Origin of the sequence: Haloarcula hispanica ATCC 33960 (assembly GCF_000223905.1) — an archaeon.
GTDB classification, from domain to species: Archaea; Halobacteriota; Halobacteria; order Halobacteriales; family Haloarculaceae; genus Haloarcula; species Haloarcula hispanica.
The window spans coordinates 1-55,523 of the sequence record NC_015948.1 but is presented as its reverse complement, the minus strand read 5'-3'; the positions used below and the strand labels follow the sequence as shown (position 1 = coordinate 55,523).

Genomic DNA, 55,523 nt, shown 5'->3' with positions numbered 1-55,523 from the left:
CAGTCCAGCGACCGGATGGGGTGTTCGAGCTGTGGCAGGCTCTCCATCAGGCCGGCGAAAACGGCCGCGAACCCGATTGCGTCGTCGACGGTCGGCTGTGCGGCCAGCGGGCGGAACTCGATGCGGGCGTTGGCCGCCGACCGCGTCGGCCCCTCGAACACCGGCCTGACCCATCGCCAGTACGAGCCGTGCTTGTGCCGGAAGTGAACGAAGTCGTCGTCGAAGCGGGTCCCCGACTGCAGGTCGACCGGGACGATAGTGTCGTCAGCGACGATGTCGTCGATAGCCTCCTCGACGGAGTCGAAATCCGGCGGGAAGCAGACTTTCGGTGGCGTCGAGTCGCCGTCGGGCGGATTGAGGACCGACTCGAAGACGCCGATGCGGTTCTCCATGTTCGCCCCGGCGACGATTTCGGGGTCGGGCGCGTCGTCGTAGAGGTCCGGCGGGAAAAACGGCGAGTTGACGCCGAGTGCCAGCAGCGGCGCGGCGATGCGGAGCGCGTAGGTGAAATACTCCGGCAGGTCCGGGGCGTGGGGAATCTGGTAGTGGGGTTGAATCGAGGTGATGAGCGACTCCGGCATCACCGTCTCGGCCTGTAGCGAGACGTGTGGCGCATCGATCTCGAACGCCGAGGGGTAGTCGGTGTTGGCCATCGTGTGATAGCGGACGGAGTCCGACATGTTCGTCCCGATGCGGACGCCGCTCTGTTCGACGCAGTCACAGAGGTACTCCCGGGCCGTCTCGCCGGCGGGCGGAACGGTCCACATGCCATCAGAGACGAGGCGGATACCTTCGTTGCGCACCCGTTGCTGGGCCGGCATCAGCGACGCCTTCAGTTCGTTGCGCTGGGCCGCCAGCCCGTGGGTGTTCAGCGGCTGCGGACTCGTCTGCATCTCGGCGTTGTGCAGGCCGAGTTCCTTTTCGAACCCGATGAGTTCGAGCAACTGACGCGGGACCCGCTGGAGCGCGTCGGTCTGCTCATCGACGGCATACAGCTCCAGCTCCATGCCGACGATCGCCTCCGAGTTGTCGAAGGTCCCGCTCCGGACCGCGGATTTGAGCGCTTCGGCTTCCTCGCGGGCCCGTTCGTTGAACGACTCGCTGTCCGCTGCAAGCACCTCGGCCACCCGGTCTGCCAGTTCCGAAGCCGACATAACTCCGGGTTTGCAGTCACGGGTGTTAAGCGTGCCCCAGACAGTACGGGAGAAGCGAGAGCAGGGGTTCCACACACGACACCGACTTGCCAGCATCGGTCCCAACTCAGCGAGAGAACGGTAGTCACGCACTCACAGCAACTCGCCGACGTCGCTCACCCCCGACCTCGCCGAGAGAGCAGATCACACATCCTCACAGCAGCTCGCCGATGTCGCTCACTCCCGACCTCGCCGAGAAAGCAAATCACACATCCTCACAGCAGCTCGCCGATGTCGCTCATCGTCTCCCCTAACGGGTCCCGTTCCGCAGTTGTGAGCGCCCCCTCCACTGCATCGCGAGCTGCGGGCAACGGCTCGTGCGTTTCGATGTACACCGCCAGGGCAAACTCCTGTTCAGTTACGTCAGCGAGTGCGATGGCATCGCTGCGAGAGAGGTCCCCAGCGAGCCAATCGGCGATTATCTCACGGCCCTGTGGGCCGACCGGTGACACTTGCTCACCGACGAGATGGAGCGTCTTGGCGGCCATCACAGGCGCAACACCGGCGGCGCGGCCCGCATCGCCGACGCTCTTGCCGGCTGCGTAGGCCTCGACGACGGTCGCCGCTGTCGCCGCCGAGCACGGGAGGTCGTCGGCCACCGGGGCCAATCGCTCCGGGAGCGGGGCGTCCGTCTCGTCGACGGCAGCGACGCCGCGATCACGCTGGTGGGTCGTGACCTCGACACCGGCAGCGATATCCGACAGCGTCATTGAAATTTCATTCTTTGTGCCGGAATTTAATGCTGTCGGTATACCGATAGGCGCGGGTGTCGAACCCGATAACTACCTACCGGTTACCGGTCGGCAGTTGCATCGAAAACCGCCCGGAAACCCGTCTTTGCATCGGTTTTTTAACCCCTCGCCCAGCCGTAGGTGGGAACATGAGCACGACGGTAACGCAATGTCCGGAGTGTAACGGGTCGGTCAAACAGCAGGGTGTCGAGTCGGTCTGTGGCAGCTGTGGACTGGTCGTCGGCGAGGACGCCATCGACCCCGGACCGGAGTGGCGGTCGTTCGACGATGACGACACTGACCGGGCACGCACAGGCGCGCCATTGACACGGTCGCGTCACGACCGCGGCCTCTCGACGAAAATCGGCCGGTCGACACGGCTGAAAGGGCGCAAGCGCCGTCAGTTCGCCCGCCTCCGCCGCGAGCACAACCGCGCACAGATCAGCTCGAAACGCGAGCGAAACAAGGTGTACGCCTTCACCGAGATCCGGCGTATCATCAGTTCGATGTCGCTCTCAGACGCGATTCGGGACCGGGCCTGTGTGCTGTTCGAATCCGCACAGAACGAGGATCTGCTGCAGGGACGGACGCTGGAAGGGTTTGCGGCCGCGGCCATCTACGCCACCTGCCGGACCGAAGGTGTTGCCCGGACCGTCGACGAGCTCTGTACCGTCGCCAAGGCGACTCAGTCGGAGCTTCGCGCGGCCTACGACGCTCTGAACAGGGAGCTCGGGCTGCCAACCGGTCCGATTGACCCACGCGAGTACGTCCCTCGGTTCGCGACGACGCTGGACCTGCCGACGGCGGTCCGCCAGCGCGCGGAACAGCTCGTCGACGAGGCACAGGACCGCGGGCTGGTCAGCGGGCGCAATCCGGCCGGCGTCGCGGCGGCGTGTCTCTACACCGCGGCCCAGGAACGGGACGTGGCGCTCACGCAGGCCGAGGCGGCAGAGACAGCGGACGTAACGCCGGTCACGCTACGTGGGACCTACACCGAGCTACAGGAATAGACGGCGTCAGCGAGCGATTCAATCGAGCGCCGAGCCGACGTGTCCGGCGCTGTTTCTCGAAGCGGCTGTCCATGGGCCTGTGCCGTCGCTAGCGGCTCACTTTTCGGGATAGCGACAGCTGGTGCACCGAACCGGTCCGCGACAGCCCCGGTCGCGGGGTTCGGACCGGCACGGTTGAGGACGACCCGACAGAGTCCGGCGTCGAGTTCGCGGGCCAGCGCCCGGACCCGAAGCGCATCAGCGAGCGCCGCGTCCTCCGGCGTCGTGACGAGTACCGCAGCGTCGGCAGCAGCAAGGGATAACCCCACGTCGGCGTGCATCCCCGCCGGCGAGTCTACGATGACCCAGCGATAGGTCCGCTCCAGCGCGGCGAATACGTCCGTGAGGCCCTGCAAGTCGGCGCTTCGAGCGCCGGCCAGCGTCCGCCCGCAGGGAACGAGGGTCACGGGGCCGGTCTCACGGACAGCCTCGTGCGGGTCGGCGCGGTCAGCGAGAACGTCGTGCAGGTCGGGGCCGTGACTGGACGGGAGGTCCGCCATCCCGAGGTCGCCGTCGACGACGACGCTCCCAGCGTTCGCGTTCGAGCGCGAGTCCCTGCTGTTAGGCCGTTCGAGCGCGCTGAGTTCCGCCGCGAGATTGTACGCGATAGTGGACTTGCCGACGCCGCCCTTGCCGCCGGTGACTGCCAAGATCATGCCAGGCGCGACAGCGTCTCGGTCGGCACTGTGGCGGCCGCCCGTCGGTCGGCGAGCCGTTCGGCCCGCCGGGCCAACGCACGGAGCATCTGCTCGTCAGTATCGCCGCGTGTCGTGACCGTCCGGACGCCGGACAGACCGTCCGCCGCGCGAACCGCAGCTGTCGCCGCCGACAGCGAGTCCGCCTCGGCCAGCCGCTCTGCGCGGTCGACGCGTCGAGCAACGGTTTCGAGCCACTGCGAGACAGCGTCGGGGAGCTGCTGGTCCGGTCGCAGGCCCATCGGCGTCCCCGACTCGGCTGGCGATTTGACGGTCGCTCGCTGCGGGTCCATCTCCTGTTCGACTGTGGATTCATTCGACCGCCGACTCGCGGCTTCGGCCGCCTGCGATGGCTCGCCTGCAGGCACAGCATCAACAGGCGGCGACGGGTCGCCCAGTTCCCTGAGGACGGCATCTGCGGAGTCGAGTCGCTCGTCCGCCGGGGTCGTATCGGACGTCGGCTCGGCACGCACCAGATCTGCCGGCTGGTCAGATAGTGGGGCCGGCGTCGCGTAACCGAGCGCGTGCGTTCCCGGGCCGACGATGCCCTCGAAGCCGTCCTCGGTCCAGCCGGCCTCTGGAACGCCCTGCTTTCTCGGCGGCCAGAGAGGGCCATCGAGACAGTTCCGAACAGTGATTCGAGTCGGTTCGGTAACGTCGCCGACGGTCGCCGTGACGAGCGTCACGCCGTCAACTCGCTCGGCGCGACAGTCGAAGGTAACCATAGGGGTGGTGGTCCGGCCTTCCGATTTAAAAGTCAGCAGCGGACGACAGGGGCGTCGAGACAGTCCGACGCAGCCGTCGGTGACCTGAACCGATCCGTTCCGAGGACGACCGGTGCGGGCGTCCGGGCGACCCGGAGTACGGCCAGCGCGGCCGTTACTGGATCGGCGTCGAACGGGCTGTCCGGGACCGGCCCCGGAACGGCTTCGATGGCCCGAGCGAACGCATCGGCGCATCGGTCGACGAGGGTCGCCCGGGCACTCCGTCGGAGATTCGCCAGTTCGTCAGCAAGCCGTCGCTGCTCCTCCAGCGTATCCCGGTAGGCGCGTGCCCGCTCCCGGCGGAGTTCGCGGGTCTCTCTGGCGGCAGCCCGTCGGGTCTCCCGTTCGCTCAGTTCTGTCGCCGCGTCCCGGAGGTCAGCCTGTACCGCCCCGTCGTCCGCCCCGACCGCCTGCCGAGCGGTGAGACGGCCGCGGTGGGTCGCGACCGCTTCCTGCAGGCCGTCGATGGTCGACTCCGGGACGGGATCGATAGGGTCCGGCAGATCCGGCGGCGAACATTCGAGCTCGGCCAGCTGGGCGCGGCACTCCGCGATAGCGTCGTCCTGCGGGGTCTCGTGTCCCCGTGACCGAGCGGCGGCCGCGAGCGCGGTCCGCGTTCGGAGTCCCATCGACGGGTGGACGTATCCGGCGTAGGCGTACACGGCCGGTGGTTCCGGGCAGGAAAGGGCCGGAAAGCACCGCCGCCCACGGATACTCGCGGCGATGATTCGACCGTCGACGTCTCGCGCTCGGAGGTCGACGACAGCGCCCGCGTAAGTGGTTCCAGCGACGCGGAGCTTCACAGGTCGACGCCTCGGAGTTGGTCCGGGTCCGGGAGGTCACGCCCCGACGCGAACCGCTCGTAGGGCGTCGCCGGTTCCTCGCGTGCCTCGTACCGTTTGGCCGCCTCGCGGACGTGCTTCGGGACGTCTGTCGGCTCGAACGGTTCGACGTGTTCGATCTGTATGTCGAGGTCGTGTTTCTCGTGGAGCCGGAGCGCCTGGAAGGCCCCGAACTCGGTTCCGGAGAACAGCGCTGCTCTCCCGAACTGCCGAACGACACAGTCTTCGTGGGCACGACAGACGTTCCGCAGGTCTGTGCGTGCCGCCCGGGAGTACGTGACGACGAGTAGCACTGGGTAGACATTACTATTATTACTATAAAATTTTACTGAATTGAATGTGGTTTAAATTGAATATATATGACGACTGGCCAGAAAGATAGCGGCGGCAGTCGGACTCCGGAGTCGACACTGTGGACAGCAGATGGAGACACCGACAGTACCCGCGGTGCTAGAGAACGCCCTACTCGACGACTGTAACGGTAAATTCGCCGGCGTCCGCGACGAGGTCTTGCACCCGTTCGCGGGCTGCTGTCTCGGATGGCGCGAGGACGACGAGGCCGTCCACGGCGGCCTCACCGCTTGCCCGGTAGGCCTGCAGGTCCCCCTCGAACTCAGTCGCGTAGGTCCGGAGCGTCCCGCGAACGTCCTGTTCGAGGTCACTGAGTGACTTCGACCCTGTCTCGAACTCGGCCAGCGCCTCCTCGATGTTGCGGAGTGCGGAAATGCGGTCCATATCAGGTCGTCCGGAGGTGGTCCGTCCGGGGCTCGTACACCTCACCTTTCTGTTTCAGCTTGTCGATCTCGTGTTCGGCCTTCGACTCGTCGATGCCGACCTCCTCGGCGCGTTCGATGACCACGTCGGCGGGTGCGCCCTCGTCGTACTCGTCTTCGATGTCCGAAATGATGCCTTTGATGTTCTGGATGCGGTCGCGCTGGGTCTTTGACTGGCCGGTCTCGACCACATCGGCGTCGAACTCGCCGGTCTCGGGGTCGACGCCGATCTCCTTCAGGCAGTAGTGGGCGATGTCGACCGCTCGGTCGGCGTCGGCTTCGTCGACGGTGTCAGAGAGGCGTATACGTGCAGAGGCCTCGGCCAATCGGACCAGCGCCTCCAGTTTCCGGGCGGTGACGGGCACCGGCGCGTCCTCGTCCTGTCCCTTCATCCGTAGGTCGACGTAGAAGTCCTCGATACGGCTCTTTGCCTCCTCGGTCATCGTCGGGAAGCAGTTGCGCTTCGCGTAGGCGACGTACTTCCGGAGGAGGTCCGGTTCGATTGTCGGCGCGACCTCCTCGGTGACGGTCCCGACCTCCTCCTCGCTGAAATTCGAAGTGGGGTTTTCCGTCCGGTGCGTGTGGAGTTCGCCGGCGTAGTTGGTCTGGATGATGTGCTCGGCGAGGTTCCGGTCTTTCTCCTCGTCGGGCTTGTCCGTCACGGTGAAGATGAGGTCGAACCGGGAGATGAGCGCCGGTTCGAGGTCGATCTGCTCCCCGATGGGTTCGTACTGGTCGAAACGACCGTACTTCGGGTTAGCCGCGCCCAGCAGCGAACAGCGGGATTTGAGTGTCGCGTTGATTCCAGCCTTCGAGACGCTGATACGCTGCTGTTCCAGCGCTTCGTGCATCGCGGAGCGGTCTTCCGGAGACATCTTATCGAGTTCGTCGATAGCGGCGATGCCCTGGTCTGCGAGCACGAGCGCGCCCGCTTCCAGCGTCCACTGCTGGCCGTCGCCGAAGTCGTCGCGCACGGCGGCCGCAGTGAGCCCCGCGCTCGACGACCCTTTGCCGGAGGTGTAGACAGAGCGTGGTGCGATATTCTCGATATATGACAGCATCTGTGAGTTATGCGAGACCACGCCGTTAGTGAGATAGTTGTGTGTTCCCTCGATTTCGAGGTCGTAGACCCACTTTTCGTCGTGTTCGATAGGTTCTATCGATTCGATCCGGTCCCATGCCATATCGCCTTCGACGAATGCAGTGAGTGAATCCAGGTCTTGACGGAGTGACCCCGTTCCGCCGCCGTCGCTACGCGCAGTGTCGCTGATAGGTGTGTCATTGTTCATCTCAGCCAACCGTGCCTGGAACGCATCGAGAACCGATTCGAGACTGTCACGGCTTGGGTTTCGGCGTCCCCGCTCGTAGTGTTGATACGTCGAACGCGGGAGGCCGCACTCGGATTGCGTCAGTCCAAGTGCTTCCCGGATGCGACGGAGTTCCGGACCCAGATTGGGGACAATATCAAGGTTCGTATTTCCGTGGGTTCCCTCGAACTGCCGGCACGCTTCGGTCTTTCGCGCTGTGATGAATCCGATTTGTTCGGCGTAGTCGTGGAAGGAGTTTCCGGAGATTCGAAGCCGGTAGCTACCGTTGTTCCGGGGTTGGAGTTGTGCCGTGATTCCTTGTGTGACGAGCAGAGTTCGAACATCTTCCAGCAGCGGTTTACTCATCGAAGCAACAGTAATCTCCCGCTGTGATGTCGAAACGTGTCCCTCTCCCTCGATATAGCCTCGAATAAATCCGGTGACAACGTTGTCGCTGGCTCGCATGATATCTTGCGGAACGCGTCTCTCCGCCGAGGACTGGAGCAACGTTTCGTCCAGAGATGCGAGGAAGCTCACGAACTCGCCGGCAGAACACAACAGTTCGCGGGTGGTCTTCCCCTCGTGTGAACTCCGTTCCGTAACGTTGAGGTTCAGTGTCTCCAGAACAGATTTCGCGTCATCGAGAACTTCGCGGTCGTTATTGGTTATCGAAACATACCCCGTGTTATCCGGACGTTGCTCGACGTACCCCTCGGCAACAATATAACCGATCAGACGGGCCAGTTCGGGTGTCCACTGCGGTGGAAGGTCAAGGTCGATTCTGTTGTGGGCCTGTGATTGTCGGAACGTGACATCCAGTTCGTTACGGGCATTTGTGGAAACCTTCCGTGGAACGGCAACGTGTGTCCCGCTCTCTAATTCCTCGGCTTTCCTGGCCTGAAACCGCCCGTTAGATTGGACGAACAGTGGATGTGACGGTGTTACATCGAGTTCACGACCGGTCGCGGTTCGTATCCGATACAGTGTTTCCGGTGCCTTGCGCTTCCAAACCTTGGTCGCGTTTTGCGTGGCTACTGTTCCATCGGATTGGAGTGACGGGACATCGAAATCAACAGTGTCCCACACGCCGTCGTCGACTGGTTTGGGATCATCTAAGTTCGATTCAACGACCTCTCGTATCGGCCGTTCGTGGCCGTCTGCGAGAGTTACTCGCGTGTCACCGTGGACGCATTTCCCCGTCCCCGGATCTCCTATCAGCAACATATGGAGATCTCCACGTATCCGAGATCCGTCAGGAAGCTCTTTGGTCACGCCCGAGAAGAGCTGGAGCATCATCGCGAGCTTCTCCTTCTCGTAGCCGTAGATGGAGGGTGCGATGGCCCCGACCATCTTGTCGTAGATGTCAGCTTCGTTGGAGAGTTCGACGATCTCCTTCTTGTCGGCGTCGGTGATCTCCATGTCCTCGAACTGCTCGTCCTCGATTTCGACGCTGACGCCCTCCATGTAGATGTCGAACATCGGGGACTTCTCGTTGTCGTTGCCCCGCTGGTCGAGCTTGAGGATGCCGGTCACGCGGACGTGATCGCCCGCAGTGACGTGGCCTGTGATGTCGTCCTCGATGTTGATGTCGATGGACTGGGGTGTCTCCCCGCCACGCAGGCCTTCGGGGGACTCCTGCACGCGGAGCTTCTGGGCGTCGATGAACTGGGACTGGTCGGTGTTGAGCCGGAACGGCCCCTGTCGTTCACAGCCCTGGCAGTCGTGGGGTTCCTGGAAGTCGCCGGCGGTCTGGGGGATGCGCGTGAGCGTCCCACAGCGCTGGCACTCGAAAGCCGCCTCGATGACCTTCGGGCGCACGTCGGTCGCTTTCCGGATGATGCCCCTGACGGCGACGAGGTTGCCGTGGTGTTCGTGGCGCAGGTCGCGGATGTCCTCCGACTCGGGGAGGTTCCGGACGCGGACGTGGGCCTGTCCGAGCGACACGTCCACCGGCAGGTCGTACAGTCGCAGGGCCTCCTCGGCGTACTCCTGAATCTGCTCGGGCTTGGTGCGGTAGTCGTCGGCCAGGTCCGGATCGAAGCGATAGAGATCGTCCCAGTCGATATACAGCGATTTCTGGTCGTTCGGATATTTCTGGGCGAGCTCACCGATCTCGTTGCGGTAGTAGTTGCGGTAGAACTCCTCGAAGCGGTCGATGAGTTCGGTGTTCTCGGCGGTCGCCATTTGAGTGGACAGTGGTTATGCCCACTGGCCTAAGAAGGTTCGCAAACCGGGGTGGAACTGAAATGAGGCGGCATTGGGGTACTATTAGTATCAGTGCCGAGAATTGGGACCAGTAGTTTTTGCTGGTATACCTGATTCACTCAGAGTAGAATAACCGTGCGCGATCAAAAAATCACAAGGCGTCGGCTCCTCGCCAGCGGCAGCGCGGCCGCGACCGCAACGCTCGCCGGCTGTGCAGGCCGCTTCGGGGATTTCGGAGGGAGCGGAGACGAGGACACCGGCGACAGCCAGCAAGCGACGGAAAGCGACATCGGCGTGAGCGATGCGGCGGCGACTGTCGGAATGGTGTACGCACTGGGCGGGCTGGATGACCGCTCGTTCAACGATGCGGCGAACCGCGGCATTCAGCGCGCGCGGCTCGATGATGGGGTCGAATACACGAACCACGAGCCAAACAGCGTCGCCGGCTTCGCCGAGGTACAGGCCGAACTGGCGAGTTCGACGAACCCACCATACGACCTGATCTGCTGTATCGGATTCCTGCAGGCCGAGGGGCTGTCTGAGACTGCACCGGAGTACACAGACCAGCAATTCATGATCGTCGACTCTGTCGTAGAGGCCGACAACGTGGCGAGTTACGTGTTCCGCGAACACGAGGGATCGTTCCAGGCCGGGAACCTCGCTGGGCTGCTCACGACCAGAGATATCGACCTCGGGGCAGGCTCGACGAACCCGGACGAGACGACCGTCGGATTCGTCGGCGGCCTCGACCAGCCCCTCATCCACAAGTTCGAGGCCGGCTTCAGAGCCGGCGTCGAGTACGCCAACACGGACGTCGATGTCCTCACGGAGTATCTCGGGAATTTCGACGACGTGCAGGGCGCCCGCGACATCGCAGCCGGGATGTACGACGATGGGGCGGACATCGTCTACCACGCAGCGGGTGGCGCAGGTGTCGGCATCTTCCAGGCCGCACAGGCCAGTGGCCGGTACGCAATCGGTGTTGACTCGGACCAGTCCCGCAGTAATCCCCGGTACGCGGACGTCGTGCTCGCGAGCATGGTCAAGCGGGTGAACGTAGCCGTCTACGACGCTGCGACGGCGACGGTCACGGACAGCCTTCCCGCTGGTGAGGTGGTCTCTCTCGGGCTGGATAGTGACGGCGTCGGCGTCGTCTATGGCACCTCCCTCGAACCGGCAATTCCCGACGATGTCAGGGAGGCGCTGTCGACGTCGCGGGAGCAGGTCGCCGCCGGCGACATCGACGTACCCACTGAGCGCTCCAACACGGGTGGTGCCTGATGGCGGGCGGTCCGCTCGACGGACTGGCGAGCGCGCTTGATCGGGTCGCTCCCGAGTTTGTCCGGCAGCGGTTCGCTGCGAAGTTCGCTGTTGCGTTCCTTGCCGTGTTGCTCGTCATCGCGGGCGCTGGCGCGTTCACCTTCCAGGCGACATCCACAGCCGTCGAACGCCAGACGACCGGACAGCTCGCCGAGACCAGCCAGCTGGAGGGGGGCTCTATCGGCTCGTGGGTCGAACAGCAACGCACGCACACGCGCTCCGTCTCACAGGGCGAACCGCTCCGGAGCGACCGGCGCGCCGCGGCGTACATCCTGTTGCAGGACCAGCTACTGCCCGACGATGTTGTCAGTATGCACCTCGTAAACGATACTCGTGGCGAAGTGGTCGCCAGCACGGAACTCCCGCTGGAGGGGCGGTCGCTATCCGAACTTGACGCGCCGTGGACGGCCGCCGAAGTGCCGGAAGGACCCGGGAACAACAGTCAGGTGTGGTCGAGTAGTCGGTCGTACCGCTCACCGGTCCTCAACGACGAGCCCGTGATGGCGTTCGCTAGCTCGGTCCCGAAGCGCGACGGCTCGTACCTCGTCGTCGTCACGCGCATCCAGAGCCAGGTCGACCGGCTCAGCGATGCCAATTCCACGAAGGAAACCACGATTCTGAACACTAACGACGAGACGGTGTTGAACATCGACCGCGAGTTCGATGCCGACACCCATAGTGAGAGCCTCGCGGCGATCCGCGACGCGAACGGCACTGCAGCACCGGTGACAGCGGTTGCCGATGGTCGCGTGTACGCGTTCGCGCCCGTCCCGACCACCAACTGGGTCACTGTTACGAGCCTGGACACGGCCCAGGCGTTCAGTGTCCGGGATACGGTCGGTCAGACGGTCGGACTGCTTGTACTGCTGGCGCTCGTTTCGTTGTCGGCTGTCGGTCTCGTGCTTGGGAAACGCACGGTCGACCCCCTGAAGCAGCTGCGAGACCGTGCCGAACGCATCGAGGCCGGGGACTTCGATGTCGACCTCTCGACGAACCGTGCCGACGAAATCGGCCGGCTCTACGGGACGTTTGACGATATGCGAGTCTCGCTGCAGAACCGCATTCAGGAAGCGGAGGATGCGGTCGAGGAAGCGAAGACGGCGCGGGCGGAAGCCGAAGAGCTGCGTACGGAAGCAGAAGACGCACGGGCCGAGGCAGAGGAAGCCAGCCAGCGTCTGCAGGAGCGCGCCACCGAGTACAGCGCGGTGATGCAAGACATCGCCGACGGTGACCTCACGGAGCGACTCGACGAGGACGCGGAAGAGACGGCGATGCGGGAAGTCGCAGTGGAGTTCAACGCGATGCTCGACGGCCTCGAAGCCACCGTCAGCGAGGTCGCGGCGTTCGCCGACGAGGTCGCGAATGCCACAATCGAGGTCGCAACCGGGGCCGAGGAAATCGAGACGACGAGCCAGACCGTCAGTGACCGCATACAGGAGATCGCCGACGGCGCTATCAGACAGCACGACGACCTCGAGGAGGCCGCCGCCGAGATGGACCAGCTATCGGCGAGCATCGAGGAAGTCGCAGCGTCGTCGACGACGGTCGCAGAGACGGCCAGAGAAGCCGTCGACCGTGGCGAAGCGGGCCGGGAAGCCGCCGAGTCGGCCATCGACGACATGGCGGAAATCGAGTCCCGCTCGGCAGACGCGGTCGACCAGATTCTCGCGCTACAGGAGCGGATGGACGACATCGGCGAGATCGTCGACTTCATCTCGGATATCGCCGAGCAGACGAATATGCTCGCCCTGAACGCCAACATCGAGGCCGCCCGTGCCGACAAGGACAGCGAGGGCTTCGCCGTTGTCGCCGACGAGGTCAAGAACCTCGCGGAGGAGACGAAACAGGCGGCCGCAGAGATAGAGGCCGAAATCGCGGCCGTGCAGACGGAGACCGACGAGACTGTCACGGACATCCGCGCGACCAGCGACCACATCGACACCGGTGTCGAGACTGTCCGCGAGGCTGCCGACGCCATCGAGGATACCGTCGAGGCAATCGAGGACGCCAACGACGGGATTCAGGAGATTGCGGATGCCACCGAAGACCAGGCCGACGCGACACAGAGCGTCGTCCACCGCGTCGATGGAGTTTCCGAGATCAGCCAGAACGTGACAGAGGACGCCGAGCAGGTATCGGCGGCCGCCGAGGAGCAGTCCGCGTCCGTTGCTGAAATCGCCCAGAGCGCGGACGAACTCCGCGACCGCGCCGACTCGCTGGCCGCGACTGTCGATCAGTTCGACACCAGTGGCGGGGGAGACGACCACGGCGATGCCGACGGTGCCAGCGAGGAGCGCACTACGCGTTCCACCCCCGACGGGACTGGCGACTAGCGCGGCGTGCCATCGCTACGGCTTCTTTTCGCAGTGTGGCTCGGGTATTCGCTGGTAGCATGTCGGCGGCAGTCGGAACGCGAGTACGACTACGAAGAACGATGACTGCGAGGGACGATCAGAACGAGTATCTGAAGGAACGACAGTAGAAGCGGCAAAAGGGCCACTTCGAGTGTGGTAGGGATGGGATCGCCCAGATTTGAACTAGGGGCGCGGGCACCCAAGGCCCGAAGGTTACCAAGCTACCCCACGATCCCGCATCAACATCTCGACCGGACAGCGAGTAAAGGGTTTCGTTGCGAGGCCGCTGTGTCACGCGGGAGCGAGGCCCCAGAAGTACGCGATGCCGAGCGTGGTCACGACGGCGAAGACGGCCTGTAGCGGCGCTCCGACACGGAGGTAGTCAGTGAAGCGGTATCCACCGGGACCGTAGACGAGGAGGTTCGTCTGGTACCCGACCGGCGTCATAAAGGCCGTCGAGGCGGCGAAGGTGACGGCGAGGACGAACGCGAAGGCGTTGGCATTCAGTTGCTGGGCCGTTTCGATAGCGACCGGAATCATCAGCACGACGGAGGCGTTGTTCGAGATGATGTTCGTCAACAGCGCCGTGACGAGATACATCAGCCCGAGGACGACGGCGAGGCCGCCCCCGGCGGTGAGGACGCTGCCGGCACCCATGACGAACAGCTCCGCGAGCAGGTCAGCGCCGCCGGTCTCCTGCAGGGCGACACCCAGCGGGATGACGCCGGCAAGCAGGAAGACGACATCCCACTGGACGGCGTCGTACAGTTCCGACGGGCGGAGACAGCCGGTGAGGACCATCGCGAGCGCGCCGCCCAGCGCCGAGATGACGATGTGAATCGGAGTCAACGCGGCGACGCCGACGACGGCGGCGACGATGCCGACCGCGACGGGAATCTTCGACCGGCGGAAGTCCGGCCGTTCGACCTCCTGGGCGACGATGAAGTCGTTGTTGCGGTTGAGGCGGTCGATGCTGTCGGGGGTGGCCTGCACCAGCAGCGTATCGCCGATGCGGAGTTTGACGTGGTCCATCCGCTGGCGGTACAGCTCCTGGCCGTGGCGAAGTGCCAGCACGGTTGCGTCGTAGCGCTGGCGGAAGCTCGTGGAGACGAGCGTCTCACCGATGAGCGAGGAGCCGGGAGCGACGACGACCTCGACGAGGTTCTTTCGCTCGTTTGCGGCCTCCAGTTCTGCCTCACCGACCTCGACTTCGGGAATCACGTCCAGCCCTTCGACGTCGAGGAGGTCGACGAGCGTGTCCCGGCCCGTCCGAATCGCGAAGACGTCGCCGGCCCGAATCGTTTTCTGGCCGAAGGGTTCGAGGAACGTTCGTTTCTCGCGGACCAGCTGGACGATGTCCACGTCGAACTCAGATACCCTGAGGGCCTCCTCGACGGTCTGACCGATGAGCGGGGAGTCCTCGCGGACGACGACCTCGGTGAGGTACTCACCCATCTCGAACTCCTCGGTGAGGTCCTCCTCGGCTGGGATACGCGACGGGACCAGATAGCGACCGACGGTGAGCAGGTAGATCGTCCCGACGATGGTCACGATGATGCCGAGCTGGGTGAACTCGAACATGCTGAACGGGCGGCCGAGCAGTTCCGCCGAGAGCTGCGAGGCGAGGATGTTCGTCGAGGTGCCGATGAGGGTCAGCATCCCGCCGAACATCGAGGCGTAGGACAGCGGCAGCAGCAGTTTCGACGGCGAGAGCTTGCCCTTGTGCGCGATGTCGGTGACCATCGGCAGGAGGATGGCGACGGCGGCGGTGTTGTTGATGAACCCGGAGATAGGCGCGACCAGCCCGACGGTCGCACTGAGCTGTCTCGTTTCGCTGTCCCCGGTCAGCGAGGCGATTTTCGCGCCGAGAATCTGGACGATGCCGGTCCGCTGGACGCCGTCGGAGAGGATGAACATCGCCAGCACCGTTATGGTCGCCGTCGAGGCGAAGCCAGAGAGCCCGCGGTCCAGCGGCGAAATCCCGTCACCGGCCTGGTGTAACACGTACACCGGCTCGGCAAGCAACCCGAGGTCGGTCGCGAGCACCGTCACCGGTTCGGCCAGCATCAGCGCGACCATGACGGCGATAGCAGTCACGTCGACTGGCAGCGCCTCCGTCGCAAACAGCACCAGCGCAGCGACGATAACCGCGAAGACGAACAACATCCCCGGCGTAACAGGTGGCAGCGACACGTCTGGCCCCTGCGCCGCCAGTGACAAAAGCATGGGTCGTTTGCGTGCGGTGGCGTCCGCTCACACCCTGACCAGGCAGCCGACGTTTATCCCTGTCCGGGCCGAAGGAGTGGCAATGAGCCTTTTCAACGATCTCGGTCGAAAAGTCGAGGAGCTGAAACAGGAGGTCGGGAACGCGTCCGACGACGAAGCCACCCACCGGTGTATCGAGTGTGATACGCTCCTCTACACGGACCACGACGAGTGTCCCGAATGCGGGAGCACGTCAGTCATACCCATCTCTGACTAGCAACAGCGAGAAACCGCCTGGCCGGTGTCGCGTCGCTCACCGCGTCGGCCCGTCACGACCCAGGTCTTCGAGCAGGGCGTCGTAGCTCCGGCCGAACACCGCCTGTTTTCTGAGCGAGGTTATCGCGACCTCGAAGACGGGGATGGCGAACTGCCCGCCCGGTCCGCCGACGACGACGGCCGCTTCGTGGTCCGTCTCGTCGGTCCACTTGCCGTCGAGTTGCCGGACGAGTACTTCGCCGAAGTAGCCGCCGAGTTCCCGCACGACACTGGTGAACGCGCGGTCGTCGAAGGAGTCGTCGCTCCCGAACGTCGTCTCGGCGAATCGCTCGTCGTCCCACTCCGCGTCGACCAGATCGTCGAGCCGCGAAAGCGAGGCCGGCGAGAAATCGAGGTCGTGTTCGCCCCAGAAGTCGGCGAACTCGACGGCGGTGTCGGCGTGGTCCGCCCGGACCGTGCCGGGTTCCCACGAGCGGGCCATCGAGCCAGCGGTCGAGTCGCTGCCGGTGGAAGCAGGCTGCTCACGTTCGTCAGCGGCCGCCGTATCAGGCGTCTCGTCAGCGGTTGCGTCCTGTGACGGTGCAGTCTCAGTGGCATCAGACGCCTCGACATCCCCGACAGGAGCCGATGTGTCGGGACGATCATCGGACTGTTCCACGGCGTCGGATTCCGCAACGGCTGCCGGCGTGTCATCGACCCCCGCGGCGTCAGCGGTGTCTGCAGGCGACTCGTCACCCGTGGTTTCGGAAACCGCCTCCGCGTCTGTAGCGACGTCTGACGACGCATCCGGCGAGATATCGGGCTTTGATTCGTCGTCTATCGATGTCCCGGCCGCTCCGTCGTCGGCTGTATCGGTCACTGCTTCGTCAGCAGATGTGTCGGTTGCTGCTCCCGCGGGCGCGTCGACAGTTCGGTCCTCGTCGCGAGTGTCGATAGCCGAGTCTTCGGGAAGTGTCTCGGCCGCCGGCGCTTCGTCCGAGGGGTCCGCTGTAGCACTGTCGGCTGTCGGTTCCGCTTCGTCGATGTACGCGGCCGCTTCGTCGGCAGTGGCCATATCAGCGGTATCATCGGCATCGGCCGTCGTCTCGACAGCATCAGTCGTGTCAGCAGTCGGTCCGTCTTCAGCGGCGTCGAAGGTCGAGTCCGCTGCCGGTGTTTCGGCGGTTGGTTGCTCATCGGCGGTATCAACAGCCGATTGCTCGGCAGCGGGTTCGGTGGCCGGCTCCGCATCGCTTGAGTCGATAGTCGACCCCTCCTCGGTGGTTTTAGCGGCCGACAGCTCGCTGCCGGCATCGTCTGACGCTGACTCGGTCGTCTCTGGATCTGCGTCCTCGCCGATGTCAGCGGTCGAACTGTCGGCGTCGTCACTGCTCCACGGTGGCTCGTTCTCTGGCTCGTCAGCGACCTCACTGGTGGCGGGTGTGGGGTCGGTGTCGTCCGGCCGGTCTTCGCCTTCCGACTCGGATTCGACCCGCCGGACGATTCGGGTCGGCTCTGTTTCGATGGCCTGGGACGAATCGGTATCAGCGGTGTCGCCGGCAGTTGCCTCACTTCGCTCATCTGTCGCCGTCGGTTCGGGCGGTCCGTCGCGTTCGTCCGCCTGTCCATCGTCGACGCGGCTAACGACCCGCGTCGGTTCGGAGACGACACTGTCGGCGTCGATTTCGTCCGCGCCCGGCTCTGTCAGACCTCCGTCGTCGGTACTCTGTATGCTATCCAGTTCCAGGTCGGATTCCAGACGCGTCACGACGGCCGCAAACACCGGTTTGTCGGCGAACGAGCGAGCGGCCACGTCGAACACCGCGACACCCACCTCATCGTTCGGGCCGGCGACAGCGACGCCCCATCGACCGTCTGACTGGACCCACTTGCCGTCGTACGCCCGCACGAGGAGTTCGCCGAGGTAGCTTCCGAACCGAACCGTGTTCTCGGTGTAGGTCGTCACACTCGCGGCGTCGCCGACGGTTTTGCCGTCGTAGCTCTCCTCGATAGCCGTATCGAGGCGGGCAAGCGCGTCGGGGTCGAAGGTCAGCGGGTCCGCGCCGTCGACGACGTGCTCGGCGTACTCCCGGAACGTCGTCGGGTCGAGCGTCGCTGTATCCAGAAGGTCCGGCCCATCGTCGGACGGCGGGTCGCCCCCGGCCGCCCGCTCGTCCCCGTCGGTCGACGAGTCATCGCCACCGACGGCGCGACGGATCGTATCGAACAGGCCCATGGACACCGGAAGTACGTGCCGCTACAAGAATGTACGCCGAAAGGATACTCGGCCGACAGGTCTGCGGAACGAACGCGGCTCAGTGCTCGTCGCGCAGTTCCATGTCGGCGACGATCTCGTAGGGGTGCTGTCCCTTTCGGATGCCGTCGAGCAGCTGGAACGACTCGTCGGGCGCGAGGAAGTGCCGGGTCACGGCTCGGCCGAGCGGCGTCGGTGAGAGCCCGTCGATAAATTCGTACTCCAGTAGCTTCCCGAGCGCGTGCTTGGTCGGGACCTCGCCGACCATCCGGTCGTTGAGCCGCTTGGCCTGCTTGCCGGCGACGGTGACGTTCGCCAGCGTCTCCTCGACGGCCGCGCCCTCGTCGTAGCGGGTGATGACCGGCTCCATCTCGCCTTTCAGGAGCTTGAACGCCACCTCGTCCTCGGTCATCTCCATGCTGTTGTGGTACGTACAGTCCGGCTCGACCAGCATGTAGACGGTGCCCTTGTCGTGGTAGTCCGGGCGACCAGCCCGGCCGAGCATCTGGCTGAACTCCTGAACGGTGAGCCACTCGATACCCATCGCAAGCGAGTCGAAGATGACCTGCGAGGCCGGGAAGTCGACCCCCGCCGCCAGCGCCGCCGTCGTCACGACCGCCGCCAACTCCTGGTCGGCGAACTGCCGCTCGACCCGCTGGCGCTTCCGGTTGTCCAGCCCGGCGTGGTACGGCGCGGAGCTGTACTCCAGTTTGCGTGAAATCTGGTGACACCGGCGTCGGGAGTTCGTGAAGATGATGGTCTGGCCGCGGTACCCCTTGCTCGACTTGTTGTCGAAGGCTCGCTTGACGAGCTTCTTCTCCGTCTCGATCTTCTCGCGGCCGTCGGCGAACGTGACGTGGCGTTCGATGGGGACCGGCCGCTCCTCGAACTCGATGAGCGTCGCCCGGAGCTGGTCGGCCAGTTGGCCGGGGTTGCCGACCGTCGCCGAGAGGTAAATCCACTGCGTATCGCCGCTGTCGGGTGCGCCGCCGGACTCGCAGTAGTATTTGAGTCTGGAAATCAGGCCGTCGAGGCGGTGGCCTCGCTCGTCCTCGCCGAGCGTATGCACCTCGTCGATGACGACGGTCCCGACCGTCCCGAGGTCCTTGCCGGTCCGGAGCGCGTGGTCGATTCCCTCGTAGGTCCCGACGATGACATCGGCTTCGGGGTCGAAGCGTCCGCCCTCGTCGGCGATGCGGCTCGCGCCCACGCGCAGCGACACGTCGACCATGTCGCCGTAGCGGTCCTGGAACTGCTCGTACTTCTGGTTCGCGAGCGCGACCAGCGGGACGAGAAACAGCATCGTTCCCTTGTTGTTCAGGACGCGGTCGATGCCGGCCATCTCGCCGATGAGCGTCTTCCCCGTCGCCGTCGCGCTCACGACCAGCTGATCGCGGCCCTCCGTGGCTCCGTGTTCGACGGCGAGACTCTGGACCGGGAGCAGGGTGTCGAACCGGGATTCGAGGTGTTCTTGCATGCCCGGGTGGAGGTCCAGCGAATCAACGCGAACGGGGTCGACCTCGTCGACGGTGGCCGAGATCTCGTCGAACTTCGTCAGGTCCGGGTCCAGTTGGCCCGACAGGAGGTTCGTCACCCGGTCGAGGTCCTGCACTTCGAGCAGGAGCTCTTCGAGCCGGTCGCGAGCGTCGCCGCCGATGTTTCCTTTGTAGGCGAGTTCTCGGTCGAGCTGCTGGCGAGCGCACTCCGGGCAGATGGTCTCGTCGTCAGTCTCGATAGCCGTCTCGCTGGTAATCGGCGAGTAGCGCCCGTCGGAGGCACACAGCCGACAGGTCCGGGCGACCTTGGCCTCGATCTGGTACGCGTCGAGCATCTCGCGAATTCGCTCGCGTGCACGCGGAGCAGTCTGCTCTGAAATGCGAATGCGGGCCGCACGGCGGGCGAGGTCGACGAACTGGTCGGGCGAGCGAAGCTCCTCGCTGGTTCCGTCCTTGACGCGGAGCCGACGCGGGCGGGGGCCGGCGTCGGTCTCCTTGAGTTCGAGGATACCGTGGAAGAGCCGCTCGCCGTCCCGGTGGGCGGCGACGCGGAACTCCTCGCCGTGTTCGTGGAGGAACAGCGTCTCTACCTGTGCGGCCTGCTGTGACACAATTATCTAGTGGCGACTGCGCTACTTGAGCGGTTCGGACTAGCTGTGAGCGGGACGAATCACGCGGCTACGGTTTCGAACAGCCAGAAAGCCCCGAGCCGCTGGACTACTGCGACTCGCTGCGCTCCTCGGTCGTTGCACTCCCTGCGGTGCTTACGTCGTCTCGAACGCCCAGCGGCTCGCCCCTTTCGGTCCCACCCGGCCTGGATTGGGTAGTCGGCTCTGTGTTGGGCGCTCTGGTGCTCAGTTGTTGCTACGCCTGTGGTAGATGCACATGCTAGCAGTCACTCTTGCAGTTTGATTTCGTCATCGCCGGCGGGAACCGCACAGAGGAAGGAACCCGGTTCGTCGCCGTCGTTGCGGTACCAGTGGACAGCGCCAGCGGGGATATGGAGGCTGTCGCCCGCCCCGACGTCGTACTCCTCGCCTTCGATGCCGACGGTGTACCGTCCGGAAAGGACGTACTGCTCGTGTTCGATTTCGTTGGTGTGTTTCGGCACGCTGCCGCCGGGGGCGAGCGTGAAGCGACGGAGTGCGAGATTGCCGCCGCCGTTGTCCTCACCGATGAGGACGCCTTTTTCCAGCCCGTCGGCGGCGTCGACGGGTTCGTACTCGATGTCGTCCGCGCGGCGAATCAGTGGGTCGCTCATATGCGGTCCATCACGGGCTCGGCGCAAAGGGGTACCGGCAGTGGTGACTGCGGCAGTCCCGCAAGGGGGCTTAAGACCGTCCCGCGTCAACCTCCCGATATGCGCCGGTTTCGCATCGGAAGCGCGTTTGGAATCCCCATCCAGTTGGACCTGACGTTTCTCCTCGTGCTACCGCTGTTCGCCTGGATTATCGGGACACAGATCGAGCAGACGACCGAGCTGTTGAACGGGACGCTGAACGCCGGGCTGGACGCGGCCGTCCTTACCGACGGCGCGCTCGTCTGGGTACTCGGCATCGGTGCGGCCCTCGGCCTGTTCACCGGCGTCGTCCTCCACGAACTCGGCCACTCCCTCGTCGCTATCCGCTATGGCTTCCCTATTGACTCCATCACGCTCTGGCTGTTCGGCGGCATCGCCCAGCTCAGCGAGATGCCCGAAGACTGGAAACAGGAGCTGGTCATCGCTATTGCCGGCCCCATCGTCAGTATCGCCGTCGGCGCTGTCTGTTTCGTCGCGTTCCAGCTTCTCCCAAGCGGTGCGGCGACAGCCATCGAATCAGCACGGTTCATCCTCGGCTATCTGGCGCTGATGAACATCGCACTGGCGGCGTTCAATATGCTCCCCGGCTTCCCGATGGACGGCGGCCGCGTCCTGCGCGCGCTGCTGGCCCGCCGGCGGTCGTACGCCAGAGCCACCACCATCGCCGCCGAAGTCGGGAAGGTGTTCGCCGTCTTCCTCGGCCTGTTTGGCATCTTCGTCCTCGGAAATATCTTCCTCGCCGGCCTGGCCTTCTTCATCTACATCGGCGCGGCGGGCGAGTCCCGCCAGACCTCGATGCGGGCCGCGTTCGAGGGCGTCACCGTCGCGGACGTGATGACGCCGGCGGACCACGTAACGACAGTCCCCGAGGACATGTCCGTCCGGGAACTCATCCAGACGATGTTCAAGGAGCGTCACACCGGCTATCCGGTCGAGCGCGGCGGCGAGGTCGTCGGCCTCGTCACGCTCGAAGACGCCCGCGCCGTTCAGGAGGTCGAGCGCGAGGCCTACACCGTCGGCGACGTGATGACGACGGAAATCATCACAATCAGTCCGGAGACCGATGTGATGGACGCGCTGACCTCGCTCCAGCAGAACTCCGTCGGTCGCCTGCTCGTCACTGACGAGGACGACTCCTTCGAGGGGTTACTCACCCGGACAGACATCATGACAGCGCTCTCGATTATCAAGTCCAGCGGCGACTTTACCCCCATCGGTGAGACGGAGACCGAGACTGTCCGGCCGGAATCAGGGATAGAGCGGTAACGGTCACTCGCCGTCGAGATACGACATCGCGTCCTCGTCGGAAACCTGGTCGAACTGCTCGTAGTACTGGCCGACGGCGCGGAACGCCGACGGGACCTCCAAGCAGACCACCTCGTCGACCAGCGCTTCGAGGTCCGAAATCGCCCGCGGCGAAGCGACCGGCACCGCAAGCACGAGTCGCTCGGGACCGGCCTGTCGGATCTGCTCGATGCAGGCCCGCGCCGTCGCGCCCGTCGCCACGCCGTCGTCGACGAGGCAGACTCGCTTCCCGGTAAGTGTCGGCGACGACTCCGAACTGCGGTAGCGCTGGGCCTTCTGTCGGGCGGCTTCCGCCATCTCCGCTCGTGTGCTCGCAACGTAGTCCCGGGGTATCTCGCGTTGCTCGATGACATCGGTGTTGAGCCAGACCGCTCCGTCCGCGGCGACGGCGCCGATAGCGTACTCGGGGTTGTTCGGTGCGCCGATCTTCTTTGCGACCGCGATGTCCAGCGGGACGTCGAGCGCGTCGGCGACGGGGCGGCCCACTGGCAGCCCACCGCGCGGTATCGCGAGGACGATGTCGACCGCGATATCTCGCTCGCGCAACGCCTCTCCCAGCCGTCGACCGGCAGTTTGCCTGTTCTCGAACGTCGGGGAGCGGTTGCGTGCCATACTGGTTAATTCGCTGTCGGGAAGCAAATAGCTCCGCATTCTGACGGTCAACTGGAAACCTCGCACCAGCCGAAGGGCACCGTTACTCGTCGGACAGCGCCGCGGCAATCGCTTCGAGTTCTCCCTTCCGGAAGGGCTGTTCCGCGTCCGCCGGGTCGTCGTCCTCGCGCTCGCCGATTGTCCAGAGAATCCCCGCCCGCATCTGCGGCTTCGACGGCAGTCGGTCCGTGTCGATATCGTACCCGACAGCTTCGCAGATGGCCGCCAGAGCTTCCTTGGTGAAAGCAGTCGAGACCGGGCGTTCGTACCGCCCGACAGCCTCGCGGATCTCGTTCCGCAGTTCGTCGACAGTTGGTGACATACGCGTACTGGCGGCGGGACTGATTGTGTAGATTCCGGTCCAGTTACGCCATCGCGCCGCCTGCGACGGGGGTATCTATTCGAGGGATACCGGCCCGCCAACGCAACTCCGCCCGCGAAACGTGACCGAACTCGGCTCGACGGTGACAGCCCGGACACAGCGAGACGACGTTGTCCAGCGTGTGTGCGTCTCGGACGGCGAGCGCTGGCATCGCGGCGAACAACCGAACCGGCACGATGTGGTGCACATCCGGGTTCCGTCCCAGTTCCTCGGCAGCAGTGCCACACAGCACGCAAGCGTGGTCGTCTCGCGCCAGGGCCTGCTCGCGCACCGACCGCCATCCCGGTCCGTACTCGCCGACACCACCGCCGCGCCAGTTCAGATGCCCGTCACCGGTGAACGCCGCCGAAAGCCACTCCGCGTGGCAGTCACGGCTGCAGAGGACGACTTCACTCTGAATCTGACTCGGATATCGCTCAATGCGGGCGTCGCAAACGTCACAGGAGACCGATAGTTTGCCACCGGACCACGAGTGGTGTGCAGCTCCAGAAATTTGTGGCGGGTCGCGCCACGCCGCGTTCTCGACACAGTCAGAGCAGTATACCCCATCTTTCTCCGACGGGTAATACTCGAACTTCGCGCCACAGACCTCGCAATTCGTCTGCTCTGTCGCATCCGAAAAGTTCGGATTGGCTTTTCCTTCGTACGATACAGCGGCATCGTGGCAGTGCTTCGAACAGTAGGCTCGGGCGGACTCACAGTAGAAGGAATCTCCACAATGGTTGCACTCTCTATTCGGTAGCCGTTCGTCGTGGACGCGGCTATGATGCACCCCAAGACCACGTCGACTATCGAATACCCGACCACATGTCGGACAGTCAAACTCTTTCACAGGGCAGACAAGAACGTAGTAGATAGTAAATATGAGCCGAGTGGGGTGAAAGTAAAACTAAACGTACTGATGTCCTCGGTTCAAAACATATAAGAAAATTGATACAGTCCGGGTGCGGGAATTGAACCCACGTCTCAGCCACCACAAGGCTGAAGGATACCACTACCCCAACCCGGACACGCTTATTGAGGCAATCATAGATATTCCGCTGGAACAGAAATACGTTACGAATCGGGGAACCAGTGAGTCGTGAGAGCGCGTGACAGCGGTGGCACGTCGGTTCGGAGTTGAGTTCGACTATAGTAGCCATTGAAAATCAGTGCACACCTGCTCGCACGCCTGCAATGCGGTCAGTGTGTAAACCATTTCAATTGTTACGATAGCTCACCGGCTGCTTCGAGACGCTTTTACACAGCCGACGCGTACAGAGAGGCACGCGTGGCCATCACGGACAAAATCTACGTCAAGAACCACCAGCAGCTCGCCTCCCAGCTAGAGACGAGCTTCCCGAAGGGGGCGTTCAAGGGTGCGACGCTGGACATCCTGTTTCAGGGCGAGGGGTTGGCAAAGCTCGACGAAGCCTCCAGAGAGCGAGTCCTGGATTTCGCTGAGGACTTCCTCGACTGTGACTGTGAGGCCAACCCCCACTGTGGTTGTGCCGAGCGGAAGTTCATCTCGTACCTGCTGGAACTGCGCGAACAGGGAATGGGGCCGGACGCAATCGTCGACGTGATGAGCGACGACTACATGCTGTATGCGTATCCGGGCGACGTGCTCTCTTTCCTCGATAACTCCGTCAGAACGTTAGAAGCCGTGGAAACCCTGGCCGATGTCGATGGGCGCGACGACGTCGCCGAGGACGTACAGCAGAAACGCCAGCGGTTACTCTAGGTCGTCGAAGCTGCCGATGCGATAGGAGGCGTCTTCCTCTTCGCCCTGATCGAGGTCTTCGAGATGAATGACCTCGTCTTGATCCATCTCGTCGAGTTGCTGGCGGAGCTTCGTGACGTAGCGCTTGTGTTCTTCCAGTTGTTCGCGGAGGTGTTCGGCTTCGAGTTCGAGTCGCTCGTGCTCGCGGACGAAGCTCTTCGGAACTTCGACTTTCGGCGGGAAGCTCTCGGTACTGGTCTCGGTTGCGTCGTCCTCGAACTCGTGTTCCGGCGCGACCTTCACCTGACCGTCGTGGGAAACAAGCGTGTCGACGTAGTCACGAAAAACTGCGGACAGCGAGATATCGCGTTCCTCGGCGATTTCGCGGAGGGTTTCGAATTTGTCCTCGCTGACGCGGAAGGAGATAGTCTTGTTTTTGTTGCCCATAGTTATGTACTGTTTCAGCAGCAACGTATTTAATCGTTTGTCAGACGCTACCGGACCGGTCCCTTGGTGGCCGTCTCTGACGACAGTCGAACCGCTGTGATTTAACAGCCGGCCGACCTCGGTTCCGGCAGAGATGGCGACAGACATCGACGCGACCGCTCACCACTTCGGTATCATCGTCAGCGATCTGGACCGCGCCGTCGAGTTCTACCGCGACGTGCTCGGACTCGACGTGCTGACGCGCTTCTCGGTCGGTGACGAGGCGTTCGGCACCGCCGTCGACATCGAAGGGGCCAGCGCCGAACTGGTGCACCTCGACGCCGGCGGCGCGCGTCTGGAACTGGCGAGCTACGAGCCGGAAGGCGAGGCGATGCCGGACCCGGACCTCAATCGACCGGGAGCGACCCATCCCGGGCTGGAAGTCGACGACCTCGATGCGGTCGCCGACCGACTACCCGATGATGTCGAAACGCTCAGCGGCCCGCAAACGACCGAGAGCGGGACGACGATCATGTTCGTCGTCGATCCAGAAGGGAACCGAATCGAGCTACTAGAGCCGTAGCGCCGGTCGACCTGCCAGCAGCGAAAAATCGAGGACGGTGCCGCGGTCAGTCCGCGCTGGCTTCGGCCTGTTCGTCCTGCAGGCTCTCCAGCGCGCCGACGACCGACTGCCGATAGTTCTCGATTGACAACTGCTCGTACTCCTCGTCAGCCATCGAGATATACTCGTCAGTGGCCGGGTCCTCCATGTCGGCTTCCTTGTACCGCTTGACCCGGTCAAGCGTTCGCTCGGCCGTTTCGACGACCCAGCGGTCCCGCGTCGCTTCGTCGACCTTCGAGATGGACTCGGGGCGGATCGAGACGTTCACTTCGCCCTCGTCGGTCTCGTAGGTGCGTGGCTTGCCGACGACAGCGACGTAGGCCGGCGGCTCCAGTTCGCGCAGCATCGACGCCGCGTCGGGCTGGTACTGCCCGGCGTACATGAAGAACGTGTCGCCGTTGGGGTCGACGACCCGGCCCTGCCAGTACTCGCTGTCCTCACCGACGTCTTCGGTTTCGGTGAGGGTCCCGACCAGGAACACGCGGTTGGCGCGCTGGCCGGTCGGCAGGAGGACGTACACCGGCGCGCGGTCGTCGTCGGATTCCTTGAACGTGTAGCTCGCGTCGTTGAACTCGCGTGCGAAGACGCGCCGTGCGACCTCGCGGGTGGGTGTACTCGCCATTTAGATCGACCTCGCTTTGATGAGAATCTCGTCTGCATCCACGGCCCCGGTCAGTCGCTCCTGCTCGTCGGCGAGCAAGTAGCGGCCAAACGTCGGACCGCGGACGCGGTAATACCGGCCGAGGATTTTCTGTCGCATCTCGTCGGCGACAACGGTGGTGTCGAGCGCGTCCATCGCCATCTCCTTCGCCTCTTCGAGGGCGATGCCGGTCAGCTCCTCGGTCGCGTCCTCGTCGAAGATGACCTCGGTGACCTCCTCGCCGTCGTCGAGGACGCCCTTGATTCGGAGGTCGAACTCGCCTTCGACCTCGCCGTGTTCGCTACAGCGGCCGTTCTGGAGGACGCGCGTGCAGTCGTCCTCCGGACAGCGCTTGATGAGCCCGGAGCCCGACTGGATGTCGACCAGCGCGCCCTCGGCCTCGACGCTGTCGTCGCCGACCTCAATTGCCTCGTCGAGTTCCTCGATAGTGGTCGTCCGGTTGAGCTTCACGGAGAAGCGGCCCTGGTACTCGTCGGTGACGACGTTGCGCAGGGCGTAGGACTTCCCTTCTTCGAGCGACGGGAGGTCGGACTTCGACCACTTCGTGAACTTGATCGTGCCCGTCTCGTCGCCCAACAAGCCGACCTGGGCCACGGCGTCGGCGCGCGGCTCCCAGAGTTCGACGACCGTCGCGCGAACGTCGACCCACTCCTCGGGGGCGTCGACATCGGCGACGTTCACTTGCTCGTTGCCGCCGCCGTCGCCGCCGCCCAGCTGGTCGCGGTCCATACCAGCCTCGTCGAGGTACGTGTTGACGACGCTCCGGCGGGCCTCACTGATGGGGACCTGATAGTCGTTCACCAGCGTATCGAGCCGCTCGACGACGTCGTCGACGTCGATCTCTAGCTGGTCGGAAAACTGCTCGTGTATCTCTGTCGCGTGGGTACGCAAATCTGACTCAGTCATTGGCTTTCACTGTCTCCGCCTGGTTTTCGTTGGGAGACATCCGACGCTTGGTCGCCTTCGGATATAAACACTCGCCCAGCGGAGTGAAAGTGAAAGTGAGTGAGGGTGTTGCGGTCCCACAGTCGCGGCGCGAGAGCCACGCGAGAAGATTGATTTGTCGCGGGGCACAACGGTCAGTATGGCCGACGACGACCGACTCGCACGGTTCATCCGAGATACCTTGCGGTCGGCCGAGCAGCAGCTCTCGGACGCGAAGAAGGCCTACAAAAACGGCAAGCGGTCGGCGGAGGCCGGCCTGCCCAGGGACGAGGAGGGCCGGGCTCGAATCGTCTGTCGCCGCCACGCCGAGTACCGCGCGGTGTCGATGGACGAGCAGCGTCGGCCAGTCTGCTACGACGCAGAGAGTCCGGACTGTCAGGGCTGTGTCGAGGACATCAGAGACGGCACAATAGAGACGTGGTAAGCGGCTGCCGGCAGCGGCTCCGACCGTTTTTCAACAGGTTCGCCAGTATAACACTTTAGCACTGGCCGGGTTAACTCCGAGTATGGAGCGTCCAATCGTCGCGCTCGTCCTGGCCGGGGGAACCGGCACACGGCTGTATCCGGCGAGCCGGAGCGACCGGCCAAAGCAGTTTCTCTCGTTTGGCGAAGAGGAGTCACTGCTCGCCGAGACTGTCAATCGAGTGGGGTTCGCGGACGAGACCTACGTGTTGACGCGCGAATCGTTCGCCGACGGGGTGCGAACGCGCGCGCCGAGTGCTGCGGTGTTGACCGAACCGGAACCCAAAGACACCGGCCCGGCGCTGGCGTACGCGGCCCACCGCATCCGCGAACAGGTCGGCGACTGCGTTCTACTGTGTCTGCCGAGCGACCACCGGATTTCGGGGCCGTTCGAGACGGTCGCACGAACGGCCGCGCGAGTCGCAGTGGAAACCGAGGGGCTTGTTACCGTCGGCATTGAGCCCGACCGGCCGGCGACCGGCTACGGCTACATCAAGCCCGGGCCGTCCGAGAACGGCTTCGCGCCGGTCGAAACGTTCCACGAGAAGCCCGACCGGGAGACCGCAGAGCGGTACGTCCGGGAGGGGTTCTACTGGAACGCCGGCCTGTTCGCGTGGACGCCGACGGCCCTCCTGTCCGCCGCGGCGTCGTCGCCGCTTGCACCCATGGTCGAGCGACTCGACGACGGGGACCATGACGCCGCCTTTGCCGCTGTTGACCCGGTGAGCATCGACTACGCTGTGCTCGAAGACGCCGAGAACGCCTTCGTCGTCCCGGCGGCGCTGGACTGGGACGACCTGGGCTCGTGGGACGCCTTCGAGCGCATCCTCGACAAACAAGACGGAAACGCGGTGCTGGGGGAGGCGGTCACCATCGACGCCGACGGGAACGTGCTGGCGAGCGACGGGCACGTCAGCGCCGTCGGCGTCGAAGACCTCGTGGTGGCGTCCTTCGACAACCGAACACTCGTCGTCCCGAAAGACGAGGCTCAGCGCGTTCGGGAGGTCGTGTCGGAGCTACGCGATGACGAGCGATTCTGAGCGGATCGGCGGCCAGGGCTGTTAGCTCCGCATCGCGCCGCCGTCGACGGGCAGGGCCGTCCCGGTGACGTAGGAGGAGCGGGCCGACGAGAGGAACGCCACCACGTCTCCGAGTTCCTCGGGCTGGCCAACGCGCTGCAGCGGCGCGTCGGACCACGATTCGATGCCCGTCTCGTAGGAATCGTACTCGCCGCGCTCGACGGCCGCCTCGACGAGTTCCTCGATGCGGGGCGTCTCGTGTGCACCGGGGAGGACGGCGTTGACGCGGACCTCCGGCGCGAACTCGCGGGCCTGGGTCTTCATCAGGCCGATGACGGCCCGGCGGACAGCGTTCGAGAGCACCAGGTCGTCGATGACCTCCCTGACGGATCGGGAGGTGATGTTGACGATAGTACCGTCGTCGGAGTCCCGGAGATACGGATAGGCGGTCCGGGTGGTCCAGACGGCGCTCATCACCAGCAGGTCGTACGCGCCGTACCAGTCCCGTTCGGTCGTCTCCATGAACGGTCCGGGGGCCGGGCCGCCGGCGCTGGTAACGACGTGGTCGAGGCCGCCGAAGGTGTCGACGGTCTCCTCGACGAGCGCTTCGATCTGATCGGGGTCGGTGATGTCGGCCTCGACGGCCAGTACGTCGCCGTCGCCGATTGATTCGAGCCGGTCCCGTGCCTCGTCGACGTGTTCCGGCGTTCGGCCACAGACGGCCACGTCGGCACCCTCAGCGGCGAGGGCTTCGGCGCTCGCGAGTCCGAGGCCGCTCGTCGCGGCGGTACACAGCGCTGCGTTGCCATCGAGTTCGAGGTCCATGTCCAGGAGAAGTACCGACTGTCCCAAAAAGTCCCGCTCGCAAACTGTCCCAGTTACCGTGACTGCACAGCGGCCTAGCTGCCCCAGAAGTTGTCCCGGCTCCCGAGACGCCGGCCGTCGTCGTCGGGGTCGTCGTCCGTCTCGTCGGTATCGGTGTCGCTCTCGCTGGTTTCGGATTCGGAGAGCTCTTCGTCCATCTCCAGTCGCTCGACCTCCTCGGCGCGGGCGTGGTTCGAGTGGACGTTCGTCACCTTGACCAGCGAGCGGGCCGGCGGGAGCACGCCGTCCACCATGATGATGAAGCCGTCCTCGGTCCGACCGACGCCGGCACCGCTCTCGTGGATGTCCTCGACGTCGACGGCGACTTCCTCGCCCATCTTGACCGGCTGGCTCTTGAGTTCCGAGATGGGCTGGTTGTAGTGATTGCACCACTCGGCGCCGCCACGGTCGCCGTAGTGGGTACAGCCCATCCCCTGAATTCGTTCGGTGAATTTGGGACAGTCGTCTGCGAGCGGACAATCGGCCATATCAGGGGATAACGTGGCCGCTGGCAAAACGCTTGCGACCCCATCTCCGCGCCGCACAGCCTGTTATTACGTTTGAGATTTTCACCGGCACACACTTTACTGCCACTCGCTGGTTGTCGCGTAGCATTCGGCAGCGCCCAGAGCTATGAGAACGCAGATGTCGGCAGGGCTGGTTTGCCTGCTTCTGGTTTGCACGTCTCCAGTCGCCCTCGGTGTCGAGTCGAGTCCACCGGCACAAATCGGCACCAGCGACAGCGATAGTTCGATTGATGTCCGGTACGCAATCGACAGAGAGCCGACCCAGACCGGTCGGGTACGGGTGACCGCGACGATTGAGCGACCACGGCACGTCACTGGACTGTCGGTGCGGACGCCGGCGGAGACGACAGTCCTCCGAGCCGACGGCCTCCGGTCAGATGGCGACCGCTGGCGTCTCAGCGGCGATACGAGGACAGCACAGTTGACCTACACTGTGCCGGTCGGACTCTCGACGACGTTCGGCCAGCGGACCGCCGGCACCGACAACTGGACGCTGCTGGCCAGACAGGAAGTGTCACTGCGTGCCCGCTGGCGCTGGCGCGCCGGGCCGCGGCCCAGATGGAACGAGTCGCTCGTACTCGCGCCTGGCCAGAACGGTGTCGCCGGGCGTACGGCCGCCTACATCGGCCCACACGAGACAGAACTCAGAACAGTCGACGGGGACCGAATCACCCTCGTTGTCCCGGCGGCTGCGGACCTGCGACCCAACCGAACCGCCGTCTTGGACTCCATCAGTCACGCGAAGCGTGCCTCGACCGCCGGAACGGATCACGACCACATCCGCGTGTTCGTCGCGCCGAACGAACTCGCACCGGGCGGGTACTCCCCGTCGAACGGCGAGTCGGATGTCATCGTCAACGCCGGCGAACCCGTCCGTTCCCCGGTCAACGTCTGGGTCCACGAGTACCGCCACACCCGGGAGACGTTCGAGACGACACCGGCGATGGACTGGCTCAGTGAGGGGAGCGCGGACTATCACACCGCGGCGCTCACCTACAGCGCGAGCGGTATCGAAAAAGACCAGTTTCATGAGAGGATTACGACCGAGCGCCACGAAACCGCTGACCTGACACAGCCCGATAGCTGGGACGGGCCGGGCGCGCAGTACCACAAGGGAACGCGTGTCGTCGCGGCTATCGACGCCCGCCTCCGGCAGGCGACCGACGGGAACCGAACGTTCGAAGCGGTCCTCGACGGGCTGACTCGGCGAGACGAGCGAATTACACTCAGGCTGTTCGCCGAGACGGTGTCGGCTGTCGCCGGGGACGACCTCGACGCGTTCGTTCGACAGGCTGTCACTGACACCGCGCCGTCAGTCCAGACCGACGCGCTCACTGATCGTGACCTGCAGCGAAGCGGCGTAGCGGATACGACCGACCGGCAGGCGAATTTCGCGCCGTCAGTCGATAGCAGCCCGGCCACAGCGACCAGCGGCGACGACGAGGGCAAGCACGGCGTCGGTACCGCACGGCCCGTCACCGACCGTCACGGGGAGTGGACCATGCTCGGGACGCTCGGCATACTGTCGGTGGTACTGGTCGGTCGGCAGCGACGGCGCAAACGGCTGTAGCGCTTCGATGAGCGCTTGGCCTACTTTGAGAGCGTCGCTAGGCCACGCATCGCGTCGGAGCGCTAACGCGGCGTTCTGTGCCGAATATGTTTTTCCACAACTGTCATGCCGGCCGCTTACCTGTCACCTGACAATGGCATCACAGTCCATTTTCGAGCGGATCGGCGGTCGCGACGCGGTAGACGCGGTGGTCTCGGACTTCTACGACCGGGTGCTCGACGACCCGGTACTCGACCCGTACTTCGAAGCGACCGACATGGACCAGCTCCGCAGCCACCAGGCGCAGTTCATCAGTGCCGTCGCCGGCGGACCGGTCGACTACGACGGCGATGACATGCAGACCGCCCACGAAGGCATGGGAATCACCGAAGAAGCGTTCGCCAACGTCGCGACCCACCTCGAAGCCGCGCTCCGGGAGAACGGCGTCTCCGACGACGACGTCGAAGCGATTCTCACTGAGGTCGCTGCCATGGAAGACGACATCGTAGAAGCGTAGCACCGGGGTTCGGACGCATTCAGACACAGCGCCGGAGCCGTTCGGAGACCGGAACAGCTCGGTGTCGCTGTAGGGCTGGCCCTGTGAGCAGGCACAGTCCCAGTAGTAGCAGTACCGATGGTTCACCCGTGTTTTCAAAACAATAGCTGGGTGTGAAAATGTCGCTGTTTCATACGTCTCGCCGGGAAAACCATGGTTGTGGAGGGTGCGAAACTGATACCATCCCCCCAAGTCGGGTTCCGTGCCTCTGACAGGTCATGCGAGCCGACTAGGTATTGGCAGTAGTGCACCCTTCACTGCGACATTCTAAAGACTGGTTCTGGTGAGACATACGGGCGGTGACAGGCATTTTCAGAGCGGTCAGCCGGCAGCGAACTGTGGGGGACGCTGGAATGCGACCGATGGCGCGCTTGGTTGTTTTGAGAATGTGACTCCTCGGCGTGTAGCGTGGCTGTCTACGTTGCTTTTATTCGGAGATGGCGGGATGGTGGGATTCTCACCCGAGGCCAGGCCTCACTTCGTTCGGTCTGGCGTGATTCGAATCCCCCTGCGTGCTGCGGTTCAGCACGCTTCACTATCGTTCAGCGGCTTCACGGGCACGGTGGGATTCGAACCCACGACCGTCGGATATCTTCCCCCGATGGCAGCGCCAGCGGAGATAGAAGTCCGACGCTCTATCCGGACTGAGCTACGTGCCCTCGCTGTCGTGTACTTCCGGTAGTGACAAAAGAAATGCGGAACGCGATCGCCGGTCAGTCACCGTGGTCGAGGTCTTCTTCGACGTCATCAGCCGTCGTAATGGCGTTGACGTTCCCGGTCTGAATCGCGGTCAGCCCGTCCAGCTCACAGAGGGCGTCGATTTCGTCCTGCGTGGTCGAGACCAGCAGGTCGTCGAACTGGAGGTGGCGCTCGACGGTCGCGCCGGCGGCCGCCACGGCCGCGGCGACACGGTCGGGGTCAGCATCCTCAGCCGTTTCGAGAAGCAACTCGACAGGCTCGCCTTCGATTGGGTCCGCACGCAGGCTCTCGACGGCACGGGAGACGTACATCACTCGGACGAGGGACCGCCGGGGCCTTGATTGTGCTGTTCGGGGTGGTCGAAGCGGGCCTCCGCGACGGCGAAGGCCAGCGTGCTGACCAGACCAAGCAGGGTCCCGCCGGTGAGCATCACCGCAAGGTACTCCAGATCCCGAATCCCGAGGAAGAAGGCGCTGACGGCGTGCAACACGGCGGCAATCGACAGGACGTAGAAGGGGGCGTTGAGATACCGCCAGCGGAAGCTCCCGTCGAGGTACTCGTCGGTCACGCGGCCGAGGCTGGAGGTGATGCCGGCGGCGGCGAACCACTGGATCGCTCCCGAAACCAGCGACGCGATGACTTCCAGAGCGTCGGGGTCGGTCTGGCGTTCGAGTTCCTGAACGCCGCTGACGCCGCCGATAGCGAGCAGCGCGGCCGCGACGACGTAGGTGATGATCGTCACGCGCCCGGCGTACAGTCCGGACGTCGTCCGCTCGACCGCTTCGTCCAGTATCTTCTCAGCGCCGAGGCCCCGGGCGAGGATGTAGAGTCCAAGCAGGCCAGAGATGACACCCAGCGCGGAGCCGGGGTAGCCCAGCGCCTCGATGGCGATTGTCAGCGGGTAGATGAGCAGGAGGATACCGAGCGGAACCAAAATTGTGCCGCGGGTCTCCGGGTCGTCGAGCACCTGCTTGATGGTGTAGTACATCGATTCGAGGTTCTGGGCCTGGCGGACGACGACGCGGCGGACGCCGTCGATACGGACCCGCGAGCGGATGACAGGGACCACCGATTCGTCCTGTGCGCCGTCGGTGACGATGAGCGCCCGCACGTCCTCGCTGGCCGCCAGCGACGCGAGAACGGTATCGACCTCCTCGCCGACCGCCCGGTTGGCGGCCACGTCGCTCCCGTCGACACCGGTGACGGCCGCGACTTCGACCGGTTCGTCGGTGATGTCGTCGTAGATGTGGACGCCCTCGAAGAGGACGTTCACGTCGGAGTCCTCCGGGTCGTTCGAGGCCAGCGCCACCGCTGCATCTACGACGGCATCGCGCCCGATGACTGGCGTCTCGATGCCGGTCTTACGGCCGAGGTCGTCGTCGAGGTCGATACACAGCACCAGCAGCATCTACCGGCGCTACGCCGTCTGTGTTTAACTTCTTTCGGGACCGCCTCACCCTGATTCAGGCAGCGTCCCCCGGGTCCGCCGCTCGACGAGCAACAGCGCGGCGAGCCCCAGAATGATGAGCGTGTACGCCGCTGCGGCGGTGAGCGCGGCCTGTTCGGAGCTGTACTCACCGGTGCGGAAGATGATAGCCTTCCGGACCATCGCGATGACACCCGTGTAGATCACCAGACGGACGATGCGGCGCGTCTCGCTTTCCTGCGTGTACGCAACGACGGTCTGGTACACCTCGACGATAATAAAGAGGAGCAGGGCCGTGTCGATGAAGCCGACGACGACCAGCGGATCGGTGATGTCGCCGCGGAGCGCGCTTTGGAATATCTGGAGGGTCAGGTCGAAGACGCCGATGGCAAAGAGCAGGACCAGCACCAGCGCTGCGACGACCTCGACGTATCGGATGAGCGACTCGCTGACCCCAAGCACCCTGTCGTCGAACGACTCCGCTGCCGGCAGTGGCCCGCCCACGGGGTCGGACTCCTCGTCATCCATACGGACGAGAGGGGCCCCAGCCGATTCAACTTTATCCAGTGGAGTCCCCGTCCTCAAGGAGCAACGCAACGAGCGGAGCGAGTGAGTAGCGCAGTAGGATGGGGAGGAAACGATCATCATGTTCAGAGGTTGTCCGAAGCAGCGTGGCACTCGGAGTGGGCGTTCGACCGACTGTGCGAGTACGTCGAGTACAAGGCCGAAGCCGAAAGGTTGTTCGTGGATACGACGAATCCAAAGAACACGAGCAAGCGGTGCGCCGAGTGTGGGTTCATCCACGACGAGAATCGCCCGTCACGCGATACGTTCGAGTGCCAGAAGTGTGGGAATCAGAATCACGCTGACTACAACGCTGCCAAGAACGTGGCAGATGTGTATCTCCGACGCGAGCAACAGTCCTCGCGTGGGAGGGGCGTCAGTCAATACGCCCTGAAGTCCGGGACAGTGACGCCAAGTCGGGGATACACCCCGTACCCTGACGGGTTCGAGGCAGAGTCCACGGACAAACCCCACCCTCAATGAGCGAACCCGTCAAGGTGAGCGAAGTAGGGTAGAGTCGTTGACAGCGGTCCCTATCTGGCGTGGCCCGGGTCCGCCGGCCGGGGCTCGTAAGCTTCCTGTGTCACGCCCAGTCGGGAGACGAGCCACAGGACCGGGAGCAACAGCACGCTCCCGGCGACAAACGGCGACCAGTAGCCGACGGCGAAGTACAGCCCACCCATGACCGGCGGGCCGACGGTCCGGGCGAGACTGCCGGCGCCCTGCGTGATGCCGAAGGCGCTCCCCTGAACCGCGGCGCTGGCCCGCTGGGACACGAGCGCCGTCAGCGTCACCGAGAGGATGCCGTTGCCAAGCGGTAACAGCGTCAACACGAGCAAGAGGCCGAGCAGGTCGGCAGTGAGGAACGGGACAAGCGCGGTCAGGTCGGGAAGAACCGAGCCGATGGCCCGCGAAGCCGGGATCGCGCCGACGCCGACGACAAGCAGCCCGGTCCCGAACAGCGAGAGCCGGACCGGGCTGTAGCGGGCCGAGAGGCGGCCGACGAGGACACCCTGCGTGATGACCGCGACGACGCCGATATATGTCAACAGGAGCGCGCTCTGGGCGGCCGTGTAGCCGTAGATGTCGGCGACGTAGGGGACGAACATCACCTGAACCCCGGAGAAGGCAAACGAGACGAGGAAGAAGGCCGCGAGCAGCGGCCGGAGGCCTGGGGTCGCGACTGCCGTCCGGAGCTGGGTGATTCCCGACGTGCGCTCTATCGTGGTCGAGGTGGACGCGGTTCTGGACTCAGGGAGAAAGAACAGTGCGACGAACACACCGGCAAGACTAGCGGCCGCGGCGGCGAAGCTCGGGATCGAGAACCGAGAGATGGGCACAGCCGCCGGCAAGAGACCGGCGACGGCGGCGACCGTGGCGTCGAAGCTCAACACCGCGCCGATGCCGGGGCCGAAGATGAACCCGAGGCCGAACGCGGCCCCGATGAAACCCAAGGCGGCGGCCCGGCGCTCCGGCGGCGTCACGTCGGCGACGTAGGCCTGCGCCGTCGAGAGGTTGCCGCCCATCGCACCGGCCAGCATCCGGGACAGAAACAGGAGCCACAGCGCGTCGGCCAGCCCGAACACAGTCCAAGCGACGACGGACCCACACAGCGATACCACCAGCACCGGGCGGCGGCCGACGCGGTCCGACAGCGAGCCAAGCAGCGGCGCGAAGACGAACTGCATCGCGGAGTACGAAGCCGCAAGCAGTCCGATGACGAACTCCGTCCCGCCCGGGAACGTGCGCGTGTAGTACGGGAGGATGGGGATGATGATGCCGAAGCCCAGCAGGTCCAGAAAGACGACGAAGAAGACGACCGCGAGGCCGCGACGGCGGCGGGACCCGGTGATTCCGGTCCCGGTGTCTGTCATACCAGCCTCTGCGTCGGGAAGCCGGATAAGGGCGCTGGGGAACGTGCGCACCGTTCGGACCACGTCCATGCCGTCCCGTCCCACGCCAGAACCGATGCGCACGCTTTTTCCCGCTGGGAGCGGTGGCTAGAGACAATGATTTCCGAGGGCTGCGAACAGTGTGCCAAAGGCGGCAAGATGGTGCTGTTCGTCTACGGCTACTGCGACCAGCGAGACTGCTTCTACTGTCCCCTCGGGGAAAACCGCAAGAACGTCACCCAGATGTACGCCAACGAGCGTCCCGTCGAGGACGACTCGGACGTCATCGAGGAGGCCAAGCGCATGAGCGCGCTCGGCACATCGATCACCGGCGGCGAACCCCAGGAAGTGCTCGACCGGACCTGTCACTACCTGGAACTGCTGAAAGAAGAGTTCGGCGAGGACCACCACACGCACCTCTACACCGGTATCCCCGGCGGCCGCGAGAACATGCGCCGCCTCTCGGAAGCCGGCCTCGACGAGATCCGCTTCCACCCGCCTCTAGAGCAGTGGGGCGACCTCCACGGGACCGAGTGGGAAGACATCCTCTACATCGCCCGCGAAGAAGGGCTGACCCCCGCCTTCGAGATTCCCGGCATCCGCGCAGAAGAGGAGTTCCTCGAATTCCTCGACGAGGGCGCGGCCGACTTCTGTAACATCAACGAGTTCGAGATGTCCGACGGGAACTACCGACGGATGCAGGAGGAGGGCTTCGAACTGAAGGAGGACCACATGAGCGCCGTCGAGGGGTCCCACGACATCCTGGAGAAGATGGGCGACCACGAGAAGGTGTACTTCTGTACGAGCGTGTTCAAAGACGCCGCCCAGCACCGCTCGCGGCTCAAGCGGATGGCGCGCAACATCCGCCGCCCGTTCGACGACGTGACCGACGACGGGACGCTCGTCTACGGGAAGGCCTGGACCTCCGAGGCTCGGCTTGAAACCCTCGGCGTCCCCGAAGAGTACTACACCGTCAAATCCGAGCACGTCGAACTCGCCTGGTGGCTGCTGGAGGAGATGGTCGAGGAAGGTGACGTCGAGAAGGGCGAAATCGTCGAGCAGTACCCGACCTACGACGGGACGGTCGTCGAGCGGACGCCGCTGTCCAACGGTGCTGACGCTGGACGGGCAACGGCTGACGACTGAGACCAGGGTTCTGTTTTTCTGTCCGGTTTCTGCATCACACAGGCCTGTGCTGTCCAGCCGTGGCTTTATCTATCAGCTAAGAGAAATGCCGGTGACCCTCCATGCGCCTGGCTATCGACAGCGGGAAACTCCTGTACGCACTCGGTATTCTGTTCGCCGCGGCGGCGCTCCTGTATTTCGTCCGGGACGTCGTGTTTGATCTCTCGATAACGGTGAAAGCGGCGCTGCTGTTGCTGGGCTTTGTTGCGCTGTTCGTTGCGGGCGTGGCCCTCGAACGGGACGTGCTTGACGTCGTAGCCTTCGCTCTCAGTGGCGTGACCTACGTCGTGTTCGCCGGCTACGTCGTTGTTCGGTATTCGCCGGGTGAAACTGGCACGTTCCTGTTGCTCGCCGCGTCGGCGGGACTGTTCGTCGGGCTCGGCTACGCGCTCCGGGCAGGGATTCCGACACCGTCGCGCCGAACGGCGACGGTCGCGCTCGGCGGCCTGCTCGTCGTGAGCGGGGTGCTCGTGGGAGCCGACGCGCTCAGTGGCGGGGTGACCTACGATGTGCAGACAAACGAGTCCGTCACCGTGTCGGTCCCGGAGCCGGAGACCCCGGACAGGTACCCGTACATCGAGGCGGAAATCGGAGCCGTTACCGCATCGAACCCGTCACCGTTCCTGCGAGCGCTAGACCTCCCCTCGCTTTCGGGCTGTCTGGTCGGGCCGACAGACCACCCGCAGGACAGCGTGTACGTAGACACCGATATCCAGTGGGACGAGGACACCATCGGCGCTTCGACGACGAAGTCCTACGCCGTCACCGCCGAGTTGCCGATTGACCCGAACCGGACGGAGCCAAAAACGTACGCCATCGAGCGGGACATCGACTGTAGCGCCGAGCGGCCCGAGCCGACGATAGCGATTCAGGTCGGCGAAAGCGACAGATTAGACTGACTACTCCAGTTCTGTGAGACACTCCTGACAGTAGGAGGCGTCTTGCATGTTCGGCGTACCGCAGGTGCCACAGGTCACGACCGACATATTGGTCTCCGACAGCGGTGACGCCTCGTCGCCGGTGAGCGTGTCGACTGGCCAGTCGGCTCTGGTAGGCGACTGGTCCCGCATCTCGGCGCGGTGGTGGACCTGCTGGATGAGCTCGTCGTCACGCATCGCTTCAAGACCACGCCAGAGCCCCAGAAACAGCAGCGTCGGCGCGACGATAACGAACAGGCCAGCGATGACGCGCAATGCCAGTTCCACCTGGCCGAGCGACATACGGTAACAATGGGCTGGAACGTCGAGTATCCTTCGCCGCATCCGTCGGCTTGCGGGCCGTCAGGCCGCGTCGACGCCTTCTTGTCCCGTCTCGCTGAAGACAGGCTGTGAGTGACCCTATCGTGGCAATCGGTGGCGGGCTCGCCGTGGTCTTGCTCCTCGGGTTGAGCGCGTTCTTTTCGAGCTCGGAAATCGCGGTGTTCTCGCTACAGAAGGACTGGATAGCACAACAGGCGGCGACGGGCGACCGACAGGCCAAGGTGCTGGAGGAACTGTACGACAACCCACACCGCCTGTTGGTGACGCTGCTAGTCGGCAACAACATCGTCAACATCGCGATTTCGAGCATCATCACCGTCCTCGTCGCGAGCTATCTCTCCCCGGGGCCGGCGGTCGTTGCAACCACGGTCGTCACCAGCTTCCTCATCCTGATCTTCGGCGAGATCGTGCCGAAGGCGTTCGGCCTCGGCAACGCACAGAAATGGGCACTGACTGTCGCATCGCCGGTCCGGATCGTCGAGCGCGTGCTCTCCCCGCTTATCACGTTGTTCGATGGCATTACCAGTCGCATAAACGCCCTCATTCCCGTCGAAACCGACATCGAGAAGCCGTACCTGGACTGACCGTCAGTACTGGTACAGAGAGACGACGAACGGCAGTTTGTTGTACATCCAGATCGCCAGCGGGAGACCGATGATCGTCACCGATAGCGCGTACGCGACGCCGGTCCAGACGCCGCTGGCCCACCAGCCGACGAAGACGAACCAGACCGCGCGGACGAGCAGCGAGTGTTGCGAGCCACCGTCGGTCTCTGTGACGAGTCGGTCGCGTCGCTTGAGCGTCAGCACGAGCGGTACCCTGTTTATCATCTTGATGCCCAGCGGGATGCCGATGATCGTGACGTTCAGTAGCCACGCGACCGAGAGCCAGATGCCAGTGACCCACCAGCCGACGAGCAGAAACCACACCGCCCGAACGAGGAGGGACCGCTGTTCACTCATACTTGGAACCTACCCCGGCCGGCATCATAAGCTTCCTGTCCGGTGTGTGAGGACAGAAACCGAGCCAGCCACACAGTGTGGGTCCGGCGTTACGCTTCGAACCCGTCTTCGAAGACGAACGTCCCGTTCCGCTGCACGACTTCGCCGTCGACTTCGATGAACGAGTCCTCGCTCATGTCGACGATCATGTCGACGTGGACGGCCGATTCGTTTTGCTCGTTGTCCTCGCCAACCGTCTCGTCGTAGGCTCGCCCTACCGCCATATGAACGGTGTCACCCATCTTTTCATCGAACAGCATATTGTAGGAGAACTGGTCGATATCCCGGTTCATTCCGATACCCAGTTCGCCGAGTCGGCTCGCACCGTCATCAGTCGACAACACCTCTGTCAGGAGGTCCTCGTTCTTGGCGGCGCTGTGCTCGACGACTTCGCCGTCCTCGAAGCGGAGGAAGACGTCGGTCACTTCCCGGCCCTGATGGTACAGCGGCTTGTCGAACAGCACCTCGCCCTCGACGCTGTCGGAGACTGGCGCAGTGAACACCTCACCGCCGGGCAGGTTCTTCTCGCCGTAATCGTTGAGCGTCTCGTTGCCGGCGATAGACATCGTCACGTCGGTCGTCTCTCCCGAGACAATGCGTACCTCCTCGGCGGGGTCGAGTATCTCGACCATCTGTGCCTGGTGCTCGCGAACGGCGTCCCAGTCTTTGAGGACGGCGTCCCAGACGAAGTTCTCGTACCCCTCTGTGGAGGTCTGGGCGAGCTGGGCGTTCGCGGGCGCGGGGTACTGGGTGAGACACCAGGTCTTCGAGAGCCGCTCGTTCAAGAGTGGCTGCTGGGACTGCTGGTAGGCGGCTGTCGTTTCGGGGTCGACATCGCTGGTCTCGGTGACGTTGTCGCTGCCCTTGATAGCGATGTACGCGTCCATCTCCTCGTACAGCGCCTCGATGTGGCTCGGCGTCTCGAACTCGTCCCGGTTGCGGAGGTAGGCGCGCCGGAACCGCTCGCCGAGGCGGTTCTGCACAACGAGCGGGTTCGCGCCGCGGTCAGCGGCGAACTCGTGTAGCGCGGTGACGAGGTCCGAAGCCTGCGGGTGGGCGTCGATAACGAGGTTGTCGCCTTCGCTCAGGTCGATAGAGTGGTCGACGATGACTTCTGCGTGTTCGCGAATACGTGGGTCCATACAGATAGGCACCACCGACGGCCCCTAACCGTTACCCTCCCGGCTACTTCTTCTTGCTCTGCTGGAACCCTTCTTTGAATCCCTGGAAGGTCCGCCGGAGCATCAGATACATAAAGAAGAAAAACAGGAGCACAGCAGCGAGGAGCGCGTAGGTGAGCAGGTCAGCCATACCGGCGGTTGTCGAGCCGACATCAAAGTCCTTTCGGGCGACCCGGCTTCGGGCGTCTACCGGTCGATATCGGAGGGTAAAATACGGGTTTGACCGATAGCTACAACGATCACTGTGCTTTGGCAAAGACTCATAATCCCATAGAACATACAGATAGTCATGTCGTTGCTGCCCTCTCGGGACCCGGCGACCCCGGACGCCGAACCCCGAGTAATCGGTGTCGACAGTGATGATGCGGACGACGTGCTGTCGGCACTCTCGGCAGAGACAGCGCGCAACTTACTGTCAGAGCTAAACAAGGAGCCAGCACCGCCGTCGGAGCTGGCCGACCGGGTGGATACGTCGCTACAGAACGCACAGTATCACCTGAAAAAACTCAAAAACGCCGGTGCGGTCGAGGTCGTCGATACGGCCTACTCAGAGAAGGGGCGCGAGATGGACGTGTTCGCGCCGGCCAACCAGCCACTCGTTATCTGTGCCGGCGACGAACAGGAGACGTCGGGGCTGCGGGCGGCGCTAGCGAACATTATCGGCGGGCTCGCGATCATCGGCTTCGCCAGTCTGCTGGTCCAGCAGGTGTTCGGGAGCGGACTTGGGTCGCTGTTCGGTGGCCCGACAGTGACCTCCGGGAGTGCGGACACTGACCCCCGGAATCCGAGTCTCTACGCCGAGAACGCTACCGTGACGGACGGCGGCTTCGAGGCCACTGCGGGTGCGCTCGACACCGCCGCACAGGGCGGCGCTGAAGCCGCCGCTGCTGTGATTCCGCCGGGACTGGCGTTCTTCGCCGGCGGCGCGTTCGTCATTGCAGGCATGGCGGCGCTGTGGTACATGCGCCAGTAGCCGCCGATTCGGTTCACTGTGACGCGAGCTTTTGACGGAAAGTTACCGTGTAACTGTCTCACCGTTCGACGATAGTCGTCGATATCGGCGTGCCATCCGGGGAGCGGAGACGGACGCGAACGTCACCGGCCATCACATCCAGTTCCGCGTGGGCCGGCTGATAGCGCCGCGGGTCCGCATAACTGCCCGGGTTGACCAGCGTCCAGCCGCCGAAATCAGTCAGTACGGGTTTGTGCGAGTGTCCGACGACGACGATATCGGCGTTTTCCTGCCGAGCCAGCATCCCGAGGGCGGTTTCGGTGTGCTCGTGGCCGTGGACAACGACGATGGTCAGCCCCTCCCAGGAGACGGTCGCAACGTCGGGGAGGCGGGCGCGGACCGCCGGTCTATCGTTGTTCCCGACGACGCCGGTCAGTTCGTCGCATTCGGCGTCGATAGCATCGAGGACCCGCTCGGTCATGAAATCGCCCGCGTGGAGAACGTGGTCGGCCTCGCGGACAGCATCAAGCGTCCGACCTGACAGTCGATGGTCGTCCGTCCCGTGCGTATCTGAGATGACAGTGAGCATACCGCCGGTAACGGAGCCAGGTATAAATCCAGAAGCATTTTGCGTGATGGATGTGACGGAAAAATAATGGCAGGGAGCAAATCAGTCGTCATCGCCGCACTGATAGCCAACGGCGCGATTGCGATTCTGAAGTTCTTCGGCTTCCTCCTTACCGGGAGTGCCGCGATGCTGTCGGAAACGTACCACAGCATCTCAGACACCGGAAACCAGGTGTTCTTGCTCATCGGGATTCGGTTCAGCGAGCGGGAGCGGGACCGTCGCCACCCCTTTGGCTACGGCAAGGCGCAGTTCTTCTACAGTTTTCTCGTCTCCGTGTTCCTGTTCGGCATCGCCGGCTGGGAGAGCGCGAAACACGGCTACAACCAACTGACCGCCGGCGGGCACGGCGGCGGTGGACACGCCGGGGAGGCAGTCGAGTTCCTATTCATCTCCTTCCAGCCGCCGGCGTGGCTGGACCCGCTGTGGGTCAACTACACCGTCCTCCTCGGCGCGTTCGTGTTCGAGACGTACGCGCTGATAAAGGCCCGCGCCGAAATGAAACGCCAGATCGACCGGAACGACTGGTCGGGCTACCGCGAGGCGTTCCGCAAGACCAGCGACGTGACGACGCTGACCGCGCTCACTGAGGACACCATCGCGCTGGCAGGCATCGTCATCGCGCTGGTCGGCCTGTTCCTCGAACAGCAGACCGGCAACCCGTTTTTCGACCGGATCTCCGCGCTGCTCATCGGGATTATGCTGATGGGCTTCGCCCTGGCCCTGGCCTGGGAGAACAAGCGCCTCCTCCTGGGGGAAAGCCTCCCGACGGACGAGGAACAGCGACTCCGTGACGTCATCATGCAGAACGAGAACGTGACGGAGATCATCGGCTTCCGGACGGTCTACTTCGGGCCGAACGAGGTCATCGTCTTCGCGGACCTACAGTTCGACCCGGCACTCGATACTGAGTCGATGGACGACGAGATAACGACCCTCGAATCAGCGATGCAGGACACTAACGGCGACATCAGGAAAGTCTACATCGAGCCGGAGTCGTAGGGGTCGCTGTCTTCGAGCCACCACGGAATCGGGACGCGCTCGGTGTCGGTCGTGACCGTCACTGTCGTATCGATGTCCGGCCGGTCCGGTCGACGTTCGGTGTGTTCGACGTATCTGATTACCCCCTGTCGGTCGACGTACAGCCGCGACCGCCCGATTTCGGACTCGTTCTCGCCAATCGGCGTCTCGACCGTATCCGTCGCGGCCAGAACAGCGACCGGTCGTCCGTTCCACTGGACGGAATCCACCTGCCGATACTCGGTATTCGACAGGAGTTGTCGGAGCAGATTACTCCCGGCTGTCGAGGTGACCAGCGAGGTGTTCGGTGTCGCGGGCGTGGTGGCGTACGGCGTATCAGGATCGTCTCGGACGTTGGTGTACACCGTCCCGTTGGCGAGGATCACATCGTCCGATATCGGACCGAACCGACGTCTGACGCGCTGGACCTCTCGCTCACGGTCTACCCAGACGTCGAGCGTGTTCTGTGGCCCCGCCTGTTCGACGTGGCGGTGGAAGCTCCGGGTCGAAAGCGCCTGCTGGTGACGGTCCAGTAGTCGGCCCACGTCGACGGTTCCGTTGCTAGTCGGGACTGTCACTGTCGCGTCCGGTGAGGGAGTGGGGACGGGCGCTGGCGTCACCGGGTCGCCGCCGTCCGCTGTCGACCCGGCCGAAAAGAGGCCGGAACAGCCCGCGAGAAGCGCGATGGCGACAGTGAGCGTGACACGCCACATACGTTTCAGGAAGGGCGCTCGCGGCAAGTAGCTGTGGGGCCGAACCCTTTTGCCGGTGAACGGCCAATCGAGAGTACGTGGCAACGACGGACGACGGCTACATGCGGTTTTTCCCCTTCGAGGAGCCGTACGACCATCAGCAGGAGGCGATGGGAACGATATACGACGCCCTCGACGAGGGCCGGGATGTGCTGTTCGAAGGGGCCTGCGGGACCGGCAAGACGCTCGCCTCGCTGGTCCCCGCGCTGGAACACGCCCGCGAGACGGGCAAGACCGTCGTCATCACGACGAACGTCCATCAGCAGATGCGCCAGTTCGTCGAGGACGCCAGAGCGATTACTGATCAAGAGCGCCTGCGAGCGGTCGTCTTCCGCGGCAAGGGGTCGATGTGTCACATCGACGTGGACTACGAGGAGTGTCAGGCGCTGCGGGACACGACCCGTGACCTGGTCGAAGTCGAGAGCGACATCGCCGAGCTCGAACAGCGCGAGGGGGAACTCCTCTCGGACGGCCAGGCGGGCAGCAGCGAGGCGATGGAGGCCCGCAACGCCGTCGTCGAGGAGCTCCGGGACCTGCAAGACGAGCGCGAGGAGATCGAAACCGAGCGGTCGACCTGCGACCACTACTACCGGAACCTCACTGTCGACACCAGCGAGTTCTATTCCTGGCTGTTCGACGACGTTCGGACGCCCGACGACGTGTACGAGTATGCCCACCAGCAGGGGCTGTGTGGCTACGAACTGCTGAAAGAGGGGATGGACGGCGTCGACCTCGTCGTCTGTAACTACCACCACCTGCTGGACCCGACCATCCGCGAACAGTTCTTCCACTGGATCGGGCGCGACCCCGAAGACATCATCGCCGTCTTCGACGAGGCCCACAACGTCGAGTCGGCTGCCCGCGACCACGCCCGGCGGACGCTCACCGAGAACACGCTCGACCAGGCGCTGGAAGAACTCGACAGCGAGGAGGACGCCCGAACGGACGCCGCGGCCAACGTCATCGAAACGTTCCGGGACGCGCTCGTCGAGGCCTACGAGGACTCCTTCGAGTTCGGCGCACGCGCGGCCGTCGACGAGCACTGGGACGACATCACCATCGCCAACGACGACCGGAAGGACGACCTGACGCTTGCCTTCCTCCAGGGGTACACCGGCCCCGGCTTCCACGAGGAACTGGACCGCGCGCTGGAACTCGGTCGAGACCTCGACGCGCGCTACCAGAAGGCATTCAAAGAAGGTGAGCTGGACACCAGAAAGGAGTGCCAGACCCTGCAGGCCGCCGGCTTCATCGCCGACTGGCTCGACGAATCCGACGAGACCGGCCAGTACCCCGTGGTCAGCGTCCGCCGCGACGAGTCGACCGACGACGTGTACGGCCGCGCGGAGCTGTACACCTGCATCCCCGAAGAAGTCACCCGCGACCTGTTCGAGGACCTGCACGCGGCGGTGCTGATGAGCGCCACGCTCCGCCCCTTCGACGTGACCGAGAACGTCGTCGGCGTCGACGACCCGGTGACGATGGCCTACGGCGCGCAGTTCCCCGAGGACCGCCGCCGAACCTACGCCGTCGACGGCCCCGCGCTGTTTTCCAGCGAGCGGGACGACCCACAGACCCAGCAACGCATCGCCCGCACACTCGAAGACATTGTCCGGTTCACGCCCGGCAACACACTCGTGTTCTGTCCCTCCTACAGCGAGGCCGAGCGCTACCACGACATGACCGCCGTGAGCGCGACCCGGTACCTGGACGAACCGGGCACGCAGGCGCGTGACCTCCGAGAGGCCTTTACCGACGGCGACAACGGCGTCCTCTACACCTCGCTGTGGGGGACGCTCGGCGAGGGCGTGAGCTACGACGGCGACGACGCCCGGACGGTCGTGGTCGTCGGCGTTCCCTACCCCCACCTCGACGACCGCATGGACGCCGTGCAGGACGCCTACGACACGACCTTCGGCGATGGCGAGGACGATGCCGGCTGGCGCTACGCCGTCGAAATTCCGACCGTCCGCAAGACCAGACAGGCCCTCGGTCGCGTGGTCCGCTCGCCGGACGACTTCGGCGCGCGCATCCTGCTGGACAAGCGCTACACTGAAGCCGCCGAGATGGAGATGCACGACTACGCCGTTCGCGGAACTTTTCCGCCCGAGGAGCGCCGCGAGATGGTCGATATCGGCCCCGAGAAGCTCAAGTTCGCGATGCTGAACTTCTATCAGGACATGGACGCCTACGACGGGCCGCCGCCGAAGCCGTAGGGAACTGTATATCGGTCGCCATCGGCGAGCAGTTTCGCCCACGTTTTTCCAGGAACCGTCCCGCAACGAGCGGAGCGAGTGAGGAACGGTGATGCTGAAAAAGGTGGATGCCGACGCCTACGACGGGCCGCCGCCGAAGCCCTGACCCACACCGGCTCAAATAGGGTAGCTCGCCCCAGAGATGCAGGAGGAGACCCGCTGTGGTAGCAACGTAACTCCAGAGTGGCCTCTCTATCGGCAGTCGATATTGAAGCAGTGTTTAATACAAATAGTTTGTTTTGATAAAATATAGGAGAATATAGATGATATTTGGGCTTATCGGACTGCTGTTCAACATTGTCACGTTTCCGGGGATACTTGTAAACAACGTCGTTCAGGGCGTATTCAACCAGAAGTACAACGTTCCAGCAGCGCGGTTAGCGGTCGATAAGGGCATAGATTTAGACGAGGTCGAAAATACTGAAGAAGCAATGGCCCGAGTCTCGCGGGTCCTCGCTGACGGCGAAGACCCGGGTGAGGGAGAACGGCTGGAGCAGTTCACTAACTACCATGGGGTCAAGCCATACCGAACCCTGTTCGGAGTCATCCTCGGCCCGTTCTTCGTCATGTCGACCCTGGCGCTAGTGTTGTTCACCGGTGCAGTCGGCCTGGAGATAGTGGGTGTCGTCGGTGATGGCGATGGACTGGTCTGGTTCGCGTCGATATACCCCGGGTTCGTTGTAGCCGCCCACGCCTTCCCGAACCAAGGCCCGACAAGCGCGCTATGGGATCGGTCCCGGGAGACGGGGAGCCTGCTACGGGTCGTCGGCTACCCACTGGCGTTGCTATCAATGCTGTTTAGCCTGCTCGAGTTCCTGTGGATCGACGCACTGTACGCGCTCCTGCTGTACTGGACCGTCGGGATTCCGCTCGGCGTTGTCGGTTGACCAGCCGAAACCGGATGTTTTGAAACCCTCCACGCGAAACTCGCGGGCAATGCTAGTCGCCTTCGACTTCGACGGGACGCTCTCCGATTCGGAGATGACGGTCCTGCTGGGAAGCCAGAACGGGACGGCCGAGGACATGGCCGACATCACAGAGCGCGCGATGAACAACGAAATCGAGTACGCCGAAAGTCTCCGCCAGCGGTGTGCGCTCCTCGAAGGCCTCTCCGAGGAGAAGGCACAGGACGCCTTCGACGAGGTCGCCCTGCGCCCCGGCGCGGCAGAGATCATCGAAGCTCTGCGGGACGCCGGCGTCTACGTCGCTATCCTCACCGGCGGGTTCGAGCGCGGCGTCGAGGCTGCACTCGAAACGGAGGGGGTCGAAGTCGACGCTATCGTCGCCAATCGGCTGGTTATGACAGACGGAGAACTCACCGGTGAGGTCCGCGGCCCGCTCATCTCCGGGACCAAAGACGATGCGATGGAGGTTGTGACCGCTGTCACCGGCGAGGACCGGGACACGACCGTCGCGGTCGGGGACGGAGCTAACGACCTGCCGATGCTCGAAGTCGCGAACCTGGCTATCGGCTTCGACCCGAAACCGGCCGTCGCACCGTCGTGTGACACGTCGGTCGAGACGATGGACGAACTGTACGACCTGCTGGAAGCCGAAGACGTCCTGTAGCGCAGTTTCCGCGCTCGCGCTCCGGATTGTGCATTGAAGCCGTTCTCGCCGCTGACCAGTATCGGATGAGAGATTGAAGCAGGGAGAGGCACGCTCCCCACGGACGCGAGCGTTCGTTGTCGGACCAATGACAGAGTATGGTTGAGCGTGAACCGACGCGTGCTCGCTACCGGCGACGGTTCATTGAATACATTATCCTCTCCCGTAATAAACCTAGTGAACAGGTGAATTCTTGCGCCACTTTGGTACGGGTGTCCAGATATTGTCTCTAAAATACTGTATCTTCGGTTAGTTGGTTGCCTGACCGATAGCCTGGTCGAGGTCGGCTTTGATATCCTCGACGGATTCGGTGCCGACGGAGAGTCGGACCATGTCATCAGTGACGCCGGCGGCGGCCTTCTCCTCGTCAGTGAGCTGCTGGTGGGTGGTCGAGGCAGGGTGGATGATGAGCGTCTTCGCATCGCCGACGTTTGCCAGCAGGGAGGCGATCTCCGTCGATTCGACGGTCGTTCGGGCGGCGTCGTACCCCGCGTCGAGGCCGAACGTTATCATGCCGCCGTAGCCGCCGTCGAGGTACTCGCTGGCGGTGTCGTGCGTTTCGTGGTCTTCGAGGCCGGGGTAGGTGACCCACGAGACCTCGGGGTGGTCGGCGAGGAACTCGGCGACGCCTATGGCGTTGTCGCAGTGGCGGTCCATCCGCGCGGGCAGCGTCTCCAGGCCCTGCATCGTCTGCCAGGCGTCGAAGGGTGACTGCTGGCAGCCCAGGTCGCGGAGGCCGCGGGCGATGGCGGCGTAGGTGAAGGCCGCGTCGTCGAACCGCTCCCGGAAGTTGACGCCGTGGTACGCGGGGTTGTCGCCGGCGATTTCGGGGTATTTATCGGCGTGTTCCTCCCACGGGAAGGAGCCACCGTCGACGAGAACGCCGCCGACGGTGGTGCCGTGGCCGTGAATCCACTTCGTCGTGGAGTTCCAGACGAGGTCGGCCCCGTGTTCGATTGGGTTGCAGAGGTACGGCGTCGCGAAGGTGTTGTCGACGAAGAAGGGGACGCCGTGGTCGTGGGCGATTTCGGCGAGGCGCTCGAAGTCCGGTGTGACCAGCGACGGGTTGCCGATGGTCTCACAGTGGACGTAGGCGGTGTTCTCGTCGATAGCCTCGGCGTAGGCGTCGTAGTCGAGCGTATCGACGAAGCGGGTCTCGACGCCGTTTCGCGGCGCGGTGTGGGTGTAGTAGGTGTAGGTCCCGCCGTACAGCGACGACGCCGTGACGACGTTGTCGCCGACGTCTGCGAGCAGGAAGGTGGCGAGATTCAGCGACGCCATGCCGGAGGCGGTGGCGACCGCGCCGACGCCGCCTTCCAGCGCCGCCAGCCGTTCCTGTAGCATGCCGACGGTGGGGTTCATTAGCCGCGAGTAGATGTGGCCCGGCTTCTCCAGCGCGAACTGCTTTGCGGCGTCCTCGGCGTCCTCGAAGACGTAGGATGTTGTCTGGTACAGCGGTGGCGCGCGCGAGCGGGTCTCGGCGTCCGGCTCTTCCTGCCCGACGTGCAGCGCGTCGGTTTCGAATCCGTGGTCTTGGTCGTCACTCATACACCCCGCTTCCACCGGACGGGTCTTAATAACAGCCACACCGGTCAGCCCCGCCACTGCTACGAGATACCGGTGATTCTTCGCACTAATGCCGAATAGGTTCGGCCATGGGTCGACAGGGTACAATCTGGGCGGTGCTGTCGAGACAACGTACAAACAGGCGGACGGCCGGGAGCGAGTGGTGCGACAACTGTCGCACCCGAAGCGACCCGGGGAAGGGCAGGCCTGCGGTCGTGCCGGGCGGTTAGCATACCGGTCGCCTGGCGTCCGGCCTTTTTCGCCCACGTTTTTGTACGGGGGTTGAGCGCTCGGCCCCGGCGAGCGCGAGGCCCCCGTGGAAAAAGGTGGTTAGGTAAACTTCCGGACCGTCATCGAAAGCGTATCCAGATCTAGAATCGGCGCGAAGCCGGCGTCCGGGTCGATGTTGACGCTCTTCTGGAACTCGGTCTGGGCCTGCCAGCACCCGGAGTTCAGCGCAACGACGTTGTGATACTCGCCCCAGCCGAGCTTGTGGACGTGGCCGGTGTGGAACACGTCCGGGACCTCCTCCATGACCAGATAGTCGCGGTCCTCGGGGGCAAGCCGGGTGTGGCCCCCGTACTGCGGCGCGACGTGGCGCTTTTTCAGGAGCTGATACATCGCCTTGTGTGGCTCCTCGTAGCTCGCTTCCTCGTCGGGGAGTTCGGCGATGACCTCGTCCAGCGAAACGCCGTGGTACATCAACACTGTGACGCCCTCGACGGTGACCAGCGAGGGATTAGAGTGGACCTGAGCGTCGTGAGCAGTCATGATGTCTCTGAGTTCCTCGTCGAAGCCGGGCTGGGGCTCGGCCAGCCGAACGGCGTCGTGGTTGCCCGGAATCATCCGAATCTCCATGTCGCCCGGGACTTCCTTGAGGTACTCCGAGAACGCGCGGTACTGGTCGTAGATGTCGATGATGTCCAGTTCCTCGTCCTGCTCTGGATAGATACCGACGCCCTCGACCATGTCGCCGGCGATGAGCAGATACTCGACGTTCTCGGCTTCGGAGGTGTGGAGCCAGTCGGTGAAGCGGTGCCAGGCGTCCTCCATGAACTCCTGGCTCCCGACGTGGACGTCGGAGATGAGCGCCGCCTGAACGTGCCGGTCGGCGGTCGAAGGGCTGTGCGTTCGGGGCACGTCCGGGAAGTACAGCGAGTCCACGAACAGGATGCCGGCGTCGTCGGCCAGCGTCCCCTCGACGGCGATGACCTCGTCCATAAGCAACTGCTGGACCAGATCGGCGATAGGCCGGTCTTTCATCACGAGGCAGGGGAAGGTCCCGTTCGTGTCCTCCAGTTCGACGAGCCAGTGCCCGCTAGCGGTCGAACGGATGTCCGAGACCATGCCGATCAGCGCAGCGTCGCTGCCGCCGCCCATGTTCTCGATAGCGTCAGTCGGCCGGTGGTTCACTCTGCCGCGCAGCTTGCTCGCCAGTTTCTCGTAGCGGTCCCGAAACACCGCGACGAAGTCCGAGTACTCGCCGGTCCCGGTAGACTGGCCGGTCATGTCGTTCGCGACTTCGATTGCCCGGAGGGATGTGTCCACGTCCCGTGACCCCCCCGTTTCAGGTGGAACGGACCCACCCGGTTCGGTCGACGTGGCTGCACCTGCTCCAGTCGAAACGGAGGGGTGTGAATTGGGTGGAGTGCCGGTAGTTTCGTTTCCGGGGTTTGGTTCGGTATTCGGCGATCCCCCGGTGGCTTCTGTCGCTTCAATCACGGAGTCGACGTGGTCGGTTGTCAGCTTCAGCGCGTCGTCGGGGAGGGTTTCGAGTGCACGTTCCAGCGTCGCCGATGGGTCCGATGTGTCGGCGATCCGAGTCACTGCCTCGCGCTCCGCGTTGTAGCCGCGGCTCGCGAGTTCGCTGACGATTCGTGCCGGCGTCTCCAGAGGCACGTTCCACACTCAGTGTCTGCGGCCAAAAGGATAGCGAACCAACGGCCGTCACAAGATTGATACCCCGCTGTCGGCAATCCGAGATAGGATGGGCCGGGACGAACCGACCAGTAGCACGCCTCCAGACGGGACAGAGGAGTCTGTGGAGGCCAGCCCTGCGTTTCGTCTCGCGCTATACGTCCGTGACATCGGTACGAGCGTCGGGGCAGTGGTGCTCGTCGGCGCGTTCCTGTTTGCTGTCAGCGGGGTGTGGCCGCCACTGGTCGCCATCGAAAGCGGGAGCATGGAGCCACACATCGACACCGGCGATATGGTGTTCGTCATGGACGCGGAGCGCTTCTCGGGACAGGCGGCCCGTCACGGCGTTGTAACGGCAGCGGCCGGGACAGAGACCGGCTATCGGACCTTTCAGCAGCCCGGGGACGTCATCGTCTTCGAACCCAACGGTAACGAGCAGCGAACGCCGATCATCCACCGGTCGATGCTGTGGGTCGATGCCGGCGAGAACTGGTACGACCGCGCGAACCAGACGTATGTCGGGAGCGCGGACAGTTGCGACGAACTACAGAACTGTCCGGCGCCGCATGCTGGGTTTATTACGAAAGGTGACAACAAAGTAACCAACACTAGATACGATCAGGTCACCGGGGCAAGCACCGTTGTCCGCCCGGAGTGGGTCATTGGAACCGGGACCTTCCGAATCCCTCGTCTCGGATACGTCCGAGTCCAACCGTCTCAGCTATGGCACACGTCGGTGTCGATACCGGTCGGAGGAGCTACAGCACCAGCGGCAGCCTGAGCAAATCGGAAGATAGCGTTCGGTCCAACAACAGAAAGTTGATTGGCCGCCTCCGAGTATTCGTGGTACGAATGGCCGGGTCAGACCGTCGGTCGTCGGATGGAGACGAAACCGAGAGGCCGGGAGGGATGATGTACGTGGCCGATATCGTCAGTAGCGCCGGCTCAGTCCTGCTCGTCGGGGTGTTGCTGTTCGCCGTCAGCGGCGTGTGGCCTCCGCTCGTCGCTATCGAAAGCCCGAGCATGGACCCCCATATCAAGGAAGGCGACCTCGTGTTCGTGATGGAAGAGGAGCGGTTCTCCGGCCCGGGTGATCACGGGGGTGTCGTCACCGCAGCGAACGACGACAGCTACCGGACGTTCCAGCGTCCGGGCGACGTTATCGTATACGAGCCCGACGGCAACAGTCGGCAGACTCCGATCATCCACCGAGCGATGCTGTGGGTTGAGGAGGACGAGAACTGGTACGACCGCGCGAACAAGGACTACATCGGCAGTGCGGACAGTTGCGACGACCTCAGCTCCTGTCCGGCCGACCACGCCGGCTTCATCACCAAGGGCGACAAAAACGGCCGATACGATCAGGTCGGCTCTCCCCCCATCAGCGAACCGGTCAAACCCGGGTGGGTCGTCGGTACGGCAGAGATACGGGTCCCGTTGCTGGGACAGGTCCGACTCCAGTGGAACAAGGCCGGAACGGCTGGTGAAGTAACAGACGAGACGGAGCCGACGATGACGAACGAGACAGGACTCACAGCGGTGAACGGAACCGCGGCCGGGTAGCCGTATCACTCGAAGGGGATTTTTTCACCTGGAACGGCCGAGCTGTCGAGCGCGAATACAGTTCGCAGGTCAGTTGTCGAACCGGGCCTGGACGAACGGCTGGACGTCGTCGATATCGCCGAGTCTCGAATCCGACAGGAGCACCGCCTCCGTCTCTTCGGTTGGAACCGAGAGGGAGATCTCTTTCGTGCGCCCGTAGCGGCCCTTCGAGACGACGACGGCGTTGACGATGCCGAGCATATCCAGCTCCGAGATGAGGTCGGTGACGCGGCGCTGTGTCAGGATGTCGGCGTCGATCTCCTCACAGAGGTTCTTGTAGATGTTGAACACCTCGCCGGTGTTGATGTTGTGGACGCCGTTCTTTTCCAGCAAGATGATGGCAAAGAGGACAATCTTCGACTGCGTGGGGAGCGTCCGGACGACCTCGACGACGCGGTCGAGTTCGATCTTCTCCTGAGCCTGCCGGACGTGGTCTTCAAGGACGTTGTCCGTCTGGTCACGCTCGGCGAGTTCGCCGGCCGTCCGGAGGAGGTCGAGCGCCCGGCGTGCGTCCCCGTGTTCCTGTGCGGCGAAGGCCGCACACAGCGGGATGACGTCCTCAGTGAGCGCGTCGCCTTTGAACGCCACGTCCGAGCGTGCCTGGAGGATGTCCCGAAGCTGATTCGCGTCGTAGGGGGGGAAGACGATTTCCTCTTCACCAAGGCTGGACTTGACCCGTGGATCGAGGAAGTCGGTGAATTTCAGGTCGTTCGAGATGCCCATAATCGAGACGCGGGAGTTCTCCAGTTCGGAGTTCATCCGGGAGAGGTTGTACAGCGTGTCGTCGCCGCTTTTCTCGACGAGCTTGTCGATCTCGTCGAGCATGATGACGACCACGCGCTCGTGGTAGTCGACGGCATCGAAAAATGAGCTGTACACCCGGTCCGTCGGCCACCCCGTCATCGGGACTTCCTCGAACTCCGCCTTGTCGGCTTCCAGCGATTCGATTTCGGTTTCGATGTCGTCGAGGGAATCGAACGCCGTCTCTTCGAGTGCAGCCGCGTTCTCGCGTGCACGCGATCGGAGATCTTCGAGTTCGGCGATGCGGTCGTCGATGAGCTGGGCGTTCTTGTCGATGAACTTGTTCGCGAGCTGGGCCAGCACGCGGTACTGGGTGTCGGTCACCTCGCAGTTGATGTACTCCACTTCACAGGGAACCTCGTACTTCTGTGAGGTCGTTTCGAGTTCCTCGCTGACGAACTTCGCGGACGCGGTTTTCCCCGTTCCAGTCTTGCCATAGATGAGGATGTTCGACGGCGTATCGCCGCGCAAGGCGGTGACGAGAATCGTCGCCATGTTGTTGATCTGCTCCTCGCGGTGGGGGAGTTTGTGCGGCGTGTAGGAGGGGCGGAGGACCTCCTTGTTCTCGAAAATGGGTTCCCCTTCGAGAAGGTCGTCGAACAGGCCGCGGGACGCCTCGTCTGAGGGATCGTCGGATCCGGCATCGAGATTGTCGAGAATAACGTCGTCGAGATCGGACGGCCCGGTCGATGCCCCGGAGTCCGTTTCGACATCGAGTTGCTCGTCGGACCCGTCGACGTCGTTCGACGTCTCTGTCGTCGACGGGTCGGATGCCGGGGCCGAGTTGTCGCTTTCGTCAGTCAT

Annotated in this window: 54 protein-coding genes, 3 tRNA genes and 1 pseudogene (1 of these 58 running past the window's edge); 22 read left to right on the top strand and 36 right to left on the bottom strand. The window is 63.8% G+C overall.

Translation table 11 applies throughout. The features are described 5' to 3' along the window. Nucleotides 1-1,154 carry the 5' portion of a glutamate--cysteine ligase family protein gene (locus HAH_RS00280; RefSeq protein ID WP_014039087.1) on the bottom strand. It extends 367 nt beyond the left edge of the window, so the window shows 1,154 of its 1,521 coding nt (coding positions 1-1,154); the start codon lies at nucleotides 1,152-1,154; the stop codon falls past the left edge of the window. A 254-nt stretch (nucleotides 1,155-1,408) separates the two neighbouring features. Then, nucleotides 1,409-1,903: a DUF7858 family protein gene (locus tag HAH_RS00275; protein ID WP_014039086.1), complete on the bottom strand. Its 495-nt coding sequence runs from the start codon at nucleotides 1,901-1,903 to the stop codon at nucleotides 1,409-1,411. Between the two features lie 170 nt (nucleotides 1,904-2,073). On the opposite strand from HAH_RS00275, the gene HAH_RS00270 reads away from it, so the two are divergent. Next, entirely contained in the window at nucleotides 2,074-2,934 is an 861-nt protein-coding gene (locus HAH_RS00270; RefSeq protein WP_014039085.1) for a transcription initiation factor IIB, read from the top strand. Here HAH_RS00270 and HAH_RS00265 read toward each other — a convergent pair. The 6 genes from HAH_RS00265 to HAH_RS00240 form a co-directional block, all read right to left on the bottom strand. Continuing rightward, a complete protein-coding gene (locus HAH_RS00265; RefSeq protein ID WP_014039084.1) occupies nucleotides 2,913-3,629 on the bottom strand; it encodes a MinD/ParA family ATP-binding protein in 717 nt (238 codons plus the stop codon). The two genes, HAH_RS00270 and HAH_RS00265, sit on opposite strands and share 22 nt — an antisense overlap. Continuing rightward, entirely contained in the window at nucleotides 3,626-4,393 is a 768-nt protein-coding gene (locus HAH_RS00260) for a DUF7857 domain-containing protein (RefSeq protein WP_014039083.1), read from the bottom strand. The genes HAH_RS00265 and HAH_RS00260 overlap by 4 nt, the downstream gene beginning before the upstream one ends. 32 nt (nucleotides 4,394-4,425) lie before the next feature. After that, entirely contained in the window at nucleotides 4,426-5,235 is an 810-nt protein-coding gene (locus tag HAH_RS00255) for a DUF7856 family protein (RefSeq protein ID WP_023843048.1), read from the bottom strand. After that, nucleotides 5,232-5,567: a DUF7855 family protein gene (locus HAH_RS00250; protein ID WP_008307136.1), complete on the bottom strand. Its 336-nt coding sequence runs from the start codon at nucleotides 5,565-5,567 to the stop codon at nucleotides 5,232-5,234. Before HAH_RS00250 ends, HAH_RS00255 begins: the two co-directional genes overlap by 4 nt. A 169-nt stretch (nucleotides 5,568-5,736) precedes the next feature. Continuing rightward, the gene (locus HAH_RS00245; RefSeq protein WP_014039081.1) at nucleotides 5,737-6,009 is read right to left on the bottom strand and encodes a DUF7854 family protein; all 273 of its coding nucleotides are present in this window, start codon (nucleotides 6,007-6,009) and stop codon (nucleotides 5,737-5,739) included. Nucleotide 6,010: 1 nt separating this feature from the next. Next, entirely contained in the window at nucleotides 6,011-9,538 is a 3,528-nt protein-coding gene (locus tag HAH_RS00240; protein WP_014039080.1) for an LAGLIDADG family homing endonuclease, read from the bottom strand. Nucleotides 9,539-9,694: 156 nt separating this feature from the next. Between HAH_RS00240 and HAH_RS00235 the strand changes: the two genes are divergently transcribed. Then, entirely contained in the window at nucleotides 9,695-10,840 is a 1,146-nt protein-coding gene (locus HAH_RS00235) for a BMP family lipoprotein (RefSeq protein ID WP_014039079.1), read from the top strand. Beyond that, nucleotides 10,840-13,212 carry a methyl-accepting chemotaxis protein gene (locus HAH_RS00230; RefSeq protein ID WP_014039078.1) on the top strand — a complete coding sequence of 791 codons (2,373 nt, stop codon included), beginning with the start codon at nucleotides 10,840-10,842 and terminating at the stop codon, nucleotides 13,210-13,212. Before HAH_RS00235 ends, HAH_RS00230 begins: the two co-directional genes overlap by 1 nt. Before the next feature lie 184 nt (nucleotides 13,213-13,396). Here HAH_RS00230 and HAH_RS00225 read toward each other — a convergent pair. Next, nucleotides 13,397-13,469, bottom strand: a tRNA-Pro gene (locus tag HAH_RS00225). Between the two features lie 55 nt (nucleotides 13,470-13,524). Next, complete coding sequence (locus HAH_RS00220; RefSeq protein ID WP_014039077.1) at nucleotides 13,525-15,399, bottom strand: SLC13 family permease; 1,875 nt, start codon at nucleotides 15,397-15,399, stop codon at nucleotides 13,525-13,527. A 142-nt stretch (nucleotides 15,400-15,541) separates the two neighbouring features. On the opposite strand from HAH_RS00220, the gene HAH_RS19780 reads away from it, so the two are divergent. Next, the gene (locus HAH_RS19780; RefSeq protein WP_014039076.1) at nucleotides 15,542-15,715 is read left to right on the top strand and encodes a glycyl radical enzyme family protein; all 174 of its coding nucleotides are present in this window, start codon (nucleotides 15,542-15,544) and stop codon (nucleotides 15,713-15,715) included. Between the two features lie 36 nt (nucleotides 15,716-15,751). On the opposite strand, the gene HAH_RS00215 is transcribed toward HAH_RS19780, so the two are convergent. From HAH_RS00215 to HAH_RS00205, 3 genes are all read right to left on the bottom strand, one after another. Continuing rightward, entirely contained in the window at nucleotides 15,752-17,929 is a 2,178-nt protein-coding gene (locus HAH_RS00215; RefSeq protein ID WP_014039075.1) for a hypothetical protein, read from the bottom strand. Between the two features lie 79 nt (nucleotides 17,930-18,008). After that, nucleotides 18,009-20,054 (bottom strand): DEAD/DEAH box helicase, encoded by a 2,046-nt coding sequence (locus HAH_RS00210; protein ID WP_014039074.1) that lies wholly within the window; start codon nucleotides 20,052-20,054, stop codon nucleotides 18,009-18,011. 284 nt (nucleotides 20,055-20,338) lie between these two features. Continuing rightward, nucleotides 20,339-20,704, bottom strand: coding sequence for a cupin domain-containing protein (locus HAH_RS00205; protein ID WP_014039073.1), 366 nt, complete (start codon nucleotides 20,702-20,704; stop codon nucleotides 20,339-20,341). Between the two features lie 99 nt (nucleotides 20,705-20,803). Here HAH_RS00205 and HAH_RS00200 point away from each other — a divergent pair, with 99 nt between their 5' ends. Beyond that, on the top strand, nucleotides 20,804-22,009 hold the full coding sequence (locus HAH_RS00200; protein WP_014039072.1) for a CBS domain-containing protein: 1,206 nt from the start codon (nucleotides 20,804-20,806) through the stop codon (nucleotides 22,007-22,009). Between the two features lie 3 nt (nucleotides 22,010-22,012). On the opposite strand, the gene HAH_RS00195 is transcribed toward HAH_RS00200, so the two are convergent. The 4 genes from HAH_RS00195 to HAH_RS00180 form a co-directional block, all read right to left on the bottom strand. Then, nucleotides 22,013-22,660: a phosphoribosyltransferase gene (locus HAH_RS00195; protein ID WP_044951553.1), complete on the bottom strand. Its 648-nt coding sequence runs from the start codon at nucleotides 22,658-22,660 to the stop codon at nucleotides 22,013-22,015. Nucleotides 22,661-22,742: 82 nt separating this feature from the next. After that, nucleotides 22,743-23,021, bottom strand: a complete 279-nt coding sequence (locus HAH_RS00190; protein ID WP_014039070.1) for a hypothetical protein — start codon at nucleotides 23,019-23,021, stop codon at nucleotides 22,743-22,745. 43 nt (nucleotides 23,022-23,064) lie between these two features. Then, nucleotides 23,065-23,913, bottom strand: coding sequence for an HNH endonuclease (locus tag HAH_RS20450; RefSeq protein ID WP_044951550.1), 849 nt, complete (start codon nucleotides 23,911-23,913; stop codon nucleotides 23,065-23,067). A gap of 106 nt (nucleotides 23,914-24,019) precedes the next feature. Next, nucleotides 24,020-24,090 (bottom strand) — tRNA-His (locus HAH_RS00180). Between the two features lie 261 nt (nucleotides 24,091-24,351). Here HAH_RS00180 and HAH_RS00175 point away from each other — a divergent pair. Continuing rightward, complete coding sequence (locus HAH_RS00175; protein ID WP_004590290.1) at nucleotides 24,352-24,804, top strand: DUF5814 domain-containing protein; 453 nt, start codon at nucleotides 24,352-24,354, stop codon at nucleotides 24,802-24,804. Here the strand turns inward: HAH_RS00175 and HAH_RS00170 are convergent. Next, complete coding sequence (locus HAH_RS00170; protein WP_004515935.1) at nucleotides 24,796-25,230, bottom strand: CopG family transcriptional regulator; 435 nt, start codon at nucleotides 25,228-25,230, stop codon at nucleotides 24,796-24,798. The two genes, HAH_RS00175 and HAH_RS00170, sit on opposite strands and share 9 nt — an antisense overlap. A 133-nt stretch (nucleotides 25,231-25,363) precedes the next feature. Between HAH_RS00170 and HAH_RS00165 the strand changes: the two genes are divergently transcribed. Next, a complete protein-coding gene (locus HAH_RS00165; RefSeq protein ID WP_014039068.1) occupies nucleotides 25,364-25,792 on the top strand; it encodes a VOC family protein in 429 nt (142 codons plus the stop codon). A gap of 46 nt (nucleotides 25,793-25,838) precedes the next feature. Here HAH_RS00165 and HAH_RS00160 read toward each other — a convergent pair whose 3' ends face one another. Together HAH_RS00160 and HAH_RS00155 are read right to left on the bottom strand one after the other, a co-directional pair. Continuing rightward, nucleotides 25,839-26,453 carry an RPA family protein gene (locus tag HAH_RS00160; RefSeq protein WP_014039067.1) on the bottom strand — a complete coding sequence of 205 codons (615 nt, stop codon included), beginning with the start codon at nucleotides 26,451-26,453 and terminating at the stop codon, nucleotides 25,839-25,841. Further along, entirely contained in the window at nucleotides 26,454-27,398 is a 945-nt protein-coding gene (locus HAH_RS00155) for a replication protein A (RefSeq protein WP_014039066.1), read from the bottom strand. A gap of 178 nt (nucleotides 27,399-27,576) precedes the next feature. Here HAH_RS00155 and HAH_RS00150 point away from each other — a divergent pair, with 178 nt between their 5' ends. Together HAH_RS00150 and HAH_RS00145 are read left to right on the top strand one after the other, a co-directional pair. Beyond that, on the top strand, nucleotides 27,577-27,861 hold the full coding sequence (locus HAH_RS00150) for a DUF7091 family protein (RefSeq protein WP_004960042.1): 285 nt from the start codon (nucleotides 27,577-27,579) through the stop codon (nucleotides 27,859-27,861). Nucleotides 27,862-27,943: 82 nt separating this feature from the next. Then, nucleotides 27,944-28,939 carry a mannose-1-phosphate guanylyltransferase gene (locus HAH_RS00145; RefSeq protein ID WP_014039065.1) on the top strand — a complete coding sequence of 332 codons (996 nt, stop codon included), beginning with the start codon at nucleotides 27,944-27,946 and terminating at the stop codon, nucleotides 28,937-28,939. A gap of 21 nt (nucleotides 28,940-28,960) precedes the next feature. Here the strand turns inward: HAH_RS00145 and HAH_RS00140 are convergent, their stop codons facing one another. After that, on the bottom strand, nucleotides 28,961-29,743 hold the full coding sequence (locus HAH_RS00140) for an SDR family oxidoreductase (RefSeq protein ID WP_014039064.1): 783 nt from the start codon (nucleotides 29,741-29,743) through the stop codon (nucleotides 28,961-28,963). A gap of 74 nt (nucleotides 29,744-29,817) precedes the next feature. Then, a complete protein-coding gene (locus tag HAH_RS00135) occupies nucleotides 29,818-30,270 on the bottom strand; it encodes a TRAM domain-containing protein (protein WP_014039063.1) in 453 nt (150 codons plus the stop codon). 145 nt (nucleotides 30,271-30,415) lie between these two features. On the opposite strand from HAH_RS00135, the gene HAH_RS00130 reads away from it, so the two are divergent. Further along, a complete protein-coding gene (locus tag HAH_RS00130; protein ID WP_014039062.1) occupies nucleotides 30,416-31,879 on the top strand; it encodes a M61 metallopeptidase family protein in 1,464 nt (487 codons plus the stop codon). Nucleotides 31,880-32,012: 133 nt separating this feature from the next. Beyond that, nucleotides 32,013-32,375, top strand: a complete 363-nt coding sequence (locus tag HAH_RS00125; protein ID WP_014039061.1) for a group I truncated hemoglobin — start codon at nucleotides 32,013-32,015, stop codon at nucleotides 32,373-32,375. A gap of 593 nt (nucleotides 32,376-32,968) precedes the next feature. Here the strand turns inward: HAH_RS00125 and HAH_RS00120 are convergent. The 4 genes from HAH_RS00120 to HAH_RS00105 form a co-directional block, all read right to left on the bottom strand. Then, nucleotides 32,969-33,073, bottom strand: a tRNA-Arg gene (locus HAH_RS00120). Between the two features lie 54 nt (nucleotides 33,074-33,127). Beyond that, entirely contained in the window at nucleotides 33,128-33,424 is a 297-nt protein-coding gene (locus HAH_RS00115; protein ID WP_014039060.1) for a hypothetical protein, read from the bottom strand. Next, nucleotides 33,424-34,521: a DUF373 family protein gene (locus HAH_RS00110; protein ID WP_014039059.1), complete on the bottom strand. Its 1,098-nt coding sequence runs from the start codon at nucleotides 34,519-34,521 to the stop codon at nucleotides 33,424-33,426. Before HAH_RS00110 ends, HAH_RS00115 begins: the two co-directional genes overlap by 1 nt. Before the next feature lie 45 nt (nucleotides 34,522-34,566). Continuing rightward, nucleotides 34,567-35,067, bottom strand: coding sequence for a phosphate-starvation-inducible PsiE family protein (locus HAH_RS00105; protein WP_014039058.1), 501 nt, complete (start codon nucleotides 35,065-35,067; stop codon nucleotides 34,567-34,569). Between the two features lie 126 nt (nucleotides 35,068-35,193). Between HAH_RS00105 and HAH_RS00100 the strand changes: the two are divergent. Further along, nucleotides 35,194-35,586 (top strand): annotated as a pseudogene (locus HAH_RS00100) (zinc ribbon domain-containing protein); the annotation flags it as partial. A gap of 50 nt (nucleotides 35,587-35,636) precedes the next feature. On the opposite strand, the gene HAH_RS00095 reads toward HAH_RS00100, so the two are convergent. Beyond that, nucleotides 35,637-36,977 (bottom strand): MFS transporter, encoded by a 1,341-nt coding sequence (locus tag HAH_RS00095; protein WP_044952103.1) that lies wholly within the window; start codon nucleotides 36,975-36,977, stop codon nucleotides 35,637-35,639. 135 nt (nucleotides 36,978-37,112) lie between these two features. On the opposite strand from HAH_RS00095, the gene HAH_RS00090 reads away from it, so the two are divergent. Together HAH_RS00090 and HAH_RS00085 are read left to right on the top strand one after the other, a co-directional pair. Then, nucleotides 37,113-38,141 (top strand): radical SAM protein, encoded by a 1,029-nt coding sequence (locus HAH_RS00090; protein ID WP_023843028.1) that lies wholly within the window; start codon nucleotides 37,113-37,115, stop codon nucleotides 38,139-38,141. 101 nt (nucleotides 38,142-38,242) lie between these two features. After that, on the top strand, nucleotides 38,243-39,079 hold the full coding sequence (locus tag HAH_RS00085; protein WP_014039055.1) for a hypothetical protein: 837 nt from the start codon (nucleotides 38,243-38,245) through the stop codon (nucleotides 39,077-39,079). Here the strand turns inward: HAH_RS00085 and HAH_RS00080 are convergent, their stop codons facing one another. Further along, entirely contained in the window at nucleotides 39,080-39,400 is a 321-nt protein-coding gene (locus tag HAH_RS00080) for a DUF7577 domain-containing protein (protein WP_014039054.1), read from the bottom strand. It lies immediately after the preceding gene. A 107-nt stretch (nucleotides 39,401-39,507) separates the two neighbouring features. Between HAH_RS00080 and HAH_RS00075 the strand changes: the two genes are divergently transcribed. Further along, on the top strand, nucleotides 39,508-40,023 hold the full coding sequence (locus HAH_RS00075; protein WP_014039053.1) for a CNNM domain-containing protein: 516 nt from the start codon (nucleotides 39,508-39,510) through the stop codon (nucleotides 40,021-40,023). Between the two features lie 3 nt (nucleotides 40,024-40,026). On the opposite strand, the gene HAH_RS00070 is transcribed toward HAH_RS00075, so the two are convergent. The 3 genes from HAH_RS00070 to HAH_RS20250 form a co-directional block, all read right to left on the bottom strand. Continuing rightward, nucleotides 40,027-40,401 (bottom strand): YccF domain-containing protein, encoded by a 375-nt coding sequence (locus tag HAH_RS00070; protein ID WP_008307173.1) that lies wholly within the window; start codon nucleotides 40,399-40,401, stop codon nucleotides 40,027-40,029. A gap of 89 nt (nucleotides 40,402-40,490) precedes the next feature. Beyond that, nucleotides 40,491-41,582 carry an aminopeptidase gene (locus tag HAH_RS00065; RefSeq protein WP_044951539.1) on the bottom strand — a complete coding sequence of 364 codons (1,092 nt, stop codon included), beginning with the start codon at nucleotides 41,580-41,582 and terminating at the stop codon, nucleotides 40,491-40,493. 43 nt (nucleotides 41,583-41,625) lie between these two features. Continuing rightward, nucleotides 41,626-41,751, bottom strand: a complete 126-nt coding sequence (locus tag HAH_RS20250) for a DUF7859 family protein (RefSeq protein WP_004959992.1) — start codon at nucleotides 41,749-41,751, stop codon at nucleotides 41,626-41,628. Nucleotides 41,752-41,910: 159 nt separating this feature from the next. Here HAH_RS20250 and HAH_RS00060 point away from each other — a divergent pair, with 159 nt between their 5' ends. Continuing rightward, complete coding sequence (locus tag HAH_RS00060; protein ID WP_014039051.1) at nucleotides 41,911-42,594, top strand: ArsR/SmtB family transcription factor; 684 nt, start codon at nucleotides 41,911-41,913, stop codon at nucleotides 42,592-42,594. A 58-nt stretch (nucleotides 42,595-42,652) separates the two neighbouring features. Here the strand turns inward: HAH_RS00060 and HAH_RS00055 are convergent, their stop codons facing one another. Then, nucleotides 42,653-43,162: a metallophosphoesterase gene (locus HAH_RS00055; RefSeq protein ID WP_014039050.1), complete on the bottom strand. Its 510-nt coding sequence runs from the start codon at nucleotides 43,160-43,162 to the stop codon at nucleotides 42,653-42,655. 66 nt (nucleotides 43,163-43,228) lie between these two features. Here HAH_RS00055 and HAH_RS00050 point away from each other — a divergent pair, with 66 nt between their 5' ends. Continuing rightward, nucleotides 43,229-44,200, top strand: coding sequence for a cation diffusion facilitator family transporter (locus tag HAH_RS00050; protein ID WP_014039049.1), 972 nt, complete (start codon nucleotides 43,229-43,231; stop codon nucleotides 44,198-44,200). On the opposite strand, the gene HAH_RS00045 is transcribed toward HAH_RS00050, so the two are convergent. Continuing rightward, on the bottom strand, nucleotides 44,179-44,931 hold the full coding sequence (locus tag HAH_RS00045; protein WP_014039048.1) for a hypothetical protein: 753 nt from the start codon (nucleotides 44,929-44,931) through the stop codon (nucleotides 44,179-44,181). The two genes, HAH_RS00050 and HAH_RS00045, sit on opposite strands and share 22 nt — an antisense overlap. Before the next feature lie 77 nt (nucleotides 44,932-45,008). Between HAH_RS00045 and HAH_RS00040 the strand changes: the two genes are divergently transcribed. The 3 genes from HAH_RS00040 (at nucleotide 45,009) to serB (ending at nucleotide 48,794) form a co-directional block, all read left to right on the top strand. After that, nucleotides 45,009-47,186, top strand: a complete 2,178-nt coding sequence (locus HAH_RS00040) for an ATP-dependent DNA helicase (protein ID WP_014039047.1) — start codon at nucleotides 45,009-45,011, stop codon at nucleotides 47,184-47,186. A 302-nt stretch (nucleotides 47,187-47,488) separates the two neighbouring features. Continuing rightward, nucleotides 47,489-48,112: a hypothetical protein gene (locus tag HAH_RS00035; RefSeq protein ID WP_014039046.1), complete on the top strand. Its 624-nt coding sequence runs from the start codon at nucleotides 47,489-47,491 to the stop codon at nucleotides 48,110-48,112. Between the two features lie 49 nt (nucleotides 48,113-48,161). Continuing rightward, a complete protein-coding gene (gene serB / locus HAH_RS00030; RefSeq protein WP_014039045.1) occupies nucleotides 48,162-48,794 on the top strand; it encodes a phosphoserine phosphatase SerB in 633 nt (210 codons plus the stop codon). 288 nt (nucleotides 48,795-49,082) lie between these two features. Here the strand turns inward: serB and HAH_RS00025 are convergent, their stop codons facing one another. Together HAH_RS00025 and HAH_RS00020 are read right to left on the bottom strand one after the other, a co-directional pair. Next, on the bottom strand, nucleotides 49,083-50,381 hold the full coding sequence (locus HAH_RS00025; protein WP_044951534.1) for an O-acetylhomoserine aminocarboxypropyltransferase/cysteine synthase family protein: 1,299 nt from the start codon (nucleotides 50,379-50,381) through the stop codon (nucleotides 49,083-49,085). A gap of 348 nt (nucleotides 50,382-50,729) precedes the next feature. Next, nucleotides 50,730-52,298 (bottom strand): DNA-directed DNA polymerase II small subunit, encoded by a 1,569-nt coding sequence (locus tag HAH_RS00020; protein ID WP_014039043.1) that lies wholly within the window; start codon nucleotides 52,296-52,298, stop codon nucleotides 50,730-50,732. An 88-nt stretch (nucleotides 52,299-52,386) separates the two neighbouring features. Here HAH_RS00020 and HAH_RS00015 point away from each other — a divergent pair, with 88 nt between their 5' ends. Continuing rightward, nucleotides 52,387-53,097 carry a S24/S26 family peptidase gene (locus HAH_RS00015; RefSeq protein WP_023843027.1) on the top strand — a complete coding sequence of 237 codons (711 nt, stop codon included), beginning with the start codon at nucleotides 52,387-52,389 and terminating at the stop codon, nucleotides 53,095-53,097. A 128-nt stretch (nucleotides 53,098-53,225) separates the two neighbouring features. Next, a complete protein-coding gene (locus HAH_RS00010) occupies nucleotides 53,226-53,879 on the top strand; it encodes a S24/S26 family peptidase (RefSeq protein ID WP_014039041.1) in 654 nt (217 codons plus the stop codon). Nucleotides 53,880-53,948: 69 nt separating this feature from the next. Here HAH_RS00010 and HAH_RS00005 read toward each other — a convergent pair whose 3' ends face one another. Next, complete coding sequence (locus HAH_RS00005; RefSeq protein WP_014039040.1) at nucleotides 53,949-55,523, bottom strand: Cdc6/Cdc18 family protein; 1,575 nt, start codon at nucleotides 55,521-55,523, stop codon at nucleotides 53,949-53,951.

Bases quoted from the DNA above. Each gene is read 5' to 3' on its own strand.
- HAH_RS00005 (WP_014039040.1), bottom strand. From the start codon at position 55,523: ATGACTGACGAAAGCGACAACTCGGCCCCGGCATCCGACCCGTCGACG.
- HAH_RS00065 (WP_044951539.1), bottom strand. From the start codon at position 41,582: ATGGACCCACGTATTCGCGAACACGCAGAAGTCATCGTCGACCACTCT.
- HAH_RS00145 (WP_014039065.1), top strand. From the start codon at position 27,944: ATGGAGCGTCCAATCGTCGCGCTCGTCCTGGCCGGGGGAACCGGCACA.
- HAH_RS00110 (WP_014039059.1), bottom strand. From the start codon at position 34,521: ATGCTGCTGGTGCTGTGTATCGACCTCGACGACGACCTCGGCCGTAAG.
- HAH_RS00265 (WP_014039084.1), bottom strand. From the start codon at position 3,629: ATGATCTTGGCAGTCACCGGCGGCAAGGGCGGCGTCGGCAAGTCCACT.
- HAH_RS00195 (WP_044951553.1), bottom strand. From the start codon at position 22,660: ATGGCACGCAACCGCTCCCCGACGTTCGAGAACAGGCAAACTGCCGGT.
- HAH_RS00095 (WP_044952103.1), bottom strand. From the start codon at position 36,977: ATGACAGACACCGGGACCGGAATCACCGGGTCCCGCCGCCGTCGCGGC.
- HAH_RS00240 (WP_014039080.1), bottom strand. From the start codon at position 9,538: ATGGCGACCGCCGAGAACACCGAACTCATCGACCGCTTCGAGGAGTTC.
- HAH_RS00105 (WP_014039058.1), bottom strand. From the start codon at position 35,067: ATGGATGACGAGGAGTCCGACCCCGTGGGCGGGCCACTGCCGGCAGCG.
- HAH_RS00055 (WP_014039050.1), bottom strand. From the start codon at position 43,162: ATGCTCACTGTCATCTCAGATACGCACGGGACGGACGACCATCGACTG.
- HAH_RS00115 (WP_014039060.1), bottom strand. From the start codon at position 33,424: ATGTACGTCTCCCGTGCCGTCGAGAGCCTGCGTGCGGACCCAATCGAA.
- HAH_RS00125 (WP_014039061.1), top strand. From the start codon at position 32,013: ATGGCATCACAGTCCATTTTCGAGCGGATCGGCGGTCGCGACGCGGTA.
- HAH_RS00270 (WP_014039085.1), top strand. From the start codon at position 2,074: ATGAGCACGACGGTAACGCAATGTCCGGAGTGTAACGGGTCGGTCAAA.
- HAH_RS00025 (WP_044951534.1), bottom strand. From the start codon at position 50,381: ATGAGTGACGACCAAGACCACGGATTCGAAACCGACGCGCTGCACGTC.
- HAH_RS00015 (WP_023843027.1), top strand. From the start codon at position 52,387: ATGGGCCGGGACGAACCGACCAGTAGCACGCCTCCAGACGGGACAGAG.
- HAH_RS00215 (WP_014039075.1), bottom strand. From the start codon at position 17,929: ATGGGCCTGTTCGATACGATCCGTCGCGCCGTCGGTGGCGATGACTCG.
- HAH_RS00135 (WP_014039063.1), bottom strand. From the start codon at position 30,270: ATGGCCGATTGTCCGCTCGCAGACGACTGTCCCAAATTCACCGAACGA.
- HAH_RS00200 (WP_014039072.1), top strand. From the start codon at position 20,804: ATGCGCCGGTTTCGCATCGGAAGCGCGTTTGGAATCCCCATCCAGTTG.
- HAH_RS00160 (WP_014039067.1), bottom strand. From the start codon at position 26,453: ATGGCGAGTACACCCACCCGCGAGGTCGCACGGCGCGTCTTCGCACGC.
- HAH_RS00260 (WP_014039083.1), bottom strand. From the start codon at position 4,393: ATGGTTACCTTCGACTGTCGCGCCGAGCGAGTTGACGGCGTGACGCTC.
- HAH_RS00050 (WP_014039049.1), top strand. From the start codon at position 43,229: ATGGCAGGGAGCAAATCAGTCGTCATCGCCGCACTGATAGCCAACGGC.
- HAH_RS00140 (WP_014039064.1), bottom strand. From the start codon at position 29,743: ATGGACCTCGAACTCGATGGCAACGCAGCGCTGTGTACCGCCGCGACG.
- HAH_RS20250 (WP_004959992.1), bottom strand. From the start codon at position 41,751: ATGGCTGACCTGCTCACCTACGCGCTCCTCGCTGCTGTGCTCCTGTTT.
- HAH_RS00220 (WP_014039077.1), bottom strand. From the start codon at position 15,399: ATGTTGTTCGTCTTCGCGGTTATCGTCGCTGCGCTGGTGCTGTTTGCG.
- HAH_RS00245 (WP_014039081.1), bottom strand. From the start codon at position 6,009: ATGGACCGCATTTCCGCACTCCGCAACATCGAGGAGGCGCTGGCCGAG.
- HAH_RS00165 (WP_014039068.1), top strand. From the start codon at position 25,364: ATGGCGACAGACATCGACGCGACCGCTCACCACTTCGGTATCATCGTC.
- HAH_RS00045 (WP_014039048.1), bottom strand. From the start codon at position 44,931: ATGTGGCGTGTCACGCTCACTGTCGCCATCGCGCTTCTCGCGGGCTGT.
- HAH_RS00010 (WP_014039041.1), top strand. From the start codon at position 53,226: ATGATGTACGTGGCCGATATCGTCAGTAGCGCCGGCTCAGTCCTGCTC.
- HAH_RS00080 (WP_014039054.1), bottom strand. From the start codon at position 39,400: ATGTCGCTCGGCCAGGTGGAACTGGCATTGCGCGTCATCGCTGGCCTG.
- serB (WP_014039045.1), top strand. From the start codon at position 48,162: ATGCTAGTCGCCTTCGACTTCGACGGGACGCTCTCCGATTCGGAGATG.
- HAH_RS00155 (WP_014039066.1), bottom strand. From the start codon at position 27,398: ATGACTGAGTCAGATTTGCGTACCCACGCGACAGAGATACACGAGCAG.
- HAH_RS00275 (WP_014039086.1), bottom strand. From the start codon at position 1,903: ATGACGCTGTCGGATATCGCTGCCGGTGTCGAGGTCACGACCCACCAG.
- HAH_RS00060 (WP_014039051.1), top strand. From the start codon at position 41,911: ATGTCGTTGCTGCCCTCTCGGGACCCGGCGACCCCGGACGCCGAACCC.
- HAH_RS00035 (WP_014039046.1), top strand. From the start codon at position 47,489: ATGATATTTGGGCTTATCGGACTGCTGTTCAACATTGTCACGTTTCCG.
- HAH_RS00230 (WP_014039078.1), top strand. From the start codon at position 10,840: ATGGCGGGCGGTCCGCTCGACGGACTGGCGAGCGCGCTTGATCGGGTC.
- HAH_RS00205 (WP_014039073.1), bottom strand. From the start codon at position 20,704: ATGAGCGACCCACTGATTCGCCGCGCGGACGACATCGAGTACGAACCC.
- HAH_RS00130 (WP_014039062.1), top strand. From the start codon at position 30,416: ATGAGAACGCAGATGTCGGCAGGGCTGGTTTGCCTGCTTCTGGTTTGC.
- HAH_RS00090 (WP_023843028.1), top strand. From the start codon at position 37,113: ATGATTTCCGAGGGCTGCGAACAGTGTGCCAAAGGCGGCAAGATGGTG.
- HAH_RS00190 (WP_014039070.1), bottom strand. From the start codon at position 23,021: ATGTCACCAACTGTCGACGAACTGCGGAACGAGATCCGCGAGGCTGTC.
- HAH_RS19780 (WP_014039076.1), top strand. From the start codon at position 15,542: ATGAGCCTTTTCAACGATCTCGGTCGAAAAGTCGAGGAGCTGAAACAG.
- HAH_RS00170 (WP_004515935.1), bottom strand. From the start codon at position 25,230: ATGGGCAACAAAAACAAGACTATCTCCTTCCGCGTCAGCGAGGACAAA.
- HAH_RS00070 (WP_008307173.1), bottom strand. From the start codon at position 40,401: ATGAGTGAACAGCGGTCCCTCCTCGTTCGGGCGGTGTGGTTTCTGCTC.
- HAH_RS00085 (WP_014039055.1), top strand. From the start codon at position 38,243: ATGCGCCTGGCTATCGACAGCGGGAAACTCCTGTACGCACTCGGTATT.
- HAH_RS00150 (WP_004960042.1), top strand. From the start codon at position 27,577: ATGGCCGACGACGACCGACTCGCACGGTTCATCCGAGATACCTTGCGG.